Origin of the sequence: Paractinoplanes rishiriensis (genome assembly GCF_016862375.1) — a bacterium.
Taxonomy (GTDB): domain Bacteria; phylum Actinomycetota; class Actinomycetes; order Mycobacteriales; family Micromonosporaceae; genus Actinoplanes; species Actinoplanes rishiriensis.
Genome location: NZ_BOMV01000001.1, coordinates 57,672 through 112,669, shown reverse-complemented (window position 1 = coordinate 112,669; position 54,998 = coordinate 57,672). Strand labels below are relative to the sequence as shown.

Below are 54,998 nucleotides of genomic sequence, written 5' to 3'. Positions count from 1 at the left end.
CTGCTCGACCAGCGCCGGCCGCTGTACGCCGAGGTGGCCACCCACACGGTGGTGACCGACGGCCGCGAGCCCGACGACATCGCGGCCGAGATAGCGGCCCTGCTCAAGAGCTGACCTTCGCTTCCAGCCGCTCGATCCGTTCGATCAGCGGCGCCAGTTCGGCCCGCACCGCGCCGAGCAGGCCAGTCGGTGGCGCGCTCGCGATGTTGGCGCGGAGATGCACGTACCCGGCGAGGGCCGCGGACACCGCACGCCGGGCACCGCGGGCGTCGATGCCGCGTTCGCGCAGCAGCGCGCCGGCCGCCCCGTCCGGCTCGCCGGCCAGGGCGATCAGCAGGTGCTCACAACCCACGTAGTTGTGGCCGAGCCCGACCGCCTCACCGGCGGTCTGCTCCAGCACGGTGGCGGCCGGCAGGCTGAACCGCAGGCCGTCGCCGGAGCCGGGGCCGCGCTCGGCGGTGGTGGGTGCGGTCAGCGAGCCGGGGGAGACTTCCATGGCGGTGAGGATCTGCAGCGCCAGGTTGCCGTTCTCGGCCAGGACGCCGGCGAGCAGGTCGCCCGTGGTCACGGTGGCGGCCCCGCCGGCCTTGGCGCGTTCGACGGCCAGGTTGACGACGCTCACCAGGCGGGCGGTGAAGCTGCTGAGCTGGCCGGTCACCGCCGCGAGATCCACATCGCCCACGACGGCCTCGCGGATGGCGGTTATCCGGCGTACGGCCGCCTCCAGGGCTCGCTGGCAGACGGCGGAAACCGGCACTCCCGTCTCGCGGACGGCGTCGGCCAGATCGTCAGGCAGGTACACGTTGATTTTTGGCATGCACCGTTTATAACCCTGGTGGGGGTAGAAAGATATAACCCCATTGCCCCGCCGATAGGCTCACCGCCGTGGTTACACGCATCAACGTGGCCGGCGACCGGCCGTACGACGTGCTGGTCGGCTCCGATCTGGCCGGCGAGCTGCCCGGCCTGATCGAGGGCGCGGCGCAGGCGGCGATCCTCTATTCCGCCCCGCTGCGCGAGCGGGCCGAGCAGATCGCGGCCAAATGCGGCGCGCGGGCACTGCCGATCGAGGTACCGGACGCCGAGCGCGGCAAGTCGATCGAGGTGGCCGCCCGCTGCTGGGACGAACTCGGCGCGGCCAACTTCACCCGGACCGACGTGGTGGTCGGCGTGGGCGGCGGCGCGGTGACCGACCTGGCCGGGTTCGTGGCGGCCGGCTGGCTGCGCGGGGTGCGCTGGGTGCCGGTGTCGACGTCGCTGCTCGGCATGGTCGACGCGGCGGTCGGCGGCAAGACCGGGGTCAACATTGCGGCCGGCAAAAACCTGGTGGGCGCGTTCCATCCGCCGGCCGGTGTGCTGTGCGACCTGGACGCGCTGGCCATGCTGCCGGCCGACGACCTGGTGGCCGGCCTGGCCGAGGTGATCAAGTGCGGCTTCATCGCCGACCCGCGGATCCTCGAGCTGATCGAGGGCGACCCGGCCGGCGCGGTCGATCCGGCCGGTGCGGTGCTGCGGGAACTGGTCGAGCGGGCGGTGCGGGTCAAGGCCGAGGTGGTCGGCGTCGACCTCAAGGAGTCCGGGCTGCGCGAGATCCTCAACTACGGGCACACCCTCGGGCACGCGATCGAGAAGCGCGAGAAATACACGTGGAAGCACGGGCACGCCATTTCCGTCGGGCTCGTGTTCGCGGGTGCGTTGTCCCGATTGTCCGGCCGACTGGATGACCGGACGGCGGCCCGGCACCGCGAGCTCCTCGAACTCGTCGGGCTTCCCACCGCGTACCCCCAAGAAGCCTGGACCGATCTCCTGAGCGCGATGCGCGTCGACAAGAAGGCGCGGGCAGCCACCTTGCGTTTCGTGGTTCTTGACGGCCTGGCGAAGCCGGGCATCCTCAGCGGGCCGGACGAGGAACTGCTGCGGCGGGCATATGCGGAGGTGGCGCGGTGATCTATGTGCTGAACGGGCCGAACCTCGGGCGGCTGGGCACCCGGGAGCCGACGGTGTACGGCGCGACCACGTATGCGGATCTGGTTGCGCGGTGTGAGGAAGCAGCCAAGCGACTGGGCGTCGAGGCCGTGGTGCGGCAGACTGACGCCGAATGGGAGATGATCGGCTGGCTGCACGCGGCCGCCGACGAGGGTGCGCACGTGGTGATCAACCCGGGCGCCTGGACGCACTACAACATCGCGATCCGTGACGCCTGTGCCATGCTCACGGGCCGCCTGGTGGAGGTGCACATCTCGAACATCCACACCCGCGAGGAATTCCGCCATCATTCGGTCATTTCGGCGGTGGCGACCGGGGTCATCGCGGGCCTCGGCATCGACGGATACCGGCTGGCGCTGGAGCACCTGGCCCAATTCGCCGGTGATGTGTAGTCGCCGGTAAACTCGTTCGGTCACCGACAACGATGCAGACAGGGCTTCGGAAAACATGGCTTCCACGAACGACCTGAAGAACGGCCTGGTGCTCAACCTCGACGGCGACCTGTGGTCGGTCGTCGAGTTCCAGCACGTCAAGCCGGGTAAGGGTGGGGCGTTCGTGCGCACCACGCTCAAGAATGTGCTCTCCGGCAAGGTCGTCGACAAGACCTTCAACGCGGGCACCAAGGTCGAGACGGCCACCGTCGACAAGCGCACGATGCAGTACCTCTACCAGGACGGCGAGGACTTCGTCTTCATGGACCTGGACACGTTCGACCAGATCACGGTCTCCGGCGGCACGGTGGGCGAGAACGCCAACTACCTGCTCCCCGAGGCCGAGGCCACGGTCGCCACGCACGAGGGCGTCCCGCTCTACATCGAGCTGCCGACCAGCGTGTTCCTCGAGGTCACCTACACCGAGCCGGGCCTGCAGGGCGACCGCTCCACCGGCGGCACCAAGCCGGCCACCGTCGAGACCGGCGCCACCGTCCAGGTCCCGCTGTTCATCACGACCGGCGAAAAGATCAAGGTCGACACCCGCGACGGCCGCTACCTCGGTCGCTCCTGATCATGTCGGAAGGCCCTAAGACGCAGATGCCCGCGCGTCGCAAGGCGCGCAAACGGGCTCTCGACGTCCTCTACGAGGCCGACCTGCGGGACCTGCCCCCCAGCGAGGTACTGCGCAGCTACGAGGCACGCATCGGGACCCCCCGCCCCGACCACATGGACTACGCCGTAGGCCTGATCGAGGGCGTCGCCAAAAACCTGGACCGCATCGACGAGTTGATCGCCAGCTACGCCGAGGGCTGGACGCTCGACCGCATGCCCGTGGTCGACCGCAACCTGGCCCGGATCGCCGTTTACGAGCTGCTCTACGTCCCCGAGATCGACGACCCGGTGGCCATCACCGAGGCCGTCGAACTCGCGAAACAGATGTCAACCGACGACAGCCCCAGGTTCCTGAACGGCGTCCTCGGCCGCATCGCCGAGTTCGCCACGAGGTAACGTCTCACGGCGTCCGCCCGGCGATCACGGGAGTTTCGCCGAGCAGGCACCGGACGTACGCCGCGGCGGTGAGCGCGGCGTACGGCCGCCATCGGCGGCTGGTCGCGGCGTCGGCGATCTCGCTGACGCCGCGGACCATCAGCCATCCGAGGCCGCCGTGGCCGACCTCCTCGGCCTTCGTCTCCAGAGCGAGCAGGCCCTGCTCGGCGGCGAGCCGGGCGTCGTGGGCCCGGCTGCCGACCCGGCCGAAGTGGACGCGGGGCGAGGCGTCGCCCGGCGGAGCGAAGGACGGCTGCTGCCGCACGCCGTCCTCGATGAGCGCGAGCCACGGCCGCTGCTCCGCATACTCCGCGGCCTTGAGGATGTCGGCGGCCCGGACCAGCACCGGCGACGGGCGACGCACCGCGGCCGGCTCCGCCGTACCGGCCAGCCGGTCGACGACTCCCCAGACGGAGACGACGACGTCGCCTAGGCGCACGCCGTGCGTCCGGCCGAGCGGATCGGGTACGCCGGTCGCGACGCCGCAGAGGACGATCTGGGCGACCGAGCCGAAGCCGCGCACCAGGTTCGCGCAGCCGAGCGCGCCCAGCACGACGTGATGCCGTCCGCCGCCGAAAGCCGGCACGGTGCCGGTCAGGTGATCAGGGCCGCCGGCGGGGACCGGGCCGTCGATGAACAGCCGGACGGCCGCGAACTCTTCGGTCCCGGCGGTGACGATCCCGACCGCCGGCTGGTGCGGCTTCGTCATGCCTTCGGGTTCTTGTCCGGCGGGGGGTTGTCCTTCGCCGGGGGCGGCTGTTCGTTGTTGCGGAAGTCGTTGTTGTTGCCGAAGCCCACCATGGTCGCCTTGACCTCGTTCACGTTCCAGGTCTGGATCGTGGTCACGATGTTCTGCTTGGTCCGGTCGAAGTCGGCGGTGTCGATCTGGTGCTTCCGCAGGAAGTGGTGCAGCTCGGTCAGCAGGCGGGCCTGCAGCGAGGCGCCGATCGACAGGACGTCGACGATCGCGTTGTAGTGGAGATCCTCGACGTCGACCGCCGAGATGCCCTCGCGGAGCGTGATGTTCGCGCCGTAGTCGAAGGGGCGGTCCCGCCGGAGCGCACGCAGTGCCAGCCGCCCGTTGCGGCTGCGCCGGAGGAGATCGCGCACCTCCGCCGCGCACCGCGGGAACGCCCCGAAGATCATCCGGGGAAGCCGCCGGGAGCCGCGCCCGAGCGCGTTGCGGGCCAGGTCTAATGGATGCGAGCTGAGGTGACTGACCGGGCCGATGACCGCCGGGTGCAGCGGGAACAGGGCGTGCAGGGCAAGTTCCAGGTAGAGGAGCCGGTTGCGGGTCCGGGTGCGCGCGAACACGGACACCACGATCTCGCCGTCGCGGGCGACCTCCTGGAGGCAGAAGTAGACCCGCCGGTAGCTGTCCGTCCGGGTCCGCCCGATCTCCTCGAGAATCAGGTCGTGCGGTACGCGCTGCACCGGGTGCGGCAGCGGCTCGCCGGCCTCGCCGAGCAGCTCCTTGGTGCGCCCGTCGACGTACAGGCGATGCGTGTGGGTCTTGGTGTCCGACCGGTCACCGACGAAGCTCTCGTCGAGGAAACGGTTGAGCTCGTAGTCGGTGAACGGCAGCGGTTTCAGCCGTTCACCGGCCGAGCCGAGCGCGCCCTTGGTCACGTCGACCTCGAACGTCCAGTCCTTGATGCGCTGCCCGCTGCCCAGGAACGGCAGGACGTCCCGGCCGGCGCCGTACACGACCACGTTCTCGTCGGGCAGTTCGCTCAGCCGGTCCTCGACCGTCGCCGGCAGCGGCCGGGCCAGGCTCGCGGTGCGGCCGCACCCGTCCCGGACCGCGACGGCGCGGCGCAGCGAGAGCCACGCGGAGACCAGCAGCACCGCCCAGGCGGCCAGGGCCGCGCCGGCCGCGATCGCCAGGTCGGTCCTGATGCCCGGCCAGCGGACGACGGTCATGCCGGTCAACGTCAGGAGGAGCAGTGCGCCGGCGATCGATGAGAGCAGCTGACCGGGCCGTCCGCGCAGCTTCCGCCACCCCTCAGCGATCTTGCGCCACAGGAGCCGGCGGAAGAGCCAGCCCACCCCGGCGAGCAGCGCGCACACGGCCATGGTCGAGACGGTCGGGCGGAGACCGTGCCGCGCCGACAACCGGACCAGGACGGTCACCGCCGCGCCCAGCAGGACGCCGACCAGCAACAGGTCGCGGACCCTGCGGCGGCGCCGCGCCTCGACGGCGTGGCGGACGACACCCAGGGCGTCGACGCCGATCGCCGGACCCCAGGCGCATTGCGGCCGGTCCAGGAAGTTGGACAGGATGCTCCGGCACAGCCAGGGGTTGATGTGCGCCGCGGCAGCCGCGTACCGCGTGACGATGTCGTGGTACGGCCTCTCCGGCACGGCGGGAGCGGGCGGTTGCGGTTCCGGCGGCGAGACCGCCGATGGATTCTTGATCATCGATACCGTCCTCGGGTTTTCGGGACAGGAGGATCCACCGGACTCCGGCAGCAGGGCGGGGCCGGTGCGGTTTCAGAGCGGGTGCTGGCCGTTCTCGATGTCGGCCAGGCTGCGCAGGGCGGGGAAGTCCAGCACGATGATGCGGCGGTACCCGGTGTCGATGAGTTCGGCCCGGCGGAGCTCGCGGATCGCCTTCTGCAGCGACACCTCGGCCGCACCGCACAGGCCGGCCAGCTCCGGCTGGGTGAGCGGCACGCCGATGACGATCCCGGAGGCAGCGCGGGTGCCGTACTGCTCGGCGATCTCCACCAGCACGCGCGCCAGCCGCACCCGGACCGGGTAGGAGGCGAAGTCGACCCGGAGCCGGGTGGCGCGGCGCAGCTTGCCCCCGATGAGCGCGGCCACCTCGACCGCCACCTCGGGATGGTCGTGCAGGAACGGGCGGAGGTCCCGGCGCGCGATCACGGCGCAGACGGACCGCACACAGGTGGTGGCGGTAGCCGAGCGCGGCGTGTCGGTCAAGGCCGCGATCTCGCCGATCAGGTCGCCGGAGACCCGGATCGACAGCAGCGCCTGCCGCCCATCCGCCATCCGGCCGGAGATCTTGACGAGCGCGTCGAGCAGGACGATCACATGTGACTCCACGTCGCCCTCGCGCAGCAGGACCGTGCCGGCCGGCACGGTCCTGCGCACCCCCAGCCCGATCAGTTCGGCCCGGGTCGCGGGGTCGCAGCGGGACAGCAGGGTGCGGGGTGGGAAGGGACTCCAATCGGCGATGACTTCGTCCCCCAATCGACGAAAGTGAGCATGCGGATGCCAGTATCGCCCGTGCCGTCCCGTTTTCGGCCCGCGTTTTCATGCCGCTGCGCCGATCGCCATTCCCGGCGGAAGGCTCGTACACAGCACAATTCCCGCCATGCCGGTCAGCGCCAGGGCCGTCCACAGGAGACTTTGCCGGACCCGCTCGTGTTTGGTCAGCGCGATCCGCGCGAGGGTGCGGGCGAGTCGCCAGCATTCGTCGGCCGAGCCGGCCCCACTGCCGGTGAGGGCCGGCTCCAAGCCGGACGCCAGGGTGGTGATGCTCAACCGGCCGGCCGAGCAGTGCTTGTCCAGGCGCGGTCGCAGTCCGCTGGCGAGTTGCCAGACCGCGCCGCTCAGCCCGGCGACCGCGAGGACGGTCATGGCCAGACCGGCGACGAGCCAAACCGGACCCGCCCGGCCGAGGTCACCGATGCCGGCCATCCGATCGAAAAGGAACACGGCCGAGCCGCAGACCACGCCGGCCACTGTTGCGATCTTGGCGTCCGCGTAGCCGATGGACTGCTGCATGAGGGCGGCCGTGTGCAGGGCGACCAGAGCGTCTCCCTCGCGGGTCTTTTCGTTGCGCATGTTTCGAGTGAACGGTGGACCCGCCGCGGAGAACACATCAAAGTATTGAAAGATCGAAAGGTCTTATCCCGGCCAAACGACATTTTGATGGGATTGCCGCGGCGGTCCGCTGGTAGGACTGAGGCCGTGACGACCCCCGCGTATCCCTACCGCCGCCTGCTGGTGTCCGTGGACATGGAGCGCTACAGCCGGCAGGACAACGAGGCCCAGTACCAGGCGCAGCAGATCTTTCAACGGGTGATGCAGGCGGCCTGCGACGAGCTCGAACTCGACCGGAGCCGCTGGAGCACCCAGTCGGGTGGCGACGGTGAGCTCGCGATCATCCCGCCGGACGTTCCGGAGAGCCGGGTGGTCGGCGAGTTGACGGCGGCGCTGGACCGCCTGCTGGCCGCAGAAAACCGCTACCGCGGCGACGACCGGCGGATCCGGTTGCGGGTGGCGGTCCACGAGGGCCTGGTCCACCTGGACGGTGCGGCGGGCTTTCCCGGCGACGCCGTGGTGACTGTCTGCCGCCTGGTCAACGATCCTCAGCTGAAGGCGGCGCTGCGGAGCTTCCCCCGGGCGAACATCGCCATGATCGTGTCGGACGTCATCTACCGCAGCGTCGTGGTGCCGTACGGCAAGCCCCGCCCCGACCGCTTCCGCCAGGTGCGGGCGCAGATTCCCGAGAAGGACTTCGGCGCCGACGCGTGGATCTTCGTGCCCGACGAGGACGCCACCGGCGGTGCACCGGCCGGGGCCCGCCACGAGGCGCCGCCGCCCGGTCCGGCGCCCGGTCCGGCGCCGACCTATTCCGTCGATCGGGTGGAGGGTCACAACGTCGCTCTCGGCAACCACAACACCTTCAACCGGTGAGACCGAGCCGGCGGTCTGAGTTTTCGCGTTCACTCCATGAGCGAAAACGGGCGTTCGTGTGTGGGCCGCCGGGGACTGGTGCGCACGATAAGTGATATCGACAACGATGCCGTTGCGTGGGCGGCGGGCAAGCGAAAGGCCCGTGGACATCCACGGGCCTCGCGGGTGTTGCTCCGGGGGATCAGCTGGCGAAGAACGCGCGGGGGTCGGCTACGAGGACGCCCTGCTCGGTCAGGCGCTCGATGAGGCCGGACGGGGAGATGTCGTAGACGATGGCGAGCGCGCGCAGGTCGTCGGCTCGGATGGAGAGGACGCGGCCGTTGTAGTCGCCGCGCTGCTGCTGGATGGCCCGGGCATACCGTGCGACGTAGGCGAGGTCCTCGCCGGTGGTGTCGTACAGCTTTTCCAGGTCGAGCACGATTTTGTTGGTGGCCTCGAGGCGAACTCCGCTGCCGTCTGGCAGCAGCTCCGAGACGGGGACGCGGTAGAAGTCGGCCAGTTCGGCAAGACGCGACACGGTGACCGCACGGTCGCCGCGCTCGTACGAGCCCACGACGACGGCCTTCCAGCGACCGTTCGACTTCTCTTCCACGCCCTGCAGAGACAGGCCCTGCTGCTGGCGGATGGAGCGCAGGCGGGCGCCCAACGACTTGGCGTACTCAGACGGCATTCGGAACACTCCCAGTACTGTGCTGGCCCGGAGGGTTCTTCCTCCGCGATCGCTACGCAGCGTGACGGTACGGAGTTTGCGACCCCTGGTCAAGTGTTGGTTACCGATGAGTCGCGCGGCCCAGGGGAGACTTGCCTGATTCGTCCGGCTGATTCCCAGGGTCGGCCAGGTCACCATGGTCAACGCTGCGCTCACTGGTAACGTAGCGTCAGCCATCGGGGCGGCACCCTTCGGGGGGTTGCTCCACAGGGGGTGCCTCCAGGGGTAACTCCAACCGACGTCCTTTAACGACCCGTCCCGTGAGGCGGGGAAGGAGGTCCGCCGTGGCTTCGCCGCGCGCTGACACAGGCAGCAAGATCATCTTGAGTGAGGCCGACCTGCAACGGGTCGTCGACCGGATCGCTCATCAGATTCTGGAAAAAACGTCCGGCGGCACCGGCACAGTGCTGCTCGGTATTCCGACCCGGGGCGTGCCGCTCGCCGCCCGCCTGGCCGCCCGCATCCACGCGTTTGAGGGCATCGATGTGCCGGTGGGCTCGCTCGACATCACGCTCTACCGCGACGACCTGCGGCTGCACGCCACCCGCGCACTCGGCAAGACCGAACTGCCCGGCGGGGGCATCGACGGCCGGCGGGTCATCCTCGTCGACGACGTGCTTTTCTCCGGCCGTACGGTGCGCGCCGCGCTGGACGCGCTCAACGACGTCGGCCGGCCCAGTTCGGTGCAGCTCGCGGTGCTCGTCGACCGCGGTCACCGGGAACTGCCGATCCGCGCCGACTACGTCGGCAAGAACATCCCCACCGCGCTGTCCGAGAGCGTCCGCGTGTCGCTCACCGAGACGGACGGACTGGACGAGGTCCGGCTGACCGGAGGCCAGAAATGATCAAACACCTGCGCTCGGCCGCCGATCTGGACGCGGCCACCGCCACCCTGATCCTGGACACCGCCGCCGAGATGGCCGCGCTGGCCGGCCGCGAGGTCAAGAAACTGCCCACGCTGCGCGGCCGGACCGTGGTCAACCTCTTCTACGAGGACTCGACGCGGACCCGGATCTCGTTCGAGGCGGCGGCCAAGCGGCTCTCCGCCGACGTCATCAACTTCTCGGCCAAGGGTTCGAGCGTCTCCAAGGGAGAGAGCCTCAAGGACACCGCGCTCACCCTGCAGGCCATGGGCGCCGACGCGGTGGTGATCCGGCACGCCGCCTCGGGCGCGCCGCACCGGCTCGCGTCCTGGGTCGACGGTTCGGTGATCAACGCCGGCGACGGTACGCACGAGCACCCGACCCAGGCGCTGCTGGACGCGTACACGATGCGCTCGCGACTGGGCCGGCTCGACGGGCTGCGGGTCGCGATCGTGGGAGATGTGCTGCACAGCCGGGTCGCCCGTTCGAATGTGTTGTTGCTCACCACCCTCGGCGCGCACGTCACGCTGGTCGGACCGCCGACCCTGATCCCGCTGAACATCGCGGACGCGTTGTCGCCCGCGGCAAAAGTGTCGTACGACCTCGATAGCGTCCTGCCCGACATGGACGTCGTGATGATGCTGCGGGTGCAGACCGAGCGCATGCAGGACTCGTACTTCCCGTCCGCCCGGGAGTACAGCCGCCGCTACGGTCTCGATCTCGCGCGCATGCGGCGGATGCCGGAGCACGCGATCGTGATGCATCCCGGCCCGATGAACCGGGGCATGGAGATCACTCCCGAGGTGGCCGACTCGTCCCGTTCCACCATCGTCGAACAGGTCGCCAACGGGGTCTCGGCTCGGATGGCCGTTCTTTATCTGCTGCTGGGGGGCAAGGCATGACTTCTTATCTGCTGCGGGGCGTCTCCGTCGTCGGGGCGGCACCGACCGATCTGCTGATCCGCGACGGTCTGATCTCTACCGAGGAGGGCCCGGCCGAGGTCATCGACGCGGCCGGCCTGGTCGCTCTGCCCGGCCTGGTCGATCTGCACACCCACCTGCGCGAGCCCGGCCGGGAGGACGCCGAAACCGTCGAGACCGGCTCGCGGGCCGCGGCCCTCGGTGGTTACACGGCGGTCTTCGCGATGGCGAACACCTCGCCGGTCGCCGACACGGCCGGCGTGGTCGAGCAGGTCTGGCGGCTCGGGCGCGAGGCCGGGCTGGTCGACGTGCAGCCGATCGGCGCGGTCACCGTGGGCCTGGCCGGCAAGCAGCTGGCCGAGCTGGGTGCGATGGCGACCTCGGCGGCCGGCGTGCGGATCTTCTCGGACGACGGGCACTGCGTCGCCGACCCGCGGCTGATGCGCCGCGCACTGGAGTACGTGAAGGCGTTCGACGGCATCATCGCCCAGCACGCCGAGGAGCCGCGGCTCACCGAGGGCGCCCAGATGCACGAGGGCGAGGTCAGCACCCGCCTCGGCCTCACCGGCTGGCCGGCCGTCGCCGAGGAGGCGATCATCGCGCGCGACGTGTTGCTGGCCGAGCACGTCGGCAGCCGGCTGCACGTCTGCCACGTCTCCACCGCCGGCTCGGTCGAGGTGCTGCGTCAGGCCAAGGCCCGCGGCGTCCGGGTGACGGCCGAGGTCACCCCGCACCACCTGCTGCTCACCGACGAGCTGGCGGCTTCGTACGACCCGGTCTACAAGGTCAACCCCCCACTGCGTACGCAGTCCGACGTGCTCGCCCTGCGCGAGGCGCTGATCGAGGGCGTGATCGACATCGTCGCCACGGATCACGCGCCGCACGCCGTGGAGGACAAGGAATGCGAGTGGGCGTACGCCCGGCCGGGCATGGTCGGCCTGGAGACGGCCCTGCCGATCGTGCTCAGCATCCTCGGTGAGCAGTGGGACCTGATCGCCGAGCGGATGTCCCGCGCCCCGGCCCGGATCGCGGGCCTGGACGGGCACGGCACCGACCTCGCGGCCGGCGCGCCGGCCAACCTCACGCTGGTGGACCCGTCCGCCCGCCGGGTCGTCGACCCGGCCGAGCTGGCGAGCCGCAGCCGCAACACTCCTTACGCGGGCACCACCCTGCCGGGTCGCATCGTGGCGACCTTCCTTCGGGGAGAGCCGACGGTCCTGGACGGGAAGGCTGTTAAGTAATGGCGAAAGCGATCCTCGTACTCGAGGACGGGCGGACGTTCTCCGGCAGCGCGTACGGCGCGGTGGGGGAGACGTTCGGCGAGGCCGTGTTCACCACCGGCATGACCGGTTATCAGGAGACACTGACCGATCCGTCCTACCACCGGCAGGTCGTCGTGCAGACCGCCCCGATGATCGGCAACACCGGCGTCAATGACGAAGATGACGAATCGGACAAGATCTGGGTCGCCGGCTATGTCGTCCGGGATCCGGCGCGGCGGCCGTCGAACTGGCGCTCCACGGGTGATCTGGGGGAGCGGCTGGCGGCCGAGGGTGTGGTCGGGATCAGCGGGGTGGACACCCGGGCCCTGACCCGGCACCTGCGGTCGCGCGGTGCCATGCGGGTCGGCCTCTCCAGTGTGGATCTCGATCCGGCATCGGTTCTGGCCCGCGTGCAGGCCTCGCCGCAGATGGTGGGCGCCGACCTTTCGGCCGAGGTCACGACACCTTCTCGCTACGTAGTGGAGGCGGTCGGGGAACACCGCTACACCGTCGCGGCGCTCGACCTCGGCATCAAGCGCAACGTCGCCCGCCGGCTCGCCGAGCGCGGCGTGACCACGCACATCTTCCCCTCGTCGTCGTCGATCGATGACCTGCTCGCGGTCAGCCCGGACGCGGTCTTCTTCTCGCCCGGCCCCGGCGACCCGGCCACCGCGGACGGACCGGTGGCGCTGGCCCGCGAGGTGCTGCGGCAGCGCAAGCCGCTGTTCGGCATCTGCTTCGGCAGCCAGATCCTCGGCCGGGCGCTCGGCTTCGGCACCTACAAGCTCGGGTACGGCCACCGCGGCATCAACCAGCCGGTGCTCGACAGGACCACCGGCAAGGTCGAGGTGACCTCGCACAACCACGGCTTCGCGGTCGACGCGCCGCTGAACACCGTGATCGACACGGACTTCGGCGGGGTCGAGGTCTCGCACGTCTGCCTCAACGACAACGTGGTCGAGGGCCTGCGGGGGCTAGACGTCCCCGCGTTCACCGTCCAGTACCACCCCGAGGCCGCGGCGGGTCCGCACGACGCGGACTACCTGTTCGACAGGTTCGTTGAGCTCGTGGAAAAGAAGGGCTGACGCCGATGCCGAAGCGTTCCGACCTGAAACACATCATGGTGATCGGCTCCGGGCCGATCGTCATCGGGCAGGCCTGCGAGTTCGACTACTCCGGCACCCAGGCGTGCCGGGTGCTGCGCGCCGAGGGGCTGCGCGTCTCGCTGGTCAACTCCAACCCGGCCACGATCATGACCGACCCGGAGTTCGCCGACGCCACCTACGTCGAGCCGATCACCCCAGAGTTCGTCGAGCTGGTCATCGCCAAGGAACGGCCGGACGCGATCCTGCCGACGCTGGGCGGGCAGACCGCGCTGAACACCGCGGTCGCCCTGCACGAGAGCGGCGTGCTGGAGAAGTACGGCGTCGAGCTGATCGGCGCCAACATCGACGCGATCCGCCGCGGCGAGGACCGGCAGCTGTTCAAGGACATCGTGGCTCGCGCCGGCGGGGAGACGCCCCGGTCGCGCGTCTGCCATTCGATGGACGAGGTTTTCTCCACCGTGGGTGAACTCGGCCTCCCGGTCGTCATCCGGCCCTCGTTCACCATGGGCGGTCTCGGCTCCGGCATGGCACACACCCAGGAGGACCTTTCCCGGATCGCGGGAGCGGGGCTGGCGGCGTCGCCCGTGCACGAGGTGCTCATCGAGGAGAGCGTGCTCGGCTGGAAGGAGTACGAGCTCGAGCTGATGCGCGACAAACACGACAACGTCGTGGTGGTCTGCTCGATCGAGAACCTCGACCCGATGGGTGTGCACACCGGCGACTCGGTGACCGTGGCGCCGGCCATGACCCTGACCGACCGGGAATACCAGCGGCTGCGCGACCTCGGCATCGCGGTGCTGCGCGAGGTCGGCGTCGACACCGGCGGCTGCAACATCCAGTTCGCGATCAATCCGGACAACGGCCGGCTCGTCGTGATCGAGATGAACCCGCGGGTGTCCCGGTCGTCGGCGCTGGCGTCGAAGGCCACCGGCTTCCCGATCGCCAAGATCGCCGCGAAGCTCGCCATCGGCTACACGCTCGACGAGATCCCGAACGACATCACCCTCAAGACGCCGGCCGCCTTCGAGCCGGCCCTCGACTACGTGGTCGTGAAGATCCCGCGGTTCGCCTTCGAGAAGTTCCCGGCCGCCGATCCCGAGCTCACCACCACGATGAAGTCGGTCGGCGAGGCGATGAGCCTGGGCCGCAACTTCGCCGAGGCGCTGAACAAGGCGATGCGGTCGATGGAGACGTCGGCCGCCGGGTTCTGGACCGCGCCGACCTTCGAGGATCTCGGCGAGGCGCTGGCGGCATTGCGGATCCCGCACGACGGCCGGCTCTACACGGTCGAGGCCGCGCTCCGGCTGGGCGCCACCGTCGAGCAGGTGCACGAGGCCAGCGGCCGGATCGACCCCTGGTTCCTGGAGGAGATCAAGGCGCTGGTCGAGCTGCGCGCGGAGATCACCGACGCCGCGGTGCTGGACGAGGAACTGCTGCGCCGGGCGAAGCGGTCCGGCCTGTCCGACCGCCAGCTCGCGGCGCTGCGCCCGGAACTGGCCGGCGAGGACGGCGTGCGGACGCTGCGGCACCGGCTCGGCATCCGGCCGGTCTACAAGACCGTCGACACCTGCGCGGCCGAGTTCGAGGCGAACACCCCGTACCACTACTCGTCCTACGACGAGGAGACCGAGGTCGAGCCGTCCGACCGGCCCAAGGTGATCATCCTGGGCTCGGGGCCGAACCGGATCGGGCAGGGCATCGAGTTCGACTACTCGTGCGTGCACGCCGTCATGGCGCTGCGCGGTACCACTGCTTCGGGTTATTCCGGCGGAGCCGGCCTGGGCGGCTCAGGCTTCGAGACCGTGATGGTCAACTGCAACCCCGAGACGGTGTCCACCGACTACGACACCGCCGACCGTCTCTACTTCGAGCCGCTCACCTTCGAGGACGTCATCGAGGTGGTGCACGCCGAGGACAGCTCCGGCAAGGCGGCCGGCGGCCCCGGCGTGGTCGGCGTGATCGTGCAGCTGGGCGGCCAGACGCCGCTGGGCCTGGCGAACCGGCTCAAGGCGGCCGGCGTGCCGATCGTCGGCACCTCACCCGAGTCGATCGACCTGGCCGAGGACCGCGGGCTGTTCGGCGAGCTGCTGACCCGGGCCGGCCTGCGCTCGCCCGAGCACGGCACCGCCACCAGCTTCGAGGGGGCCAAGGAGATCGCCGACGCGATCGGCTACCCGGTGCTGGTCCGGCCGTCCTATGTGCTCGGCGGCCGGGGCATGGAGATCGTGTACGACGAGCCCACCCTGCGCGGCTACATCGAGCGGGCCACCCAGATCTCGCCGAACCACCCGGTGCTGGTCGACCGCTTCCTGGACGACGCCATCGAGATCGACGTGGACGCGCTCTGCGACGCCACCGGCGAGGTCTACCTGGGCGGCGTCATGGAGCACATCGAGGAGGCCGGCATCCACTCCGGCGACTCGTCCTGCTCGCTGCCGCCGGTCACGCTTGCCGGCCCGCACCTGGCCGAGGTACGCCGCTACACCGAGGCGATCGCCCGCGGTGTCGGGGTGCGTGGTCTGCTCAACGTCCAGTACGCGCTGAAGGACGACGCGCTCTACGTGCTGGAGGCCAACCCGCGCGCTTCCCGGACCGTCCCGTTCGTCTCCAAGGCCACCGCGGTCCCGCTCGCCAAGGCGGCCGCCCGGATCATGCTCGGCGCCACCATCGCCGAACTGCGGTCCGAGGGCCTGCTGCTGCCCGAGGGCGACGGCGGCGTCGTGCCGGAGAACGCGCCGATCGCCATCAAGGAGGCGGTGCTGCCGTTCAAGCGGTTCCGCACCCCGGCCGGCAAGGGCGTGGACAGCCTGCTCGGCCCCGAGATGAAGTCGACCGGCGAGGTGATGGGCATCGACGCCGGCTTCGGCCAGGCGTTCGCCAAGTCGCAGGCGGCCGCGTACGGGTCGCTGCCGACCGGCGGGAAGATCTTCGTCTCGGTGGCGAACCGGGACAAGCGTTCGATGATCTTTCCGATCAAGCGGCTCGCCGACCTCGGTTTCACCATCGTCACCACGGCCGGCACCGGCGAGGTGCTACGCCGGCACGGCATCGCCTGCGAGATCGTCCCGAAGCACCACGAGGGCCCGGGCGAGAACGCGGTGGCGCTGATCCTGTCCGGCGAGATCGCGATGATCATCAACACCCCGCAGGGCTCGGGCGCGAGCGCCCGGTCGGACGGGTACGAGATTCGCAGCGCCGCGGTCACGGTCGACATCCCGAGCATCACCACGACGCAGGGTGCGGCGGCCGCGGTGATGGGGATCGAGGCGCTGATGCGCGGCGACATGTCGGTGCGGCCGCTCCAGGAATTGCACGCCGACCTCCGGGGAGCGAAGTGACGGCTTTCGAGCGCGCCCTGCGGCCCGTCCTGTTCCGAGTCGGGGGTGGCGACGCGGAGACGGCGCACGAGTTCACGCTGGGCCGCCTCGCGCGGCTCGGCGAGCGGACCCGGGCGGTGCTGCGCCGGCGCTATGCCGTCGACGCGCCGGTCGAGGTGTTCGGGGTGCGGTTCCCGAACGCGATCGGGTTGGCCGCCGGGATGGACAAGAACGGCGTGGCGCTGCCCGCGTGGCCGGCGCTCGGGTTCGGGTTCGTCGAGGTCGGCACGGTCACCGCGCACGCGCAGCCGGGCAACGACAAGCCGCGACTGTTCCGGCTCCGGGACAGCGAGGCGATCATCAACCGGATGGGCTTCAACAACGCCGGCGCGGCCGCGCTGGCGGCTCGCCTCGGCGCGCTCGGCCCGATCGGGGTGCCGCTCGGCATCTCGCTCGGCAAGTCCAAGGTGACCCCGCTCGACCAGGCGGTCGACGACTACCTGACGTCGTACCGGCTGCTGGCCCCGTACGCCGACTACATCGCTGTCAACGTCTCCTCGCCGAACACGCCCGGCCTGCGCACCCTGCAGGACAAAAGCGCGATCGCCGACCTGCTGACCGCGCTGCGCGGCGACACCCCGGTGCTGGTCAAGATCGCGCCGGATCTCACCGAGTGGGCCGTCGCTGAACTGTTGGAGGTCTGCCTCAGTCACGGCGCGGCCGGCGTGATCGCCACCAACACCACGCTGTCCCGCGACGGGCTGGCCGCGGCCGACCAAGCACTGGCCGCCGAGGATGGCGGGCTGTCCGGTCGGCCGCTCACCGAGAAGGCCAGCAAGGTCGTCCATTTCGTCCGCACCGAAACCGATGGCCGGCTGCCGATCGTCGGGGTTGGCGGGGTGATGTCCGCGGACGACGCGGCCCGGCTGTTCGACGCGGGGGCCTCGTTGGTGCAGCTCTACAGCGGCTTCATCTACCACGGGCCGGCCCTGGTGCGGGCCGCCGCGAATGTTCCGGGGCGGGCGGTCGAGACGCGATGAGCAGCGGGCGGCGCTCCCCGGCCGGGCAGGTCCCGGCAGCGAGCGCCGTCGTTGCCGCCGCGGGCGGGACCACCGACCTGCTCGCGCTGGATCGGGCGCACGTCTGGCACCCCTACGGCCCGATGCCGGGGCGCAGTGCGCCTTATCTCGTGGAGGGCGCCGAAGGCGTTCATCTCCGGCTGGCCGACGGGCGCGAGCTCGTCGACGGCATGTCGTCGTGGTGGGCGGCCATCCACGGCTATCGGCACCCGGTGCTCGATGCGGCGCTCGCCGAGCAGGCCGCACGGATGAGCCATGTGATGTTCGGCGGGCTCACGCATGAACCCGCCATCCGGCTCGCCGCCACTCTCGTCGATCTCGCGCCGGACGGGCTGGAGCACGTCTTTCTCTGCGACTCCGGGTCGGTCGGCGTCGAGGTGGCGATCAAGATGGCGTTGCAGGCGCAGCAGGCGCTCGGGCGGCCGGTCCGGCGGCGGCTGCTCACCTGGCGCGGCGGCTACCACGGTGACACGTTCCACCCGATGACCGTGTGCGATCCGGTCGGCGGCATGCACTCGCTGTGGACCGGGGTGCTGCCGGTGCAGGTTTTTGCCGGCCCGCCGCCCGTCGACTTCGATCCGGCGTACGGCAAAGCGCTTGTTGATCTGATCGAGCGGCACGCCGGGGAGATCGCCGCGGTGATCGTCGAGCCGGTGGTGCAGGGCGCCGGGGGGATGCGGTTCCACCACCCGGAATACCTCCGGATTCTGCGGGCGGCCACCGAGGCGCACGGGATCTTTCTGATCTTCGACGAGATCGCCACCGGGTTCGGGCGGACCGGGACGTTCTTCGCGGCCGGGCACGCCGGGGTCAGTCCCGACATCATGTGCGTCGGCAAGGCGCTCACCGGCGGCTATCTGACGCTGGCCGCGACCCTGTGCACCCCGGCCGTGGGTGCGGCGATCTCGGCGGGCGACGGCGGCGGTCTCGCGCACGGGCCGACGTTCATGGGCAACCCGCTCGCCTGCGCGGTCGCGAACGCCTCCCTGGGGCTGCTGGCGGCCGGAGACTGGCGGGGGCAGGTCCAGGTGATCGAAAACGGTCTGCGGGACGGCCTGGAGCCTCTCAGGGCGGTTTCCGGGGTGGCGGACGTGCGGGTCCTGGGCGCGATCGGCGTCGTGCAACTCGACCACCCGGTGGACATGGCGGCAGCGACCGCGGCCGCGGTGGACGCCGGGGTCTGGCTGCGGCCGTTCCGCGACCTGATCTACACGATGCCGCCGTACGTCGCGGAGGCCGCCGACGTGGACCGGATCACCGCGGGGATCGCGGCCGCGGTGGCGGCGGCATGACCTCGGACCGGCGGTCCGAATTGTCCGGTAAAGCCGGTGGCTCGCCTCCCGGCCCCGATCGCTGTTTTTGCAGACGCCGAGCGTCCGCTTGCTATAGCGCCAACCCGGCCGTCGCGGTGGCGGCTACCTGACACGGAAGGGGTATCTCACAGCGATGGAGACCTTCGGCAAGAGGTTCCACGAGGCCGTCCGGAAGCGGGGTCAGCTGTGCGTCGGGGTCGACCCGCACGCCGCCCTGCTGACCCGCTGGGGACTCACCGATGACGTCGCCGGCCTGGAACGCTTCGCCCGTACGGTGGTCGAAGCCCTGGCCGATCGGGTGGCCGTGGTGAAGCCGCAGTCGGCGTTTTTTGAGAGATTTGGGTCACGTGGCATCGGTATTCTTGAGTCAACTATCCGACAGTTTCGCGAGGCCGGAGCGCTTGTCCTGCTCGACGTGAAGCGCGGCGACATCGGCTCGACGATGGCCGCGTACGCCGCCGCGTACCTCGATCCGGCCAGTCCTCTGTGTGCTGACGCGATTACTGTGAGTCCCTATCTCGGCGTGGGCTCGTTGCAGCCGGCATTCGACGCGGCGGCCGCGAACGGCGGCGGCGTCTTCGTTCTGGCGCTCACGTCCAACCCGGAGGGACCGAGTGTCCAGCATGCCGTCGGCGCCGGCGGAAAAACCGTGGCGCAAACCGTGATCGATGAGATTTCCCAGCTCAACAAGGGTGTCGAGCCGCTCGGCAGCATCGGGCTGGTGGTCGGTGCGACGATCGGACGGACCGGTCACGACCTGTCCGAAGTGAACGGTCCGCTGCTCGCTCCGGGCCTCGGTGCGCAGGGTGCGAACGCCTCCGACCTGCGCGCGGTCTTCGGCGAAAGCCTGCACAACGTGCTGCCGTCGTACTCACGCGAAGTTCTCACAGCGGGACCTTCCGTGGCCGGTCTGCGGGCCGCCGCGGACCGGGTCCAGGACGACGTCAGGGCCGCTCTCGGGTGAAACGGGCCTGCTTATCAGGCCCGCGGACAACGGGTGCGGGGGTACCCCCACGTTGCCGAAACCGTCGTTGACCGCTAGTTTTCCCGGCGCCGGGAACCACATGCCCCTTTGGTTCCCTGGCACACCACGTTTCACAGATGCGCCGGTATTGGACTACCGCCGCGATAGGGACCTGAGGAGAACTGGTGCCGCTCCCGTCACTGAGCCCCGAGCAGCGCGCAGCCGCGCTGGAGAAGGCCGCGGAAGTTCGCAAGGCCCGGGCGGAGCTGAAGGAACAGCTCAAGTCCGGCAAGACCACTCTCGCCGCGGTGCTCGACCGCGCGGAGGAGGACGAGGTCGTCGGCAAGCTGAAGGTCTCGGCCGTGCTTCAGGCGCTGCCGGGCATCGGCAAGATCCGCGCGACGCAGATCATGGAGAAGCTCAAGATCGCTGACAGCCGCCGGCTGCGCGGTCTCGGCGACCAGCAGCGCAAGGCCCTCCTGGGGGAGTTCGCTGCGAACTGACTCACCGGCTCGTGTTGAATGAGCCTGTGAGCATGGATGACGACGCGCACCCGGCAGCCCGCCTCACCGTCCTCTCCGGCCCCTCCGGGGTCGGAAAGGACAGCGTGATCGAGCTGATCCGGGTGCGCTCGCCTTGGATCAAGTTGTCCGTGTCGGTCACGACCCGGAAGAAGCGCGACTACGAGACCGACCACGAGCACTACCACTTCGTGACCCGTTCGGAGTTCCAGCGGCTGATCGACGGCGGTCAGTTGCTCGAGTGGGCGGAATTCGCCGGCAACCTCTACGGCACGCCACGGGCCCAGGTCGAGGGCTGGTTGAGTCAGGGCCAGCCGGTACTGCTCAAGATCGATCTGCAGGGCGCCCGGCAGGTCCGGGCCGCGATGTCCGAGGCGCAGCTGGTGTTCCTGGCCCCGCCGAGCGTCGAGGAACTCAAGCGCCGCCTGATCGGCCGCGGCACCGACGACGAGGAAACGATCCGTCGCCGGCTCGCCCACGCGGACGAGGAACTGGCCGCCGAGAAGGAGTTCGACCGGACGGTCGTCAACGACTTCGTCGAGCGTGCCGCGGACGAACTGGTAGGATTGCTCGGTTCTTCCTTTCTGACCCCGGCACAGGCGCCGGAACACTAGCTAAGGATTGTGTTCAACAGTGGGAACTGTCGCGAACCCCGAAGGCATCACCAACCCGCCGATCGACGAGCTGCTCGACAAGACGTCGTCGAAGTACTCCCTGGTGATCTTCGCGGCCAAGCGTGCCCGCCAGGTGAACGCCTACTACAGCCAGCTGGGCGAGGGCCTTCTGGAGTATGTCGGGCCCCTGGTCGAGACCACCCCGCAGGAGAAGCCGCTCTCGATCGCGATGCGCGAGATCAACGCCGGTCTGCTGACCGCCGAGGCGACTGACAACCCCTGATGCGCCCCTGAGTGGCCGAGCATCACACTTCTCGTGGGTGATCCCGCGTCCCGGTTCGGGGCGCGGGATCATTGCATTCATGACCGAAGTCGTCCTGGGTGTCTGCGGCGGCATCGCCGCGTACAAGGCCTGCGAATTGCTCCGTCTGTTCACCGAGTCGGGGCACGGCGTGCGGGTGGTGCCGACCGCTTCGGCGCTGAAGTTCGTGGGCGAGCCGACCTGGGCCGCGCTCTCCGGCCGGCCGGTCGCCACCGAGGTGTGGGACGACGCGCACGAGGTGCCGCACGTGCGGATCGGCCGGGCCGCCGACCTGGTGGTGGTGGCGCCCGCGACGGCCGACCTGTTGGCCAAGGCGGCCCACGGCATCGCCGACGATCTGCTCACCAACACGTTGCTCACGGCGACCTGTCCGATTGTCTACGCCCCGGCCATGCACACGGAGATGTGGGAAAACCCGGCAACTCGGGCGAACGTGGCGACGCTACGAGAACGTGGCGCGATCGTTATCGAGCCCGCCGTGGGCCGGCTGACCGGCGCGGATACTGGCAAGGGACGGCTGCCCGAGCCGGCCGCGATCTTCGAGCTCGCGGTACGCGTACACCGGAAAGGTCTTGCTGGTCGTCGGGTGGTGATCACCGCTGGTGGGACGCGTGAGCCGCTGGATCCCGTGCGATTCATCGGAAACCGGTCGTCCGGCAAACAGGGGTACGCACTGGCCACGGCGGCCGCGGCGCGCGGGGCGAGCGTCACACTCATTGCGGCGAACGTCACGTTGCCGGATCCCGCCGGGGTGGACATTGTTCGGGTGGGCACGACGGAGGAACTGCGTGCCGCGACGGTCAAGGCGGCCGGCGAGGCCGACCTGATCGTCATGGCGGCGGCACCGGCTGACTTCCGGCCCGCGGTCGTGGCCACCCAAAAGATCAAAAAAACAGACAGCGGTACGCCCGAGGCGATCACCCTCGTGACGAACCCCGATATAGCGGCCGAACTGGGTGCAGGCAAACGCCCCGGCCAGGTCTTGGTAGCGTTCGCGGCCGAGACGCACGACGCGCTCGAGCACGCTCGGGCTAAGTTGACCAAGAAACGTGCCGACCTGATCGTCGTTAACGACGGTGTGGACCGCGTTTTCGGCGCCGACCACAATGAGGTCACGCTGCTGGGCGCGGACGGCAGCATGGCGGAATACGGCCAACTGCCCAAAGCCGATGTGGCCGATATGATTTTGGATCACGCCATCGCGCTCCTGGAACGCCAGGTCGGCAGCGGTGGGACGGCGTAGCACCCAGACGACCTCGGTCGCCAGCGGTGGCTACACTCTCGCGTTAATTCGTTTTTCGACAGCTGAGGAGCACCGTGGCACGCCGCCTGTTCACCTCCGAGTCGGTCACGGAAGGCCACCCGGACAAGATCGCTGACCAGATCAGCGACGGCATTCTCGACGCCCTGCTCCGCCAGGACCCGCGCAGCCGGGTCGCGGTGGAAACCCTGATCACCACGGGGCAGGTCCACGTCGCGGGCGAGGTAACCACCCAGGCCTACGCCGACATCCCGAGCATCGTGCGCGACACGATCCTGCGGATCGGATACGACTCGTCGAAGAAGGGCTTCGACGGCGCGTCCTGTGGCGTGAGCGTCTCCATCGGCTCGCAGTCACCCGACATCGCCCAGGGCGTCGACAGCGCGATCGAGCTGCGCGAGGGCGACTCGGAGCACGTTCTCGACGCGCAGGGCGCCGGCGACCAGGGCATGATGTTCGGCTTCGCCTGCTCGGAGACCCCCGAGCTGATGCCGCTGCCGATCGCGCTGGCGCACCGGCTGGCCCGGCGGCTGTCCGCGGCCCGCAAGGACGGCACCATCCCGTACCTGCGTCCCGACGGCAAGACCCAGGTCACCATCGAGTACGACGGCCTGCGCCCGGTCCGCCTCGACACCGTCGTGGTCTCGTCGCAGCACGCGGCCGACATCTCGCTGGAGTCGCTGCTCACGCCGGACGTCCGCGAGCACGTGATCGCGCCCGAGCTGGAGGGCCTCGGCCTCGACACCGAGGGTTACCGGCTGCTGGTCAACCCGACCGGCCGCTTCGAGATCGGCGGCCCGATGGGCGACGCCGGCCTGACCGGCCGCAAGATCATTGTGGACACGTACGGCGGGTACGCGCGCCACGGCGGCGGCGCTTTCTCCGGCAAGGACCCGTCCAAGGTGGACCGCTCGGCGGCGTACGCGATGCGCTGGGTGGCCAAGAACGTGGTGGCGGCGGGGCTGGCCGAGCGGTGCGAGACCCAGGTGGCGTACGCGATCGGCAAGGCGCACCCGGTGTCGCTGTTCGTCGAGACGTTCGGCACCGAGAACGTGCCGGTGGAGCGGATCGAGAAGGCCATCAACGAGGTCTTCGACCTGCGTCCGGCCGCGATCATCCGTGACCTCGACCTGCTGCGGCCGATCTATCAGCAGACGGCTGCCTACGGGCACTTCGGGCGGGACCTGCCCGAACTGCGGTGGGAGAGCACCGATCGTGCTCAGGATCTCAAGAACGCTGCTGCCTGAGTTTGTTGTTTGCCGGCGTCTCGCTTTTGCGGGGCGCCGGTTTACTTTCGCCCATGACTTAGAACAGGGTGGCGGGATCCACCTCCACTCGGACCGGCAACGCTGCCTTTTTCGCCGTGCGGACGGCGGCGGCCTCGTGCAGGGCTCGGGCCAGGTCGGCGGCCTGGCTGCGGCGGGTGCGGAGCAGCATGCGTTCCTCGTCGTTGTCGGCAGGGACGGGGCCCAGCACCTCGGCGCCCTCGGGCAGGCGGGCGGCGGCGAGCAACTCTGCGACCGCGGCCGGCTTGCCGGTGATGCTGGCCATCCGGGAGGCGGGTGGGAAGCCCAGCTCGCGCCGCTCGGCCAGCTCGCGCGCGGCGAACCAACCCGGGTCCCAGCGGATCAGTGCCTGCACGGTCACCAGGGAACCGTCGGCCACCACCACGACCCGGCCGCCGGCGCCGGCGGGGCGGGCCAGGGCTGCGGCGTTGAGCCAGCGGCGCATCGTCTCCTCGGCGGCGCGCAGGTCGGAGCGGGTGAGCAGGGCCCAGGTGTCCAGCAGCAGCACAGCGCCGTAGCCGTTGGCCGCGACCGGTTCGGCGCCGGGGGTGGCGACGATCAGGGCCGGCTCGGCGGGGACCGTGTCGAGGATCTCGTCGCGTCCGGAGGTGCGGACCGTGGTGTCGGGGAAGGCGCGTCCCAACTCCTCGGCCGTGCGCCGGGCGCCGGTGACCGACGCCCGGAGCCGGCGACCGCTGCAGACGGGGCAGCCGTAGGCCGCGGCGGCCCGGCCGCACCACCGGCAGACCGGGACGTCGCGGGCGCCGGCCAGGCTCAACGGGCCGGAACAGTGCGGGCAGCGCGCCGGGGTGCGGCACTCGGCGCAGGCCACCGAGGGCAGGTAGCCCCGCCGGGGAACCTGCACCAGCACCGGCGCTCCGGCCTGCAGCGCCTGCCGGGCGGTCTGCCAGGCCAGGCTGGGCAGCCGTGCGGTGGCCGCACCGGGGTCGCGGGCCAACTGCGGGTCGTCGCCGGTGGGTGCGATGGCCGGGGCGGCGGCGCGGAGCGTGTCGCGGTCGGCGGTGATCTCGCGGGCCCAGCCGGTCTCCAGCAGCAACTGGGCCTCGCCGGTGCGGGTGAAGCCGGCCACCAGCGCGGCGCAGCCGGCGAGGCTGGCCCGGGTGAGCAGCACCTCGCGGGCGTGCGGGTATGGCGAGCGGGGCTCGGCGTGCAGGTCGTCGCCGTCGTCCCAGATCACCACCAGGCCGAGTTTGGCGGTGGGTGCCCACATGGCGGCCCGGGTGCCGGCCACCACCGGGACGCGGTGCCGGCTGGCGGCCAGGAAACGGCGGTAGCGCTCGGCCGGGCCCAGGGCGGCGTTCAGGGCGACGTGGCGTCCGGGGCCGAGGACCGCGCCGAGTGCCCGGTCGACCCGGTCGAGGTCGCGCGCGTCGGCCACCACGATCACCACGCCCCGGCCGCCGCGGACGGTTGCGGCGGCCGCCTCGGCGATGCGGGTGGCCCACTCCTCGCCGGGGAGCGCACCCCAGACGGCGCGCGCGTTGCGACCCTCCTCGAGCGCGCGGAGGAAGGCGGCGCCCGCGGAGTAACGCGCCCAGCCGGCGGTGTCGACCGGGGCCGGCGGCTCGAGGGGAGCGGGCGGGGCACCTGGCTGGGCGCTCCCTTCGGCCAGGGCCGGCTCGGCGGTCTGGTCATCCGGGCGGGGAGCTTGGTCATCTGGGCGGGCGGGCTGGCCATCTGGGCGGGCGGGCTGGTCATCTGGGCGGGCGGCTTGGGACTCGACGCGGGCGTGGCGGGGTGGGACGGCGAGGCGGAGGACGTCGCACAGGTTGCCGGCGTAGCGATCGGCCACCGCGCGGGCCAGCCGGGCGACCTCGGGGTCGAGGATCTGCTCGGGGGAGACCACCTTGTCCAGATAGGCCAGTTTGCCGCCGTGCGGCGAGGTTTCGGCGCGTTCCAGTAGGTAGCCGCCGACGAGCTGCCCGGCGAACCGGACCTTGACCCGCACCCCGGGCTGCGCGGACGCATCATCGGCGGCCGCCACCAGATAGTCGAACGGCCGGTCGAGATGGGGCAGCGGCACGTCGACGCACACGCGAGCCACCGGAAGCCGTTCGGCCGGCACCCGTTCGCTGCGTGCACTCTTCGTCGTCATCACCGCACATTCTGCCCGCGGGGTCCGACAGTACGGTGGCAGTGGCGGGATGGCGGCGCGGTGGTGGCGGCGGATCTCGCGGCGTCGCGGGCCACAGTGGATCAACGCGCCGGTTGGATGGAAACGTGACAATCATTCATGATATGGCGATGGACGCCGCCACGGCCGTTGAAACGCTGCTCTCGCCGCAGACGGGGCACGATCCGAACCCGGCCTACGCGGCGCTGCACGCGCACGGGCCGGTTCTGCAGGTCAGCGCCGGCTACTACTTCGTCTCCGGGTACGCCGCGGTGGACCGGATCCTCCGCGATCCCACCGCCGAGGCGTACGACTCCCGCCGTCTCGACGAGAACTGGGGGAGTGACTGGCGCGACAACCGGGCGGTCGCCCTGTTCGCCGACTCGATGTTGCGCACCAACCCGCCACAGCACACCCGGATGCGCCGGCTCGCCGCCGGGGTCTTCACCGCGCGCCGGGTGGCTGCCCTGCGCGAGGTCATCGCCGAGCAGGTGGACGAGACGCTCGACGGCCTGACCGGCACCGCGGCCGATCTCGTTTCGGACCTCGCCTATCCGCTGCCGATCGGGGTGATCACCGCGCTGCTCGGCGTGCCGCCGGCGGACCGGGGGCGGTTCCGGCGGCTGGCCGAGGATCTGACCGCCGTCCTCGAGGTGCGCTGGACCGAGGAGGACCGCCGGCGCGCCGACCGGGCCGCCGTCGAACTCACCGGCTATTTCACCGAGCTGGTCGGTCACCGCCGGGCGCAACCGGCCGACGATCTGGTCACCGCCCTGGCCGCGGCGCACGACGCGGACGGCGCGCGGCTCACCGGCGACGAACTGCTGGCCAACCTGGCGCTGCTGCTGGTCGCCGGCTTCGAGACCACGACCAACCTGATCGGGAACGGCATCGTCCTGTTGCTCGACCATCCCGGGTGCGCCGACGAGCTCCGACAGAACCCGGCCGCGGCGCCGGCGGTGGTCGAGGAGGTGCTGCGGATCGACTCGCCGGTGCAGCTCACCGAGCGGTTCACCAGCGTGCCCGTGGAGATCGCCGGGATCAAGATCCCGGCTGACGCCGAATTGGTGCTGCTGCTGGGTGCGGCCAACCGGGATCCGTCGCGCTTCGTGCTTCCCGAGGTCTTCGATCCGAGCCGTACGGGCAACACCCCGCTCTCCTTCGGCGCGGGCGCGCACTACTGCCTCGGCGCACCCCTGGCCCGCCTGGAGGCGCAGGTGGCCCTCCCCGCGCTGCTGCGCCGTTACCCGGACCTGGCCCTCGACGGCCGCCCGCGACGACGGCCGCGGATGAACCTGCGCGGCTGGCAGGCGCTGCCGGTGAGCCTGAGAAGCGACTCCGTAGACTAGATGGGTGCCGCCCCACGACGTCAGGAGTTTCGCCGCGTGACCGTCCAGCCCATCCGTCTCTTCGGCGATCCGGTGCTGCGGACGCCGGCCGATCCGGTCGTCGACTTCGACAAGGAACTGCGCAAGCTGGTGCAGGACCTGGTCGAGACCATGCAGGACGAGGGCGGCGCCGGCCTGGCCGCGCCCCAGCTCGGTGTCGGCCTGCGGGTGTTCTCCTTCGACGTCGACGACGTGGTGGGACACCTCATCAATCCGGTTCTGACCTTCCCCGACGAGGAGGAACAGGACGGGCCGGAGGGCTGCCTCTCCATCCCGGGCATCTACGTCGACACCAAGCGCCGGCAAAACGTCGTGGCGGCCGGCTTCAACGAGTTCGGCGACCCGATCCGGGTGATCGGCACCGGGCTGATGTCGCGCTGCGTGCAGCACGAGACCGACCACCTGGACGGCGTGCTGTTCCTCGACCGGCTGGACGCCGCGGCCCGCAAGGACGCGATGAAGCAGATCCGCGCCGCCGAGTGGTACGACGCCGGCAAGCCGCCCACGGTCAAGGACAGCCCGCACGGCCGGGGCATCTTCGGTCTGGGGCGGTGAGCGGGTTGCGCATCGTCTTCGCCGGCACCCCGGCCGTCACCCTGCCCGCGCTGGACGCCATCGCCGGCTCCGCACACGAACTGCTCGCCGTGGTCACCCGCCCGGACGCGCCGGCCGGCCGCGGCCGCCGCCTGGTGCGCTCGCCCGCCGGAGCGTGGGCCGACGAGCGCGGCATCGAGGTGCTCACCCCGGCAAAGCCGCGCGAGCCCGAGTTCCAGGAGCGGCTGCGCGAGCTGGCGCCGGACTGCGTGCCGGTGGTGGCGTACGGCGCCCTGGTGCCGCCCAGTGCGCTCGAGATCCCCAAACACGGCTGGGTCAACCTGCACTTCTCGCTGCTGCCCGCGTGGCGCGGCGCCGCACCCGTGCAGCACGCGGTGCTGCACGGCGACGAGGTGACCGGCGCCAGCGTCTTCGAGCTCGAGGCGGGGCTCGACACCGGGCCGGTCTACGGCACCCTCACCGAGGACATCCGGCCCGCCGACACGTCCGGTGACCTGCTCGACCGGCTCGCCGTTTCGGGCGCCGGCCTGCTCGTCGCGGTACTCGACGCGATCGAGGCGGGCACCGCCCGGGCCCACCCGCAGCCGGCCGACGGCATCTCGCTGGCGCCGAAACTCACCGTCGACGACGCGCGGATCCGCTGGACCGACCCGTCGTTCGCGGTCGACCGCCGGATCCGGGCCTGCACCCCGGCCCCGGGCGCCTGGACCACGCTGCGCGATGACCGGCTCAAACTGGGCCCGGTCCGCCCGGTGGCCAACGGCCCCCAGCTCGGGCCCGGTGACCTGCTGGTCGAGCGCAGCCAGGTGCTGGTCGGCACGGCCAGCACCCCGGTCGCGCTGGGTGAGGTGCGCGCGGCCGGCAAAAGGCCGATGGCGGCCACCGACTGGGCCCGTGGCCTGCGGATCCAGCCCGGGGAGACACTTTCGTGAGCGACCAGCATCACCAGCACCGCGCCGACCGCCCGCGTGGTTCGGGACGGCCGCGCGGCACCGCCGGCCCGGGCTACGAGCGCGACTCCCGGTCCGGCCGGCATCCGCGGGGTGGCCGTCCGCCGTCCGACCCGGCCCGCCAGGCGGCGTATGAGGCGATCGCCGCGGTGCACCGCGATGACGCGTACGCCAATCTGGTCTTGCCGGACATCCTCCGGGGCATGGGGCTGACCGGCCGGGACGCCGCTTTTGCCACTGAATTGACCTACGGCACGCTGCGCACGCTCGGCACCATCGACCTGATCCTGGCGGACGCCTCGGGGCGCGAGGTGGCCCGGATCGACCCGCCGGCCCGCGACGCCCTGCGGCTGGGCACCTATCAGCTGCTCTACACCCGGGTGCCGGCGCACGCCGCGGTGAGCCAGACCGTCGACCTGGTGCGCTCGGTGGCGACCGGTGCGGCCGGCTTCGCGAACGCGGTGCTGCGCACGATCGCCGAGAAGCCGCTGGAGGACTGGCTGGCCAAGCTGGCACCGGCGTACGACGAAAACCCGGTGGGCAACCTCTCGGTGCACCACAACCACCCCGAGTGGATCATCCGGTCGTTCGCCGAGTCGCTGGGCGGCGACCTGGACGAGACCGCGCGCCTGCTGATCGACGACAACCAGCCGCCGGGCGTGCACCTGTGCGCGCGGCCGGGCCGGGCCGACGCGGTCGAACTGGCCGACGAGGTGGGCGGGACGCCGGGCGCCTTTTCGCCGTACACGGTCTACCTGGGCGGCGGGGCCCCGGGCAACCTGTCCGCGATCCGCGACGGCCGGGCACACGTCCAGGACGAGGGTTCCCAACTGGTGGCGGCCGCGCTGCTGGCCGCCGAGGTGGACGGCCGGGACACCCGCTGGCTCGACCTGTGCGCCGGCCCGGGTGGCAAGACCGCACTGCTCGGGTCGATCGCGGCGCTGCGCGGCGCCGAGGTGACCGCGGTCGAGGTGGCCGAGCACCGGGCGCGGCTGGTCGAAAACGCGACCGAGGGCATGCCGGTGACGGTGCTGCCGATGGACGGTCGCTCGGTGGGACGCGACCCCGACCTGCCCGAGGACGGATTCGACCGGGTGCTGGTGGACGCGCCGTGCACCGGGCTGGGTTCGCTGCGCCGCCGGCCCGAGTCGCGGTGGCGGCGCCGGCCGGCCGATCTGCCGCCACTCACCAAGCTCCAGCGGGAACTCCTGGTGGCGGCGCTGCGGGCGGTCCGTCCGGGCGGCGTGGTGGCGTACGTGACCTGCTCGCCACACATGGTCGAGACCCAGGTGACGGTGACCGAGGGGGCCCGGCGTTCGGGCGTCGAGGTCGATTTCGTGGACGCCCGGCCGCTGCTGCCGCCGGGCATGCCGGGCCTGGGCGCCGGGCCGACCGTGCAGTTGTGGCCGCACCGGCACGGCACCGACGCGATGTTTTTGGCGATGTTGCGCCGCACCGCCTGACTTCTGCACCGAATCCATCAACAACGTCCGGTATAAACGATCGATGAATGTCATTGGCGCCGGCTTCGGCCGTACCGGAACTCTCAGTCTCAAGGCCGCTCTGGAGCAACTCGGCTTCGGACCTTGCCTGCACATGGTCACGGTGCTCGACGATCCGGAGCGGTCCAAGCTGCTCAGCGACGCCGCGGACGGCGACCCGGACAGTCTCGACGCGGCGTTTGCCGGCTTCCGGTCGAGCGTGGACTGGCCGGGCACGTATTTCTGGCGCGAGCTCACCGCGCGTCACCCGGACGCCCAGGTGGTGCTCACCGAGCGCGACCCCGAGCAGTGGTACGACAGCGCCTACCGGACCATCTATCAGGCCCAGGGCCGCCCGCCGGCCGAGGACACGGCGGTCCCGGCGGCCCGGGCCATGCTGAAGCGTCTGATCTGGGACGGCACTTTCGGCGGCAATTTCGCCGACCGCGAGGCGATGGTCCGGCTTTTCCAAGAGCACAATGCAGCCGTACGCGCGGAGATCGCGCCGGACCGCCTGCTCGTCTACCGGGTGGCCGACGGCTGGGGGCCGCTCTGCGAATTCCTCGGTGTGCCGGTGCCGGACGGCCCGTTCCCGCGCCTCAACGACACCGAGACCTTCAACAACCGGATCAGCGCCGGACGTAGTGGATCTTGAGCTTGTCCGGGCCGGCGTTGCGGTAGGAGCCCTTCATCTTCTCGCCGTTGAGCCAGAGGAAGCAGCGCACGGCCCGGTCGCCCATCTTCCAGGCGGCCTCGTCCGGCGGGAAGCCGAGCCAGCCCACCCGGGCCGACAGGTCGCCGTCGTCGGGCAGCGCCGCGAAGGTCGCGATCGCGGTCTCGCAGCCGTCGGCCAGGTCGTCGGTGCTCAGCTGGCGGGCGGACTTGCGGGTGGTCTCGAACAGGCCGGCGAACTCGGCAGTGTGGTTCTTGGCGCAGTCCACCGGGTGCATCTCGGTGACCGACTCGCCCTCGACCTTGGGGTTCGCACAGGCCATCCGCAGCTTGCCGGACGCCGCGAGGGCGCCCTTCACGGTGCCGGAGCGGCGCACCAGGGCACCGTCGACCGGTGACGTCTCGGCCACGTCGCAGCGTGCCCAGCGGGCGCCGCCGGCCCAGGCCGCCTTGCTGGGCAGCACCGGCTGGAGCACCACCCAGCCGGTCCGCCAGTCGGCGCCCAGGTATGCGGTGGCCTGCCGCGAGCACTCCCGGAACGCCTGGTCCTGGCCGCTGATGCCGGCCACCGCGACGGTCTCGGCCAGATGCTCGGCGGTGCAGGCGACCGGCTCGTAGGCGTCCGCCTGCCCGGTCTGCACCAGATCACCGTGGCAGGTGCCGGACTGCGGCCGGAACTGGGTGGCGGCCGGCAGCGGCGCCCAGTTGTTGGTGATGTCGCCGTCGACGCCGTCGGGCATGACCACGCACCCGGACAGGCCGGCCAGAGTCAGGCCGGCCAAGGCGAGCACGCCGACCACGACGGCCGCCCAGCGTCGCATGGTCGCCTCCCCAGGCCATCCCTTGATCGTCACTCTATCGGTTGTCGGCAGCCGGTGAACCCGCCGACTCGGGCGCCCTAGACTTCAAGCCGTGGAACCCGCTGCGATCATCGCCCCCAGCATTCTGGCCGCCGATTTCGCCCGTCTCGCCGACGAGGTGCACGCCATCGAGGGTGCGGCCGACTGGGTGCACGTGGACGTCATGGACAACCACTTCGTGCCGAACCTGACGATCGGCCTGCCGGTGGTGCAGAGCCTGCGCAAAGCGACGAGCATCCCGTTCGACGTGCACCTGATGATCGCCGACCCGGAGCGCTGGGCCCCCGGGTACGCGGAAGCCGGCGCGTACAACGTGACCTTCCACGCCGAGGCCTGCGACGACCCGGTCGCGCTGGCCCGCACCCTGCGCGCGGCGGGCGCCAAGGCCGGGCTCGCGATCGACCGGGACACCCCCGTGGAGCCGTACCTCGAACTGCTTCCCTATGTGGACACCGTGCTGATCATGACCATCAAGGCCGGCTTCGGCGGGCAGAAGTTCCTGCCCGAGATGCTGGCCAAGGTGCGCGACGTGCGCCGCCGGATCACCGCGAAGGAGCTGGAGGTGCGCCTCGAGGTGGACGGCGGGATCGCGGCCGACACCATCGAGCAGGCGGCCGAGGCGGGTGCGGACGCGTTCGTGGCGGGCACCGCGGTCTACGGCGCGCACGACCCGGCCGAGGCGATCCGGCGCCTGCGGGCACTGGCCCTCAGCGCTGCGCCGACGCATGATTGACGCGTTCCGGCGGTAAGCGTTCGGCGGGGAGGAACTGGATGAGCACCGGCGTGGTGCGGCACACCGAGGATGACCTGGGACCGGAGCCCGAGGACCGGCCCGATCTCATCCTGGTGGTCGACGACGACCAGGACATCGCGGGCTTCGTCGAATTCAACCTCAAAATGCACGGGTACGAGGTGATCCGCGCCCGGGACGGCCAGGACGCGCTCGAGGTGATGGAAAACCGCCGTCCCGACCTGGCCGTGGTCGACTGGATGATGCCCCGCATGGACGGCGTCGAGCTGACCCGCAAACTGCGCGCCGAGCCGCTCAGCTCGGCCCTCCCGGTGATCATGCTGACCGCCAAGAGCATGACGGTCGACAAGGTCGTGGGCCTGACCGCGGGCGTCGACGACTACCTGGTCAAACCCTTCGACACCGCCGAGCTGATCGCCCGGGTCGACTCCACGCTGCGCCGCAACAAGGAGTTCCGCGAGGTCTCCCCGCTGACCGGCCTGCCCGGCAACGCCCGCGTCCGCCGCGAGATCGCCGACCGGATGAAGGCCGGCGGCGAATACTCGGTCGGCTACATCGACGTCGATCGCTTCAAGAGCGTCAACGACGTCTACGGTTTCGACCGCGGCGACGAGTTCATCACGGCGCTGGCCCGCTGCCTGCACAAGGCGGTGACGGTGGTCGGCCCGCCGTCCATCTTCCTGGGCCACATCGGCGGCGACGACTTCGTCTTCATCTGCACCCCCGACCAGGTGCTGCCCCTGACCAAGCGCACGGTGACCGACTTCGAACAGGCCGCCGACCAGCTGTACGACCCCTCGGATGCCGAACGAGGCTACATTGAGGTCCCCGACCGCCGAGGCAACAAAAACCGCGCCGCCCTGGTAACGCTGTCGATCGGCGTGGCCCAGGCAACGGTCGACGGCCGCAGATTCACCGACCCGCGGGTGGTGATCGCGGTGGCCTCCGAAATGAAAAAGGTAGCCAAGTCCCAGCCCGGCTCCTACGTAGCCATCGACCGCCGCCGAGGCGCCGCCGAGGCCGAGGAATAGCGAACCCCGAGCGGGGCCCCACGCACGCCTTCCGTCACGCGCGCTCCGGCGCGGGCGGTTCAGGCCTTGCGCGTCGCGATGTCAGGTCCCGCCCGGCAGTTCGGGGATCGCCGAGGCCTTTTGGCCGCATACGTCCCCGCTTGCGCTTGTCGGCAACGCGATGTGGTCGATCTGCTGTTCGGGGATGTCTATCCAGTCCCATCGCGTCCGGTAAGGCCGTATTTATCGGACATCGGCCCGCCCGCCCGCCCGCCTGCCCGCCCGCCCGCCTGCCCGCCCGCCTGCCAGCCCGCCTGCCCCAGCCCGCCAGCTTGCCTGCCAGGCTGCTGCCAGCCGGCCCGCTACGGCGCCGGCCCCGTCGGCTCTGGCGGCCGTCGGCTTTGATCGGGCCTACTTGGCTTGGCGGTTGGGGTGGGGCTTGAGCTGGGGTTATGGCGGCTGGGGGAAGGGGAACGGCCGGTTGGGGCTGTGACGTGGCTCGCGCGGAGGTTGCAAAGACGATCGCGCGTGACAGACTCGGGGGTGACCCACCACGCGCTGGCGGGACTCGGTGAAATTCCGAACCGGCGGTGATCTGGCACGTTTGTGCTGGTAAGCCCGCGACCCGGACGTTGCAACTGACGGACGGTGGACCTGGTGAGACTCCGGGGCCGACGGTTGATCGATTGCGGCACTACGCCGCCGGTCAGACAGTCCGGATGGGAGACAGCGCGCGGAATCGGACCGAGGGCTCGCTTGGCGTGCTGTCGACCGGGGTGCGCGCAGCGTACCCGTGTGTCCGATTCCCGGCGTTTGATCCCACTTCCTTGGCGCGTGAACTGTGCCGTGCGAGAGGAAGACGCGGATGGTGACCGAGGACGAGGCGATGCGCCGCGCAATTGCGCTCGCCGCCCGGGGCCTCGGCACGACCAGCCCCAATCCGGTGGTGGGCTGCCTGCTGCTCGATGTCGAGGGCGAGGTGGTCGGCGAGGGCTTTCACGCGTACGCGGGTGGGCCGCACGCCGAGATCGTCGCGCTGGCCCAAGCCGGTCAGCGGGCCCGGGGCGGCACCGCGGTGGTCACCCTCGAGCCGTGCAACCACACCGGGCGTACCGGGCCGTGCAGCCACGCGCTGATCAACGCGGGGGTGCGGCGGGTGGTGATCGCGGTGGACGATCCGACGCCGGTCGCGGCCGGGGGCGCCACCACGCTGCGGGCCGCGGGGGTCAACGTCGAGACCGGGATTCGCCGCCGCGAGGCCGAGGAGGGGAACGTGGCCTGGCTGACCGCGGTGCGCCGGGGCCGCCCGTACGTGACCTGGAAATTTGCCGCCACGCTGGACGGGCGCTCGGCCGCCGCGGACGGCACCAGCCAGTGGATCACCTCGGCGCCGGCCCGGTCGGACGTGCACCTGCTGCGCGGCACCATGGACGCGATCATGGTGGGCGTGGGCACGGTGATCGCGGACGACCCGCAACTGACCGTGCGCGACCTGCGGGACGGCACGCTCGCCATCAAGCAGCCGCTGCGGGTCGTGGTCGACTCGTACGGGCGTACCCCCGAAAAAGCGCGAGTGAACGACGTGGCCGCACCCACCTGGATCGTGACCAACCGCGAGGTCGGCGCCGGGCCGGATGGCCGCGTCGACCTGAACGCGCTGCTCGGCGCGCTGTTCGGCCGGGGGATCCGGTCGGTGCTGCTGGAGGGCGGGCCGACGCTGGCCGGCTCCTTCCTGGCGGCGGGGCTGGTCGATCAGGTGATCGGCTACGTGGCGCCGAAGCTGCTGGGCGCCGGCAAGACCGCCCTGGTCGACGCGGGCGTGGGCACGATCGGCGACGCGTTCGAACTCGATCTCACCGACATCGCGCAGATCGGCCCCGACCTGCGCTTCACCGCGTCGCTCCGGCAGAAGCCATCCGACCAGAAGGAGCCCTGATGTTCACCGGCATCATCGAGGAACTGGGCGAGGTTGTGCGCCTCACCGACGGGGGCGGCGACTCGGCCGTCATCGCGGTCCGCGGGCCCGTCGTCACCTCCGACGCCCGGCACGGCGACTCGATCGCGGTCAACGGCGTCTGTCTCACCGTGATCGACAACGTCGGCGGGGTGTTCACGGCCGACGTGATGGGCGAGACGCTACGCCGGTCGTCGTTGCGCACGCTGCGGGCCGGCAGCCAGGTCAACCTGGAACGCGCCGCCGCCCTGGGCAGCCGGCTCGGCGGGCACCTGGTGCAGGGGCACGTGGACGGGGTCGCCGAGATCACCGGCCGGGAGCCGGCCGACGAGTGGGAGGTGGTGCGGTTCTCGCTGCCGCCGGCCCTCGCGAAATACGTGGTGGAGAAGGGCTCGATCACCGTGGACGGGGTGTCGCTGACCGTGATGGCGGTCGATGACGCGTCGTTCCGCATCGGGATGATCCCCACCACCGCGAAGCTGACCGTCCTGGGCTCGAAAGCCGTCGGCGACCCGGTGAACCTCGAGGTCGACGTGATCGCCAAGTACGTGGAGAAGATGCTGGGAGCGCGCCATGTTTGAGGACATCGAAAGGGCGATCGCGGACATCGCCGCCGGCCGGCCGGTGATCGTGGTCGACGACGAGGATCGCGAGAACGAGGGTGACCTGATCTTCGCGGCCGAGAAGGCGACCCCCGAACTGGTCGCGTTCATGGTCCGCTACACGTCGGGCTACATCTGCGCGCCGATCACCGAGGAGGAGGCCGACCGCCTCGACCTGCCGCCGATGTACCACACCAACCAGGACCGGCGAGGGACCGCGTACGCCGTGGCGGTGGACGCCAGCGAGGGCGTGAGCACCGGCATCTCGGCCGCCGACCGGGCCCGCACGCTGCGGCTGCTGGCCGGCGCCGACACCCGGCCCACCGACCTGACCCGTCCCGGCCACGTGGTGCCGCTGCGCGCCAAGGCCGGCGGGGTGCTGCGCCGCCCGGGCCACACCGAGGCCGCCATCGACCTGGCCGAGCTGGCCGGGCTGCGTCCCGCCGGGGTGCTGTGCGAGATGGTCAACGACGACGGCACCATGCAGCGCCGCCCCGACCTGGAGAAGTTCGCGATCGAGCACGACCTGGCGCTGATCACCATCGCCGACCTGGTGGCCTACCGGCGGGAGCGGGAGCGCCAGGTGGTGCGGGTGGTGGAGACCAAGCTGCCGACCGAGCACGGCGACTTCACCGCGGTCGGCTACCGCGCCGAGGTCGACGGGGCGGAGCACGTGGCGCTGGTCTTCGGCGACCTGGGCGACGGCGCGGACGTGCTGGTGCGGGTGCACTCCGAGTGCCTGACCGGCGACGTGTTCGGCTCGAAGCGCTGCGACTGCGGCCCGCAGCTGGACGCCGCCCTGCACCGGGTGGCCGAGGCCGGGCGCGGGGTGGTGCTCTACATGCGCGGGCACGAGGGCCGGGGGATCGGACTGCTGCACAAGCTGCAGGCGTACCAGCTTCAGGACCGCGGCTTCGACACGGTGGACGCGAACCTCGAGCTGGGGCTGCCGGCGGATGCCCGGGACTACGGCACCGGCGCGCAGATCCTGTACGACCTGGGCGTGCGCTCGATGCGGCTGCTCACCAACAACCCGGCGAAGCGGGCGGGCCTGCTGGGCTACGGCCTGACGATCACCGGACGGGAGGCGCTGCCGGTGCGACTGTTCCCCGAAAACGTGCGTTACCTGCGCACCAAGCGGGACCGGATGGGCCACCTGTTCGAGGCCCTCGGCTAACCGCCAGACATTCAGCCGGTAAACGAGGAAAATGCAGGAAAAAGGGGGCAGTGATGGCTGGCTTTGGTGACCCGCACATGCAGACCGTCGACGCCGCGGGCCTGCGGCTGGGCATCGTCGGCGCGCGCTGGCACGCCGACCTGGTCGACCACATCATCGAACGGTCGAAGGCCGCGGCCGAGGCCTGCGGCGTGACCGACGTGGTGGTGACCAGGGTGGCCGGCACGGTCGAGTTGCCCGTGGTGGCGCAGGCACTGGCCCAGCGCTGCGACGCGGTGGTGGCGATCGGCGTCGTGATCAAGGGCGAAACAGCGCATTTCGAGTACGTGTGCGACTCCGTGACCGCGGGTCTGACCCGGGTGGCCCTGGACGAGCGCACCCCGGTGGCGCACGGCGTGCTCACCGTGCAGAGCCTCGGCCAGGCCCGCGACCGCGCCGGGCTGGAGGACTCGATCGAGGACAAGGGCTGGCAGAGCACGGTGGCGGCGCTGGACGCCGCGCTGGTGCTGCGCGAGGTGGGGAAGCCCTGAGGTGAGACCCAGGCCGGCCGGCGCATCCCCCCGCAGCCAGCCGGCCCGGGGATCTATCGGGTGAGGGGAAAGACGAGCCAGGGCCGGGCGGCGAAGCAGTCACCGCCGGCACAGCCCCAGGCGCGGGCGTCGACCATCGCCGGGCCCAGCGTGAACGGCTCACCCGTCACGTCACGCTGCACGGTCACCAGCACGCGTTGCGGTACGCCGGTGCAGGTCAGGTCGGCGCTGCCCCAGCCGGTCGCCACGCGGCCGCGGTTGCCCTGGTAGAGGCCGGCGTTCTGCCGCCCGGCGAGTCCGGACGGGCAGGTCAGACGCAGTTCGACCTGGGCCGTGTCGCCGCTGCGAATGAGCGTCGCCCGGACGACCCTCGGGTCGGCGGCGGTGGGTGTGGGGGAGCCGGCGACCAGGCGGCGCTTTGTGGTGTGGCGGACCTCGATCGGCCGGTCCGCGGCGACTCGCAGGTGGGCGGTTGCGGTGGCGCTGCCGGGGCGGAAGGTGGCGCTCGGGGTCGTCGGGACCGCGTTCAGCAGCACACTCTGGGCCTGAGCGGTGCAGGTGGCCTCGGTCTCGCCGGTGGCGGTGGCCACCCGCCTGCCGGTTCGCTGGGCGAGCGTCACCGACACCGTGAAGGTGGCCGCGGGCGCGCAGAACACCATGTAGCGCAGATCGACGGCGGCGCCGAGGGTCAACACGGTGGCCGCGGTCAGCCGGAGGGCGGGTGGTGCGGTCGCGGCGGCCGGGATCGCGCCGGCGGACGCCAGCAGCGTTGCGGCCAGTGCCAGGACGATGGGCGTGCGATGGCGCACAGCATTGCCTCCCCGCTGGAGCGCAGGGCCGCCTCCCGTGTGGCGGTTCACCCCCGTGCCCGCCCGACCGACTGTGCCATCCCGCCGGGCCGCAGGCACGCGAGCGTCGGTGATCCGACCCGGCGAGGATTACAGTCGGCCGGCCTCGATGATCCGGGCCAGGAACTGGCGGGTCCGGGCTTCCACCGGGTCACCCAGGACCTGGGCCGGTGGGCCTTCCTCCAGCACCCGGCCCCGGTCCAGGAAGGCCACCCGGTCGGCCACCTGGCGGGCGAAGCCCATCTCGTGGGTGGCGATCAGCATGGTCATGCCGTCGGACTTCAGGTTGCGGATCATGGTGAGGACCTCGCCCACCAGTTCCGGGTCGAGCGCCGAGGTGACCTCGTCCAGCAGGAGCAGGCGGGGTTCGTTGACCAGGGCGCGCACGATCGCCACCCGCTGCTGCTGGCCGCCGGACAGGCGATCCGGGTACGCCTTCGCCTTGTCGGCCAGGCCCACCCGGTCCAGCCACTCGGTCGCCTGGTCGCGGGCGTCGGCGGGGGAGCGGCCGTGCACGCGTACCGGGGCCAGGGTGATGTTGTCCAGCACCGTCCTGTGCGGAAACAGGTTGTAGGACTGGAAGACGAGACCGATCTTCCGGCGTACGAGATCGGGGTTTGCCCGGGGGTCGGTGATGTCCTCGTCGTCCAGCGATATCGTGCCGTCGTCGATCTCGGTCAGCAGGTTGATACAGCGCAGCAGGGTGGACTTGCCCGAGCCGGAGGCGCCGATCAGGGCCACCACCTCGTGTTCGCCGACCGCCAGGCCCAGGTTGTCGAGGACCAGGTTGGCGCCGAAGGTCTTCCGAACGTCGTGGCAGGTGAGCAACATCACGTTCCCGCGTTCTGGCGGCGGGCGGCGCGCAGCGTGACCCAGTCGGTGATCGCGATCAGCGGGAGCGCCAGCAGGACAAAGAGGACACCTGCCACCACGTACGGCGTGAAGTTTGCGGTTTGTGCGACGCCGATCTGGGCCGCACGGATGGCGTCGATCGGGCCGGCCAGCGAGATCAGGCCCACGTCCTTCTGGAGGGCCACGGTGTCGTTGAGCAGCGGCGGAGCGACCCGGCGGACGGCCTGCGGCAGCACCACGAAGCGCATCGACTGGCGGTAGCTCAGGCCCAGCGACCGGGCCGCGGCCACCTGGCTGGGGTGCACCGACTCGATGCCGGCGCGGAACACCTCGGCCAGATAGGCGCCATAGACGATCACGATGGCCGCGCCACCGAGGACGGTCACGCTGGGCGTTCCTTGCAGGCGCAGACCGGGGATGCCGAACGCGAACAGGTAGATCACGATGATCAGCGGGAGACCGCGGAACGAGTACGTGTAGAGCGTGGCCAGCGCGCGGACCGGAAAGAACACCGGGCCGCGCAGCGTACGCAGAACCGCGATGAGCAGGCCCAGCGCGAGCGCCGCGGCCGCGCAGAAGACCAGCATCCGGATGTTGAGCCACAGTCCTTCGAGGATGGACGGCAGGAAGCGCCGCGCCACCTCGGGATCGAAGAACGATTGCCGGACCCGTTGCCAACCCGGCGCTCCGGTGACCAGCACGCCGAGAAGCGTGCCGACCACGGCGGTGGAGAGGGCCGCGAGCAAGACGGAACGGATCGCCTGCCGTTTCCGGTAGGCGATCCGTTCGCGTTGGATGTCACTCGGGCGGTGGAAATCTGTCACTGCAGTTCCGGTGCTCCCGCGGTGCCGGCCAACCAGGTCTTTTCCAGTACGGCGAGGGTGCCGTCCTGGCGCAGCTTGTCGACCGCCTGGCTGACGCAGCCGGTCAGCGGGGAGCCCTTGTCGAGCACCAGCCCGAACTGCTCGGGCACGCCCACCTGCGGCAGCTGGCCGACGATCACGCCGTTGTCCAGTTCGGCCGCGGTCATGTAGAACGCGGTCGGCAGATCCACCACGATGCCGTCCACCGTGCCGTTGACCAGCGCGGCCTTGGCGTCGTCGTTGTTGTTGTAGACCTGCGGTGTGGCGCTTGGCTTGATCAGGTCGGTGATCGCCTGGTAGCTGGTGGTGCCGACCTGGGCGCCCAGCTTGGCGGACTTGAGGTCGGCCAGTGAGGTGGCGCCGGCGATCTTCGAGCCCTTGGTGCTGATCACGGTCTGCCGGACCAGGTAGTACGGCGAGGAGAAGTCGATGGCCTTACGGCGGTCCTCGGTGATCGAGAACTGGTTGATGTCGAAGTCGAAATCCTTGGGACCGGGCGCGATCGCGTTGTTGAACGTCACAGAAACCCAGGTCACGTTCTCGGCAGGGAAGCCGAGTTGCTGGGCCACCGCGTAGGCCACGGCCGACTCGAAACCCTTGCCGTTGCTCGGCTTGTTGTCACTGAACCAGGGCCCGTAGGCGGGGTTGTCGGTGCCCACCGTGAGCTTGCCGGTCGTCTTGGTGGACAGGGTGCCAGCTGCACAAACGTCTGCGGAGGGGGAGGCGGACGTGGTCGGGGCGGCGGCCTCGTCGGCGGGGGCGCAGCCCGTGACGGCGGCGAGCAGCAAGGCCACGCCACCGACAGTGGTGAGGGTGTTTCGGCTGACCATGCGGGCAGCCTAGGCCACGTCCCAGCTGGTGGGGCCGTTCGTCGTCACACCGTAATGAGTTGTCACAATGGCGCCCGTGAAGACGTTCGAAGAGCTGTTCGCCGAGCTGCAGGAGAAGGCGGTGACCCGCCCCGAGGGCTCGTCCACCGTCGTGGCCCTGGAGCGCGGGGTCCACTTCATCGGGAAGAAGGTCGTCGAGGAGGCGGCCGAGTCCTGGATGGCCGCCGAGCACGAGGGCCCCGAGCGGGCCGCCGAGGAGATCTCCCAGCTGCTCTACCAGGCCCAGGTCCTGATGATCGCGACCGGACTGAAGCTCGAGGACGTGTATCGACATCTGTGACGTGCCCCTCTTCGCCGATTCCCCGCGATAACTCGAAGGAGCACGTCCGATGCTGCGCATCGCCGTTCCCAACAAGGGAACCCTGTCCCAGCCGGCCTCGCAGATGCTGCGCGACGCCGGTTACCGCCAGCGCACCGACCCCAAGGACCTCGTCTGCCGGGACGACGCCAACAACGTCGAGTTCTTCTACCTGCGTCCCCGCGACATCGCCACCTACGTCGGCACCGGCGACCTCGACCTGGGCATCACCGGCCGGGACCTGCTGGTCGACTCCGGAGTTCCGGCCGAAGAACTGCTCGACCTGAACTTCGCCGGCGCCACCTTCCGCTGGGCCGCGACGCCCGGCTCGATCGGCGCGGGCGAGCAGATCGGCGGACGCCGGATCGCCACCGCCTACCCGGGCGTGGTGGAGCGCTATCTGGCCGAGAAAGACCTCAAAGCAGATGTCGTACGCCTGGACGGCGCCGTCGAGAACGCGGTCCGGCTCGGTGTGGCGGACCTGATCGCGGACGTGGTCGAAACCGGGGCGACGCTGCGTCAGGCCGGTCTGGTCACGTTCGGCGACCCGCTGCTGCACTCGTCGGCCATCCTGATCGGCCGTCCGCAGGCCGCCCCGCCCGGCGCGGCCCAGTTGCTGCGCCGGCTCCAGGGTGTGCTGGTCGCCCGCAGCTACGTGATGCTGGCCTACGACGTACCGGCCTCGCTGCTCGACAACGCCACCGCGCTGACCCCGGGCATCGAGTCGCCGACCGTGTCGCCGCTGCAGCGCGAGGGCTGGGTGGCGGTCGAGGCCATGGTCAAGCGCGCCGACGTGCACCGGGTGATGGACGAGCTGTACGAGCTGGGGGCCCGGGCCATCCTGGTCACCGATATCGCGAACTGCCGGTTGTAGCCTTATGGCCGTGGAGACGACGGTGACGTACCGGCCCAAGAAGATCCGTTGGGTCGCCGGCCCGGCCGCGGCCGGTGTCCTGGTGCTGTTCACCACGATGAGCTTCGGCCTCCAGGGCTCGGCCGGGTTCGGCAACTCGGGCCAGTTCGCCCGGGGCGACCAGACCGCGATGATCGGCCTGGGCGTGCTGCTCGCGCTCGGCATCCTCGCGTTCTGCCGGCCCCGGGTGATCGCCGACGCCGAGCACATCCGGATCCGCAACGTCGTGGGCGGGTACGACCTGCCCTGGTCGGTGGTGCGGCGGGTGCGGTTCGACCGGAACTCGCCGTGGGCCCAGCTCGAGCTGCACGACGACGAACAGGTGTCGATCCACGCCCTCCAGGCGGCCGACAAGGACTACGCGGTGGAGGGCGTCCGCGCACTTCGGGCCCTGCATTCGGCGGCCGTCGACGCCTGATAGACTTTCCGGCAGTCGACCACGCCCGCGCCTCTGTTGAAGCGCGAGCGCGAAAGAGGAGCCCGCTGGTTCCCACCCCGCCGTCATTGGACGGCCGGGTCCGGTCACCCGGCTCCGGCCGATTCCCTTCGGGGGATGATCCGGGGCCCGGGGTGCGTCCTCATGGGCGCCGATGACCGGTCGAGCGGGCCCCGGCATGCGCTGCACAGCATGCGCCGGGGCCTTCTGCTTTCCCGGCATCCCGCAGCAGGGGGCGCCCGGGGCCGACCGACATTGGCACGTTCCCGCGGTCAGGTGCCGCGGGTGCGCCACATAAGCACTTTCTGAGGAGGCCCCATCAGCGTCGAACCACGCGTTAACGAACAGATCCGGGCACGTGAGGTCCGACTGGTCGGCCCCGAGGGTGAGCAGGTGGGCATCGTCCCGCTCGAGCGCGCTCTCCAGCTGGCCGCGGACGTCGACCTGGACCTGGTCGAGGTTGCTCCGATGGCGCGGCCGCCGGTGTGCAAGCTCATGGACTTCGGCAAGTTCAAGTACGAGAGCGCACTGAAGGCCCGCGAGGCGCGGCGTAACCAGCAGCAGACCGTCATCAAGGAAATGAAGCTCCGGCCGAAGATCGACCCGCACGACTACGAGACCAAGAAAGGTCACGTGGTGCGGTTCCTCAAGGCGGGCGACAAGGTCAAGGTGACGATCATGTTCCGCGGTCGTGAGCAGAGCCGCCCCGAGCTGGGTTTCCGGCTCCTGCGCCGGCTCAGCGAGGAGATCTCGGAACTGGGCTTCGTCGAGGCCAGCCCGAAGCAGGACGGCCGAAACATGATCATGGTGCTGGCCCCGCATCGGGCCACCAAGGCAGCAGCTGCTGCGACGGTCGCCGCCAACGCGCGTCCGCCGCGGGAGCCGCGCGAGGGCGATGGTGCCGAGCCGCCCGCGGCCGAAGCCACCGACACCACCGCAGAGTAGACAAGCTTTTCCGTAACGGCCCCGGCCGCGCGGAAAGATCAGAAAGAGGCTCCAAGTGCCTAAGTTCAAGCCGCACGCCGGCACGGGCAAGCGGGTGAAGGTCACCGGCTCCGGCAAGATCGTCCGGGAGCAGGCCGGTAAGCGCCACCTGCTGGAGGGCAAGGCCTCCAAGGTCACCCGCCGGATGACCGGCACGGTCGTAGTGGCCAAGGCCGACACCAAGCGAGTGAAGAAGCTGCTGGGCCGCTGACGCGCGCGCCACACACGTTCCCCTGTTAGGAGTACTGAAATGGCACGCGTCAAGCGGGCTGTAAACGCCCAGAAGAAGCGTCGTACCCTGCTCGAGACCGCGAGCGGTTACCGCGGTCAGCGCTCGCGGCTCTACCGCAAGGCCAAGGAGCAGGTGCTGCACTCGATGCAGTACGCGTACCGCGACCGCCGTGACCGCAAGGGCGACTTCCGCCAGCTGTGGATCACGCGCATCAACGCGGGCGCCCGGGCCAACGGCATGACCTACAACCGCCTCATCCAGGGCCTGCGGCTCGCGGGTGTCGAGGTGGACCGCAAGATCCTGGCCGACCTGGCCGTGAACGACGCCACCGCCTTCGCGGCCATCGTCGAGATTGCGCGTGCCGCCGTGGCGGCCGAGGGCACCGGCGGCGCTGCCGCCCAGGCTGCCTGACCCCTGCACCGTCCGAAACGGGCGCTCTCCACAAGCATGGAGGGCGCCCGTTTCGACGCCAGCGGCACCCACCCGCAGCCCACACCCACGCCGCCGCCCGGCAGGTGCAGATCTGGCGGTGCGGCCGGGACAGCGGCGCCGCAAGATCTGGAATTACGGTCGGCGGGTAGGCAGGATCTGTGGAACTAGCGCGCCACCTCGCCGCAAATCCACAACGGCCGGGGAGCCGGACTGATCAACCAGCCGGCCGAAGACCACGGAACGATCGGCGTTGCGTTTGATGACATTTACCACGCGTACTCCTCGCATTGTCGCGGCCCGGCGTTTGCAGAAGCGCAAGGACCGCGACCAGGGTGGGCGATTTCTGGCCGAAGGTCCGCAGGCGGTGCGCGAAGCGCTCGCCGCGGGGGTGGTGGTCGAGCTGTTCGGGACCGAGGCCGCACTGGTCCGGCACGGTGATCTCGCGTTGCAGGCGCCGGTTGCCTCCGCGGTCACCGAGGACGCGCTCGAAGCGCTCACCGAGACCGTGCAGCCGCAGGGGCTGGTGGCGGTGTGTGAGCAGGTCGACGTCACGCTCAGCGAGGCGCTGGCCAAGGGGCCACGGCTGGTAGCGGTGGCCGCGGAGATCCGGGACCCGGGTAACGCGGGGACGGTGCTGCGGACCGCGGACGCGGCGGGGGCCGGCGCGGTGATCTTTGCGGGGACGGCGGTCGACCCCTACAACGGCAAGTGTGTGCGGGCTTCGGCCGGGTCGCTGTTCCACGTCGACGTGGTGCGGACCGGGCTGGACGTGGTCGGCGAGCTGCGCGCGGCCGGGTTGCAGGTGCTCGCGACCAGCGGATACGGCGCCGATGACCTGGACACGCTGCTGGACGACGGTGTGTTGGCCGGGCCGACCGCGTGGCTGTTCGGGTCGGAGGCGCACGGGCTGCCGCGGGAGTTGCTGGACGCGGCCGACCGGCAGGTGCGGGTGCCGATCTACGGTGGTGCGGAGAGCCTCAACCTGGCCGCGGCGGCCGCGGTCTGTCTGTACGCGTCGGCCCGGGCGCATCGGTGAAGGCGCAGGTCTACGACGCGATCGGGGCACCACCGGAGTGGCGGGACGTGCCGGCTCCGGAGTGCCCGCCGGACGGTGCGGTGATCGCGGTGCGGGCCTCCGGGGTGTGCCGCTCGGACTGGCACGCCTGGCGCGGACATGACCCGGTGTCACTGCCGCATGTTCCGGGGCACGAGTTCGCCGGGGTGATCGCCGAGGTCGGGGCGGACGTTGGCGGGTTCGCGGTCGGTGACCGGGTGACGGCGCCGTTCGTCAACGGGTGCGGGCGGTGCGACTACTGCGTTTCGGGGGCGGCACAGGTGTGCCCTTCGCAGACGCAGCCGGGCTTCACCCATCCGGGATCATTCGCGGAATTGGTCGTGGTGCGCGCGGCGGACACGAACCTGGTCCGGCTGCCCGACGCCATCGACTTCGTGGCGGCGGCGTCGCTGGGCTGCCGGTTCGCGACCGCCTTCCGGGCGCTGCGCGGGGTGGGCGCCGGATCGACGGTGGCCGTCTTCGGCTGCGGGGGAGTGGGCCTGTCGGCCGTCATGATCGGGGTGGCGCTGGGAGCCCGGGTGCTGGCGGTGGATCCGTCACCGGCGGCGCTGGCTCTCGCCGCCGAACTGGGCGCCGAGGCGCGACCCAGCGCGGAGGCGTTCTCGTCAGCGATTGCCGGGGAGGCCGACGTGGCCATCGACGCGTTCGGGTCGGCGGGGACCGCGCTCGCGTCGGTGCGCAGCCTGCGGCGTGGAGGGCGGCACGTACAGGTCGGGCTGATGCTCGGGGACGACGCCCGGACGCCGCTGCCGTGGGATCTGGTGGTGGCACACGAACTGGAGATCCGCGGCTCGCACGGGATGGCCGCGGTGGACTACCCGCCGATGCTCGACCTCATCGTCGCGGGCCGGCTCGATCCGCGCCGGCTGGTCGGTGCCGTCATACCGCTGGAGCAGGCCGGATCCGCGCTCGCCGGGATGGACGAGCCGGTGGCGCGCGCGGGTGGCATCGTCGTCGCGGTCCACCCGTGACCGGGTATGCTGACGCCATGCCAGGTCCGAGGAAGTTGTTTAGCCGGCCCGCTGGTCGCGGGCGCCGGATCTGATCTCTGCGCGTTTCCACTCCCTGACCGGCGGGCTGCGGTAAAGCCGCGCGTCCGTACACTGCCCGATGGCTCAGTCCGGTGTGAGGGAGACAATGTCCTACCGCAACGATCCATATGACCCGAAGCAGGCTGCCCTGCTCTCGCCCGACGCGCTGGCGCAGGCCGTCGCGGACGCGGCCGAGGCGTTCCGCGCCGCCGCCGACCTGGACGCGCTCGGCGCGCTGAAGCCGGCCCACCTGGGCGACCGGGCACCGGTGTCGCTGGCCCGCCGCGAGATCGGCTCGCTGCCGCCGGCCGCCAAGTCCGACGCCGGCAAGCGGGTGAACGAGGCTCGGCAGTCCATCCAGGCCGCCTTCGACTCGCGCGCCGCCGACCTGGAACTGGAACGGGCCGCCCGGGTGCTGGTCGAGGAGCGGGTCGACGTCACCCTCCCGTGGAACCGTCGCCCGCGCGGCGCCCGGCACCCGCTGACCACGCTCATGGAGCACATGGGCGACCTGTTCGCCGGGATGGGCTACGACGTCGTGGAGGGTCCCGAGCTGGAGCTCGAGTGGGCCAACTTCGACGCGCTCAACATCGGACCCGACAACCCGGTCCGCGGCTCGATGGACACGTTCTACGTGGACCTGCCCGGCCTCGTGATGCGCACGCACACCTCGCCCGGCCAGGTGCGCACCATGCTCACCCGGCAGCCACCCATCTATGTGGTCTGCCCGGGCCGGGTCTACCGCTCGGACGAACTGGACGCCACGCACAGCCCGGTCTTCCACCAGATCGAGGGACTCGTGGTCGACGAGGGCATCACCATGGCCCACCTGCGCGGCACGCTCGACCACTTCGCCAAGGCGATGTTCGGGCCGGACGCGCGCACCCGCTGGCGGCCGCACTACTTCCCGTTCACCGAGCCGAGCGCCGAGTTCGACGTGTGGTTCGCCGAGCACCGCGACGGGCCGCGCTGGGTCGAGTGGGGCGGCTGCGGCATGGTCAACCCGCGGGTGCTGACCGCGTGTGGCATCGACCCGGACCGCTACTCCGGGTTCGCGTTCGGGATGGGCGTCGACCGCACCCTGATGTTCCGCAACGGCGTCGGCGACATGCGCGATCTCGTCGAGGGCGACGTCCGGTTCACCGCTAACTTCGGCATGTCGGCGTAGCGGAGCGGAGACGACTTATGGAAATGGTGGTCTGAGACATATGCGTACTTCGCTGTCGTGGCTGCGCGAATACGTCGAGCTGCCCGCCGGGATCACCGCCGAGGCACTCGACAACGCGCTCACCAACCTGGGCCTCGAGGTCGAGTCGATCGTCGATCAGGGTGCCGTCGTCAAGGGCGACCTGGTGGTCGGCCGGGTGCTGACCATCGAGGAGCTGACCGGGTTCAAGAAGCCGATCCGGTTCTGCCGGGTCGACGTCGGCCGGGCCGAGCCGCAGGAAATCGTCTGCGGTGCCCGCAACTTCGCCGAGGGCGACCTGGTGCCGGTGATCCTGCCCGGCGGGGAACTGCCCGGCGGCTTCCGGATCGGGGCGCGCAAGACGTACGGCCGCAACTCGAACGGCATGATCTGTTCGGCGCGCGAGCTCGGGCTGGGCGACGACCACTCCGGCATCATCGTGCTGCCGGCCGGTGCGGCGTCGCCCGGCGCGGACGCCCGTCCGGTGGTCGGCCTCGACGACGTGCTGATCGAGGTGGAGATCACCCCGGACCGGGGCTACCAGATGAGCCTGCGCGGCATCGCCCGGGAATTGTCGTACGCCTTCGACGCCGCGTACACGGACCCGGCGAAAATCGACGCACCCGGCGGAACCACCGATGTACCGCACCCGGTGACGGTCGAGGACACCGTGGGCTGCGACCGCTTCACCGCCCGGGTGGTGCGCGGCATCAACCCGGACGCGCCGTCGCCCGAGTGGATGCGGCGCCGGCTCACCGCGGCCGGGATCCGGACCATCTCGCTGCCGGTCGACATCACCAACTACCTGATGCTCGAACTCGGCCAGCCGATGCACGTGTTCGACCTCAACCGGATCAGCGGCCCGCTGGTGGTGCGCCGCTCCCGTCCCGGCGAAAAGCTGACCACCCTGGACGGCGTGGCCCGCGCGCTCGACGCCGAGGACATGGTGATCTGCGACGACACCGGCCCGATCTCGCTGGCCGCGGTGATGGGCGGCGAGACCAGCGAGTGGCAGCCGGACACGGTGGACGTGCTGCTCGAGGCCGCGCACTGGGACCCGGTGATGGTGGGCCGCACCGCCCGCCGCCACAAGCTTTTCAGCGAGGCCGCCAAGCGCTGGGAGCGCGGCGTCGACCCGAGCCTCACCCTGGCCGCGCTGGAAAGAGCAGTGCAAATCCTGACCACGTACGCGGGCGGCACGGTCGACGAGCGGATCCTCGACCTGGATTACGTACGCCCGCCCGCGGTGATCCACCTCGACCCGGCGCTGCCGGCCCAGCGGATCGGCGTGCCGTACCCGGCCGATCGCGTCGTCGACCTGCTCAGCCGGATCGGCTGCACGGTCACCGGCGTCGCACCGTTCGAGGTCACCCCGCCGACCTGGCGGCCCGACCTGCTCGCGCCGATCGACCTGGTCGAGGAGGTGGCCCGGCTCGGCGGTTACAACGACATCCCCAGCCTGCTGCCGCCGGCCCGTGGTGGCAGCGGCATCACGGCCGCACAGCGCCGCCGCCGCACGGTCGGCCGCGCGCTGGCCGAGAACGGCTGGACCGAGGTGCTGTCCTACCCGTTCGTGACGCCCGGCGTGGCCGACCTGCTCGGCTACCCGCCGGACGACGAGCGCCGCAGCGCGGTTCGGCTGACCAACCCGCTCTCCGAGGAGGAGCCGCTGCTGCGCACGTCGCTGCTGCCGCCGCTGCTCGCCACGCTGAAGCGCAACCTGAGCCGGGGCCGGCGCGACCTGGCGCTGTACGAGATCGGCACGGTCTTCCAGCCCCGGCTCGCGGCCGCCCCGCCGCCGGCCATGGGCGTCGACCGCCGCCCGGCCGACGAGGACTGGTCGACCGCGAACGCGTTCGTGCCGAGCCAGCCGTGGCATCTGGCGGTGGCGGTCACCGGCGAGCTCGAGCCGTCCGGCTGGTGGGGTCCCGGTCGCGCGGCCACCTGGGCGGACGCGGTCGAGGCGGCCCGGATCGCACTGTCCGCGGCCGGCATCTCGGCCGACCGGGTCACGGTGGCGGCGGCCGAGCGGGCGCCGTGGCACCCCGGCCGGTGCGCGGCGGTCGCGGTGGACGATGCGGTGATCGGGTACGCGGGCGAGTTGCACCCGGCGGTCGTGTCCGCGCTCGAACTGCCCAAGCGCACCAGCGTCCTGGAACTCGACCTGAACGTGATCCCGGACGCACCCGTGGTCCAGGGCCGCCGGATCTCGGCCTTTCCACCGGCGCTGATCGACGTGGCGCTGGTGCTCGACCGCACGGTCCCGGCGGCCGAGGTGGAGAGGGCGCTCACCCAGGGCGCGGGCGAGCTGCTGGAGTCGGTCGCGCTTTTTGACGTGTACGAGGCGGAGCAGTTGGGCGAGGGCAAGAAGTCCCTGGCCTACAAGCTGACCTTCCGCGCCCCGGACCGCACGCTGACCTCGGACGAGGCCCTGGCAGCACGCGACGCGGCGGTGTCCGCGGTGGCGTCCCGCTTCGGCGCCGCACTGCGCGGCGCATAGTCTGGAAGCCGGCCGGCCCGCGGCGCTCCGCGGGCCGGCCCCGGTCAGCCGGTGCGCCGGCCCACTGCGGACTAGGGAAGCCCCAGCCTGCCACGGATCAAGGGGTACGGTCGGCGGGTGACGATTACGGGCAGTGCCCTGGTGACCGGGGCCTCGCGGGGGCTGGGTGCGCACATCTGCCGGCGGCTGGCGGCGGACGGGTGGCCGGTGGCGGTCAACTACCGGTCCGACCCGGACGGAGCCGCTCAGGTGGTGGCCGGCATCACCGCGGAGGGTGGCCGGGCGGCCGCGTTCCGGGCCGATGTGACCGACGAGGACGAGGTACGCGACCTGGCCGCCGCGGTCGAGGCCGAGCTGGGGCCGGTGCAGGCGGTCGTCGCGAACGCCACCGGGCCGCAGCCCAAGATCGCCGCCGACGAGGTGACCTGGGAGCAGCATCTCGACCAGCTGGTGTTCTTCGTCAAGAGCCCGACGCTGCTGATGCGGGCCACGCTGCCGCACATGCGCCGGCTGGGCGGCGGGCGGTTCGTCCACATCGGCACCGACTCGTTCGAGCGGGCGCTGCCCGGCGCCTCGGCCTACAACGCGGCCAAGGGTGCCCAGATCGGGCTGGCCCGCACCTGGGCGCGCGAGCTGGGCCGGTACGGCGTGACCGTGAACATCGTGGCGCCGGGCTGGATCCCGGTGGAGCGGCACGGCACGATCACCGCCGAGAACAGCGGCGACTACCTGGCCGACATCCCGCTGCGCCGGATGGGCACCCCGGAGGAGGTGGCCGACGTGGTCGCCTTCGTGGCCTCGGACGCCGCCCGGTTCGTGACCGGCGAGCGGATCACCGTCAACGGCGGGCATACCATCGACTGATGCGACTGGCGTACGCCCATGACGCGGTGCTGGAGATGCCCGCCGGCGCCGACGAGCGCGCCCCGGGCGGTGCGATCACCACGGCGCTGTGCGGGCACTGGGAGCACGAGCCGCCCTGCCCGCTCGCCCCGCACGCCACCGCCGCCACCCGCGACGGCGGCACGGTGCGACTGCGGATCCTGTACGCGACCGAGCCGCACCGGGTCGCCGAGGTGCGCCGCCGGATCGGCGCGGCGCTGGCCACCGGCGACTGGCAGGTGGTGACCGCGGGCTGTAGCCGGATCGAGTCGCAGGAGCGCGACCACGCCCGGCGCCTGGTCAAATCTCGCTAATCTGCGCACATGCTGCTCACGGTGGTCGCCGACTACGGCGTCGGTGACCTCGCGTTCGCCGAGGTGCGCCAGCGGTTCGCCACGCTCCTGCCGCAGGCCCAGGTGACCGACCTGCCGGTGCGCCCGTTCGACACGGTCGGTGCCGGCTTCTGCGTGGCGCAGCTCGCGCTGGGTGACGGGCCGGGCGACCGGATCGTGTACGCGAACGTGGCACCCCGCCAGGACGAGGCGGACGCCCGGACCGACAACGCGGGCGAGCCGCTGGCCGCCGCCCGGCTGGCGTCCGGCGCTCTGGTGGTGGGCGTGGCGGCCGGCGCGACCATGTCGTTCCTGGCCGGCGCGGGGGTGCCGGTCCGGGCCGTGAAGGTCGCCGACTGCGGGTCGCAGTTCCGCTCCCGGGACGTCTTCCCGGCCGCGGTCGCCGCGCTGGCCCGGGGCGACGACCTGCTCGGCGTCGAATTGGCCGTGCCGCCGGCGCCGGAGCGCGCGGTGGTCTGGACCGACGGCTACGGCAACCTCAAGACCTCCTGGCACGAGCCGCCGGCGCCGGTCGGCAGCACGGTCCGGGTGCGGATCGGCGCGGCCACCGCCGAGGCGACCGTGACCGACGGCGTGTTCGCGGTGCCGGCCGGCCGGATGTCGTTCGCGCCGGGCAGTTCCGGTTGGGGCCGCCCGTTCTACGAACTGCTGCTCCGCGGCGGGGACGCGGCCGCGCTCCTCGGGCGCCCCCCGAACGGCACCCCGGTCGACGTAATGTGACGGCATGCCCACCTACACCCCCGGACAGGTCGTCGAGAAGACCGGCTTCACGCTGGACACGCTGCGCTACTACGAGAAGATCGGGTTGCTCGACGGCGTGGCCCGCACCTCGGGCGGCCAGCGGCAGTACCACGAGGACGACATCGGCTGGCTGGAGATCCTGCGCTGCCTGCGCGACACCGGCATGCCGATCGCCCGGATGCGCGAGTTCGCCGAGCTGACCCGGGACGCGGGCACGATCGCCGAGCGGATCGCGCTGCTCGAGGAGCACGACCGCGACGTGGAGGAGCGGATCACCACGCTGCTGCGCCAGCGCGACCACATCCGCGGCAAGATCGCCTACTACCGCTCGGTGCAGGGCTAACGGGGCAGCCGGAGCACGTCGGCGATCACCGCGCCGTCGTCGGTGAGGCGGATCGGGGCCGGGCTGTCGTAGACCACCAGCACCCGGTCCTCGCCGAGCAGGCTCAGTCCCTCGGCGTGGTCGTCGCCCTCGCCGTAGGTCAGTTCGAGTTCGCGGGACAGCAGGCCGCCGCGGACGATCGACGGCTGTTCGGACCGGTAGGCGCCGTGCCAGCGGTAGATCCGGACCGGGCCGTCCAGGTCCATGGTCGGCCCGGCCAGCACCAGCAGGTCGTCGCCGCACGGGCACAGGTCGCGCACGCCCAGGCCGTCGAGGTCGAGCACGTGCTTGCGGTAGAGCAAACCGTCCTCGAACTCGTGCAGCCGCAGCCGGTGCGGGGTGGCCGGGTCCACGTACGGGCGCAGTTCCAGCACGAACGCCCAGCCGCGCAGCACCGGCCCGCGCAGCCCCAGGTAGACCCGGTCGCCGCGGACCGCGATGCCCTCGATGTCCAGCCCGTTGTCCTTGCCGGGGATGGGCAGGAACCGGGCCAGGTGCTCGTCGTCGCGCAGCAGCGACCGGATGTCGTCGCGCCGGCCCAGGGCGGCCGCGTGGTGCCGTTCGCCGTCGAAGACCGCCTCGCGCACCGGGGTGGGCACGCCGTCCACGTCGGCGATCGGCAGGCGTACGAGAATCTGCCGGTTTTCCTGTCCTTCCACCCGGGCGAGCCGGCGCAGCGCCTTGGAACCCGCGTGCCGCTCCTTGATCTGCTTGCGGCGCAGACTGTGCGAGCCGACCGCCCACAGGAAGTTGCCGTGCCGGGCCAGCCCCTCGACGTCGGCCTCCTCGTCGGCGTCGACGCCGGGCAGATCGACGAAGTCGGCCAGCCGGAACGTGGTCTCGTCGGCGAACTCGGCGGCCCGCTCCGGGTTGTCGGCGAGCAGGCGCTCCACGGTCGCGGTCTCGTCGCCGGCGATCCAGAGCACGGAGCCGTCGAGCCGCACCGCGGACAGGTTCGTATGCGTGGCGGCGGCCCGCGAGTTGTCCCCGAAGCGCAACCGGACCGTGTAGTCGACCGTCATGGTCAACATCGTGTCACTTCCCGGCCAGCATCAACCCGGTTTGGGGGCGGCCACCGGGCTGCGATGGCCGTCGGTGTCGACCGCCCGGATGCCGAAGAACACGTTGTCCTTGGAGATGTCGACGGTGACGGTGCCGACCTTGCCGACCGCCCGGGAGTGGGTCCAGGCCGGCGCGGTGGTCTCCCGCCACACCAACTCGTAGCCGGCCAGGTCCGGTTCGGTGCCCACCTGCCAGCGCAGCGTGGTCTCGTTGGTGAGCTGGGTGGTGTCGATCACCACCCCCTTCGGGGTGCCGGGCGCCTGTGAGAGCGACCAGAGCGCGGCCGCGTTCACCCGGGCCACCCGGGCGATGTATTCGAAGTCGCAGAACTCGATCAGGTCGCCGTACTGGACGCCGTCCTCCACCCGTACATCCTGATGTTCGTGGTTGAAGTTTTCCCGGGGCTCGGTGAAGCGGGCCGCCGGATAGCCACGCAGCAGGAACGAGATGTGGTCGCTGCCGCGCAGGTAACGGTCGCGCCGCCAGATCTCCCGCACGGTCATGCCGTCGGGCTCGACCTCCTTGACGAACCGGCCCAGTTGCCGCGACGGGCCGTCATTTTCGCCGCCCACGCTCTTGCGGGTGGTCGCCTCGGCCGCGGTCTCCGAGGTGGGCACGCCCTCGACGAAGAGCCGCACGGTCCGGTTGCTGGGGCGGGTGCCGTCGTGCGCGTCGCCGGTGCCCACGATGTCGTTGCTGAACATCGCCTGGATGTCGGTGCCGGCGTCCTTGTATTTCTGGGCGAGATGGTCGGACCCGTACAAGCCCTGCTCCTCGCCGGCCACCGCGGCAAAGATCAAAGTCGCTTCCGGCGTACGCGCGGCGAGCACCCGGGCCAACTCCATGATCACGGCAACGCCGGAAGCGTCGTCGTCGGCCCCCGGCGCATCGCTGGTCGCATCCATCACGTCGGTGACGCGCGAGTCGTAGTGCCCGGTCACCACGTAGACCCGCTCGGGCGTGACGCTGCCGCGCAGGGTCGCCACCACGTTGGTGATCCGGGTCGGCACCGGGATCCGGTTGGACACCGGCTGGATGAACGAGTCCAGCTCCACGGTCATCCGGCCGCCCGAGGCGGCCGCGTACGACTGCAGCTCCGCGAAGATCCAGTCCCGAGCCGCGCCGATCCCCCGCACCGGGTCGTCCTGTGCCGACAACGTGTGCCGGGTGCCGAACGCGACGAGGCGCTCGACGATCGCCCGGATCCGGTCCGGGTCGATCTCGCGGAGGATCGCGCGGAGCTCGGGGCCGGCCTTACCGCGGCCGCTCGCCGCCGCCGGAACTGCCGCCGGAACTGCCAGCGGG

General features: G+C 71.0%; 58 protein-coding genes and 1 riboswitch (2 of these 59 cut by a window edge). Of the genes, 44 read left to right on the top strand and 14 right to left on the bottom strand.

Going from position 1 to position 54,998, the window contains the following annotated elements:
* Positions 1-114 carry the final stretch of a shikimate kinase gene (locus Ari01nite_RS00530; protein WP_203778402.1) on the top strand. The gene continues 390 nt to the left of window position 1, outside the view, so 114 of the gene's 504 nt are visible here — the last part of the coding sequence; the start codon falls outside the window, past its left edge; the stop codon is at positions 112-114.
* On the opposite strand, the gene Ari01nite_RS00525 is transcribed toward Ari01nite_RS00530, so the two are convergent.
* Positions 104-817 carry a Clp protease N-terminal domain-containing protein gene (locus Ari01nite_RS00525; protein WP_203778401.1) on the bottom strand — a complete coding sequence of 238 codons (714 nt, stop codon included), beginning with the start codon at positions 815-817 and terminating at the stop codon, positions 104-106. The two genes, Ari01nite_RS00530 and Ari01nite_RS00525, sit on opposite strands and share 11 nt — an antisense overlap.
* A 68-nt stretch (positions 818-885) precedes the next feature.
* On the opposite strand from Ari01nite_RS00525, the gene aroB reads away from it, so the two are divergent.
* The 4 genes from aroB to nusB are packed head-to-tail and all read left to right on the top strand — an operon-like array spanning position 886 to position 3,428.
* A complete protein-coding gene (gene aroB / locus Ari01nite_RS00520; protein WP_239162370.1) occupies positions 886-1,947 on the top strand; it encodes a 3-dehydroquinate synthase in 1,062 nt (353 codons plus the stop codon).
* Positions 1,944-2,378 carry a type II 3-dehydroquinate dehydratase gene (gene aroQ / locus Ari01nite_RS00515; RefSeq protein WP_239162369.1) on the top strand — a complete coding sequence of 145 codons (435 nt, stop codon included), beginning with the start codon at positions 1,944-1,946 and terminating at the stop codon, positions 2,376-2,378. Before aroB ends, aroQ begins: the two co-directional genes overlap by 4 nt.
* Positions 2,379-2,433: 55 nt before the next feature.
* Positions 2,434-2,991 (top strand): elongation factor P, encoded by a 558-nt coding sequence (gene efp / locus Ari01nite_RS00510; protein WP_203778400.1) that lies wholly within the window; start codon positions 2,434-2,436, stop codon positions 2,989-2,991.
* 26 nt (positions 2,992-3,017) lie between these two features.
* A complete protein-coding gene (gene nusB, locus Ari01nite_RS00505) occupies positions 3,018-3,428 on the top strand; it encodes a transcription antitermination factor NusB (protein WP_203778399.1) in 411 nt (136 codons plus the stop codon).
* A gap of 4 nt (positions 3,429-3,432) precedes the next feature.
* Here nusB and Ari01nite_RS00500 read toward each other — a convergent pair whose 3' ends face one another.
* The 4 genes from Ari01nite_RS00500 to Ari01nite_RS00485 form a co-directional block, all read right to left on the bottom strand.
* Positions 3,433-4,176, bottom strand: a complete 744-nt coding sequence (locus Ari01nite_RS00500) for a hypothetical protein (RefSeq protein ID WP_203778398.1) — start codon at positions 4,174-4,176, stop codon at positions 3,433-3,435.
* Positions 4,173-5,888 (bottom strand): AbeC-like domain-containing protein, encoded by a 1,716-nt coding sequence (locus Ari01nite_RS00495; RefSeq protein ID WP_203778397.1) that lies wholly within the window; start codon positions 5,886-5,888, stop codon positions 4,173-4,175. The genes Ari01nite_RS00500 and Ari01nite_RS00495 overlap by 4 nt, the downstream gene beginning before the upstream one ends.
* Positions 5,889-5,960: 72 nt before the next feature.
* Entirely contained in the window at positions 5,961-6,680 is a 720-nt protein-coding gene (locus tag Ari01nite_RS00490) for a Crp/Fnr family transcriptional regulator (protein WP_239162368.1), read from the bottom strand.
* Between the two features lie 63 nt (positions 6,681-6,743).
* Positions 6,744-7,277 carry a Pycsar system effector family protein gene (locus Ari01nite_RS00485; protein WP_203778396.1) on the bottom strand — a complete coding sequence of 178 codons (534 nt, stop codon included), beginning with the start codon at positions 7,275-7,277 and terminating at the stop codon, positions 6,744-6,746.
* A 126-nt stretch (positions 7,278-7,403) separates the two neighbouring features.
* Here Ari01nite_RS00485 and Ari01nite_RS00480 point away from each other — a divergent pair, with 126 nt between their 5' ends.
* The gene (locus Ari01nite_RS00480; protein WP_203778395.1) at positions 7,404-8,132 is read left to right on the top strand and encodes a hypothetical protein; all 729 of its coding nucleotides are present in this window, start codon (positions 7,404-7,406) and stop codon (positions 8,130-8,132) included.
* 181 nt (positions 8,133-8,313) lie between these two features.
* Here Ari01nite_RS00480 and bldD read toward each other — a convergent pair whose 3' ends face one another.
* Positions 8,314-8,802, bottom strand: coding sequence for a transcriptional regulator BldD (gene bldD, locus Ari01nite_RS00475; RefSeq protein WP_020517563.1), 489 nt, complete (start codon positions 8,800-8,802; stop codon positions 8,314-8,316).
* A gap of 323 nt (positions 8,803-9,125) precedes the next feature.
* Between bldD and pyrR the strand changes: the two genes are divergently transcribed.
* The 13 genes from pyrR (at position 9,126) to metK (ending at position 23,630) form a co-directional block, all read left to right on the top strand.
* Positions 9,126-9,686 carry a bifunctional pyr operon transcriptional regulator/uracil phosphoribosyltransferase PyrR gene (gene pyrR, locus Ari01nite_RS00470; protein ID WP_203778394.1) on the top strand — a complete coding sequence of 187 codons (561 nt, stop codon included), beginning with the start codon at positions 9,126-9,128 and terminating at the stop codon, positions 9,684-9,686.
* On the top strand, positions 9,683-10,606 hold the full coding sequence (locus tag Ari01nite_RS00465) for an aspartate carbamoyltransferase catalytic subunit (protein WP_203778393.1): 924 nt from the start codon (positions 9,683-9,685) through the stop codon (positions 10,604-10,606). Before pyrR ends, Ari01nite_RS00465 begins: the two co-directional genes overlap by 4 nt.
* Positions 10,603-11,865, top strand: coding sequence for a dihydroorotase (locus tag Ari01nite_RS00460; RefSeq protein ID WP_203778392.1), 1,263 nt, complete (start codon positions 10,603-10,605; stop codon positions 11,863-11,865). Before Ari01nite_RS00465 ends, Ari01nite_RS00460 begins: the two co-directional genes overlap by 4 nt.
* The gene (gene carA / locus Ari01nite_RS00455; RefSeq protein WP_203778391.1) at positions 11,865-12,971 is read left to right on the top strand and encodes a glutamine-hydrolyzing carbamoyl-phosphate synthase small subunit; all 1,107 of its coding nucleotides are present in this window, start codon (positions 11,865-11,867) and stop codon (positions 12,969-12,971) included. The genes Ari01nite_RS00460 and carA overlap by 1 nt, the downstream gene beginning before the upstream one ends.
* Positions 12,972-12,976: 5 nt before the next feature.
* Entirely contained in the window at positions 12,977-16,330 is a 3,354-nt protein-coding gene (gene carB / locus Ari01nite_RS00450) for a carbamoyl-phosphate synthase large subunit (protein ID WP_203778390.1), read from the top strand.
* Positions 16,327-17,349, top strand: a complete 1,023-nt coding sequence (locus tag Ari01nite_RS00445; protein ID WP_203778389.1) for a quinone-dependent dihydroorotate dehydrogenase — start codon at positions 16,327-16,329, stop codon at positions 17,347-17,349. Before carB ends, Ari01nite_RS00445 begins: the two co-directional genes overlap by 4 nt.
* The gene (locus Ari01nite_RS00440; protein WP_203778388.1) at positions 17,346-18,680 is read left to right on the top strand and encodes an adenosylmethionine--8-amino-7-oxononanoate transaminase; all 1,335 of its coding nucleotides are present in this window, start codon (positions 17,346-17,348) and stop codon (positions 18,678-18,680) included. The genes Ari01nite_RS00445 and Ari01nite_RS00440 overlap by 4 nt, the downstream gene beginning before the upstream one ends.
* Positions 18,681-18,834: 154 nt before the next feature.
* Positions 18,835-19,665 carry an orotidine-5'-phosphate decarboxylase gene (gene pyrF, locus Ari01nite_RS00435; RefSeq protein WP_203778387.1) on the top strand — a complete coding sequence of 277 codons (831 nt, stop codon included), beginning with the start codon at positions 18,835-18,837 and terminating at the stop codon, positions 19,663-19,665.
* A 185-nt stretch (positions 19,666-19,850) separates the two neighbouring features.
* The gene (gene mihF / locus Ari01nite_RS00430) at positions 19,851-20,168 is read left to right on the top strand and encodes an integration host factor, actinobacterial type (RefSeq protein WP_020517554.1); all 318 of its coding nucleotides are present in this window, start codon (positions 19,851-19,853) and stop codon (positions 20,166-20,168) included.
* 32 nt (positions 20,169-20,200) lie between these two features.
* Entirely contained in the window at positions 20,201-20,800 is a 600-nt protein-coding gene (gene gmk, locus Ari01nite_RS00425) for a guanylate kinase (protein ID WP_203778386.1), read from the top strand.
* A gap of 19 nt (positions 20,801-20,819) precedes the next feature.
* Entirely contained in the window at positions 20,820-21,083 is a 264-nt protein-coding gene (gene rpoZ / locus Ari01nite_RS00420) for a DNA-directed RNA polymerase subunit omega (protein WP_020517552.1), read from the top strand.
* 79 nt (positions 21,084-21,162) lie between these two features.
* The gene (gene coaBC / locus Ari01nite_RS00415; RefSeq protein WP_203778385.1) at positions 21,163-22,365 is read left to right on the top strand and encodes a bifunctional phosphopantothenoylcysteine decarboxylase/phosphopantothenate--cysteine ligase CoaBC; all 1,203 of its coding nucleotides are present in this window, start codon (positions 21,163-21,165) and stop codon (positions 22,363-22,365) included.
* A 74-nt stretch (positions 22,366-22,439) separates the two neighbouring features.
* Positions 22,440-23,630 (top strand): methionine adenosyltransferase, encoded by a 1,191-nt coding sequence (gene metK / locus Ari01nite_RS00410; RefSeq protein WP_203778384.1) that lies wholly within the window; start codon positions 22,440-22,442, stop codon positions 23,628-23,630.
* Positions 23,631-23,688: 58 nt separating this feature from the next.
* On the opposite strand, the gene Ari01nite_RS00405 is transcribed toward metK, so the two are convergent.
* A complete protein-coding gene (locus Ari01nite_RS00405; protein ID WP_203778383.1) occupies positions 23,689-25,785 on the bottom strand; it encodes a primosomal protein N' in 2,097 nt (698 codons plus the stop codon).
* Positions 25,786-25,934: 149 nt separating this feature from the next.
* Between Ari01nite_RS00405 and Ari01nite_RS00400 the strand changes: the two genes are divergently transcribed.
* From Ari01nite_RS00400 to Ari01nite_RS00380, 5 genes are read left to right on the top strand one after another with little or no spacing between them, the layout of a single operon-like run.
* Positions 25,935-27,152 carry a cytochrome P450 gene (locus Ari01nite_RS00400; protein WP_203778382.1) on the top strand — a complete coding sequence of 406 codons (1,218 nt, stop codon included), beginning with the start codon at positions 25,935-25,937 and terminating at the stop codon, positions 27,150-27,152.
* A gap of 36 nt (positions 27,153-27,188) precedes the next feature.
* Complete coding sequence (gene def / locus Ari01nite_RS00395) at positions 27,189-27,746, top strand: peptide deformylase (protein WP_203778381.1); 558 nt, start codon at positions 27,189-27,191, stop codon at positions 27,744-27,746.
* 5 nt (positions 27,747-27,751) lie between these two features.
* Positions 27,752-28,678 carry a methionyl-tRNA formyltransferase gene (fmt, locus tag Ari01nite_RS00390; protein ID WP_203778652.1) on the top strand — a complete coding sequence of 309 codons (927 nt, stop codon included), beginning with the start codon at positions 27,752-27,754 and terminating at the stop codon, positions 28,676-28,678.
* Positions 28,675-30,159: an RsmB/NOP family class I SAM-dependent RNA methyltransferase gene (locus Ari01nite_RS00385; RefSeq protein WP_203778380.1), complete on the top strand. Its 1,485-nt coding sequence runs from the start codon at positions 28,675-28,677 to the stop codon at positions 30,157-30,159. Before fmt ends, Ari01nite_RS00385 begins: the two co-directional genes overlap by 4 nt.
* 43 nt (positions 30,160-30,202) lie before the next feature.
* Positions 30,203-30,832 (top strand): sulfotransferase family protein, encoded by a 630-nt coding sequence (locus Ari01nite_RS00380; protein WP_203778379.1) that lies wholly within the window; start codon positions 30,203-30,205, stop codon positions 30,830-30,832.
* Here Ari01nite_RS00380 and Ari01nite_RS00375 read toward each other — a convergent pair.
* Entirely contained in the window at positions 30,807-31,670 is an 864-nt protein-coding gene (locus Ari01nite_RS00375) for a septum formation family protein (RefSeq protein WP_203778378.1), read from the bottom strand. The two genes, Ari01nite_RS00380 and Ari01nite_RS00375, sit on opposite strands and share 26 nt — an antisense overlap.
* Positions 31,671-31,761: 91 nt before the next feature.
* On the opposite strand from Ari01nite_RS00375, the gene rpe reads away from it, so the two are divergent.
* The 6 genes from rpe to ribH all read left to right on the top strand — a co-directional run bounded on the left by rpe (position 31,762) and on the right by ribH (position 37,733).
* Complete coding sequence (gene rpe, locus Ari01nite_RS00370; protein WP_203778377.1) at positions 31,762-32,442, top strand: ribulose-phosphate 3-epimerase; 681 nt, start codon at positions 31,762-31,764, stop codon at positions 32,440-32,442.
* Positions 32,443-32,480: 38 nt separating this feature from the next.
* Positions 32,481-33,491 carry a GGDEF domain-containing response regulator gene (locus Ari01nite_RS00365; RefSeq protein WP_203778376.1) on the top strand — a complete coding sequence of 337 codons (1,011 nt, stop codon included), beginning with the start codon at positions 32,481-32,483 and terminating at the stop codon, positions 33,489-33,491.
* Positions 33,492-34,023: 532 nt separating this feature from the next.
* A riboswitch (FMN riboswitch) is annotated at positions 34,024-34,205 on the top strand.
* 130 nt (positions 34,206-34,335) lie between these two features.
* Entirely contained in the window at positions 34,336-35,406 is a 1,071-nt protein-coding gene (gene ribD, locus Ari01nite_RS00360) for a bifunctional diaminohydroxyphosphoribosylaminopyrimidine deaminase/5-amino-6-(5-phosphoribosylamino)uracil reductase RibD (protein ID WP_203778375.1), read from the top strand.
* The gene (locus tag Ari01nite_RS00355; protein WP_203778374.1) at positions 35,406-36,005 is read left to right on the top strand and encodes a riboflavin synthase; all 600 of its coding nucleotides are present in this window, start codon (positions 35,406-35,408) and stop codon (positions 36,003-36,005) included. Before ribD ends, Ari01nite_RS00355 begins: the two co-directional genes overlap by 1 nt.
* Positions 35,998-37,203, top strand: coding sequence for a bifunctional 3,4-dihydroxy-2-butanone-4-phosphate synthase/GTP cyclohydrolase II (locus Ari01nite_RS00350; RefSeq protein WP_203778373.1), 1,206 nt, complete (start codon positions 35,998-36,000; stop codon positions 37,201-37,203). Before Ari01nite_RS00355 ends, Ari01nite_RS00350 begins: the two co-directional genes overlap by 8 nt.
* Before the next feature lie 53 nt (positions 37,204-37,256).
* Positions 37,257-37,733 (top strand): 6,7-dimethyl-8-ribityllumazine synthase, encoded by a 477-nt coding sequence (gene ribH / locus Ari01nite_RS00345; protein WP_203778372.1) that lies wholly within the window; start codon positions 37,257-37,259, stop codon positions 37,731-37,733.
* Between the two features lie 53 nt (positions 37,734-37,786).
* Here ribH and Ari01nite_RS00340 read toward each other — a convergent pair whose 3' ends face one another.
* The 4 genes from Ari01nite_RS00340 to Ari01nite_RS00325 all read right to left on the bottom strand — a co-directional run bounded on the left by Ari01nite_RS00340 (position 37,787) and on the right by Ari01nite_RS00325 (position 41,126).
* Positions 37,787-38,542, bottom strand: a complete 756-nt coding sequence (locus Ari01nite_RS00340; protein ID WP_203778371.1) for a hypothetical protein — start codon at positions 38,540-38,542, stop codon at positions 37,787-37,789.
* Positions 38,543-38,671: 129 nt separating this feature from the next.
* Complete coding sequence (locus Ari01nite_RS00335; protein WP_203778650.1) at positions 38,672-39,412, bottom strand: amino acid ABC transporter ATP-binding protein; 741 nt, start codon at positions 39,410-39,412, stop codon at positions 38,672-38,674.
* A complete protein-coding gene (locus tag Ari01nite_RS00330; RefSeq protein ID WP_203778370.1) occupies positions 39,412-40,257 on the bottom strand; it encodes an amino acid ABC transporter permease in 846 nt (281 codons plus the stop codon). Before Ari01nite_RS00330 ends, Ari01nite_RS00335 begins: the two co-directional genes overlap by 1 nt.
* Entirely contained in the window at positions 40,254-41,126 is an 873-nt protein-coding gene (locus Ari01nite_RS00325; RefSeq protein ID WP_203778369.1) for an ABC transporter substrate-binding protein, read from the bottom strand. The genes Ari01nite_RS00330 and Ari01nite_RS00325 overlap by 4 nt, the downstream gene beginning before the upstream one ends.
* Before the next feature lie 76 nt (positions 41,127-41,202).
* On the opposite strand from Ari01nite_RS00325, the gene Ari01nite_RS00320 reads away from it, so the two are divergent.
* The 14 genes from Ari01nite_RS00320 to Ari01nite_RS00255 all read left to right on the top strand — a co-directional run bounded on the left by Ari01nite_RS00320 (position 41,203) and on the right by Ari01nite_RS00255 (position 52,592).
* The gene (locus Ari01nite_RS00320; RefSeq protein WP_203778368.1) at positions 41,203-41,466 is read left to right on the top strand and encodes a phosphoribosyl-ATP diphosphatase; all 264 of its coding nucleotides are present in this window, start codon (positions 41,203-41,205) and stop codon (positions 41,464-41,466) included.
* Positions 41,467-41,515: 49 nt separating this feature from the next.
* Positions 41,516-42,358, top strand: coding sequence for an ATP phosphoribosyltransferase (hisG, locus tag Ari01nite_RS00315; RefSeq protein WP_203778367.1), 843 nt, complete (start codon positions 41,516-41,518; stop codon positions 42,356-42,358).
* A gap of 4 nt (positions 42,359-42,362) precedes the next feature.
* Positions 42,363-42,815 carry a PH domain-containing protein gene (locus Ari01nite_RS00310; RefSeq protein ID WP_203778366.1) on the top strand — a complete coding sequence of 151 codons (453 nt, stop codon included), beginning with the start codon at positions 42,363-42,365 and terminating at the stop codon, positions 42,813-42,815.
* Positions 42,816-43,151: 336 nt separating this feature from the next.
* Positions 43,152-43,778 carry a translation initiation factor IF-3 gene (infC, locus tag Ari01nite_RS00305; protein WP_203778648.1) on the top strand — a complete coding sequence of 209 codons (627 nt, stop codon included), beginning with the start codon at positions 43,152-43,154 and terminating at the stop codon, positions 43,776-43,778.
* A 55-nt stretch (positions 43,779-43,833) separates the two neighbouring features.
* Positions 43,834-44,028: a 50S ribosomal protein L35 gene (rpmI, locus tag Ari01nite_RS00300; protein ID WP_203778365.1), complete on the top strand. Its 195-nt coding sequence runs from the start codon at positions 43,834-43,836 to the stop codon at positions 44,026-44,028.
* A 39-nt stretch (positions 44,029-44,067) separates the two neighbouring features.
* On the top strand, positions 44,068-44,460 hold the full coding sequence (rplT, locus tag Ari01nite_RS00295; RefSeq protein ID WP_203778364.1) for a 50S ribosomal protein L20: 393 nt from the start codon (positions 44,068-44,070) through the stop codon (positions 44,458-44,460).
* 280 nt (positions 44,461-44,740) lie between these two features.
* The gene (locus Ari01nite_RS00290; RefSeq protein WP_203778363.1) at positions 44,741-45,517 is read left to right on the top strand and encodes a TrmH family RNA methyltransferase; all 777 of its coding nucleotides are present in this window, start codon (positions 44,741-44,743) and stop codon (positions 45,515-45,517) included.
* Positions 45,514-46,527 (top strand): alcohol dehydrogenase catalytic domain-containing protein, encoded by a 1,014-nt coding sequence (locus Ari01nite_RS00285; RefSeq protein WP_203778362.1) that lies wholly within the window; start codon positions 45,514-45,516, stop codon positions 46,525-46,527. Before Ari01nite_RS00290 ends, Ari01nite_RS00285 begins: the two co-directional genes overlap by 4 nt.
* 166 nt (positions 46,528-46,693) lie before the next feature.
* Positions 46,694-47,755 carry a phenylalanine--tRNA ligase subunit alpha gene (locus Ari01nite_RS00280; RefSeq protein ID WP_203778361.1) on the top strand — a complete coding sequence of 354 codons (1,062 nt, stop codon included), beginning with the start codon at positions 46,694-46,696 and terminating at the stop codon, positions 47,753-47,755.
* A gap of 40 nt (positions 47,756-47,795) precedes the next feature.
* Positions 47,796-50,273, top strand: a complete 2,478-nt coding sequence (gene pheT / locus Ari01nite_RS00275; protein ID WP_203778360.1) for a phenylalanine--tRNA ligase subunit beta — start codon at positions 47,796-47,798, stop codon at positions 50,271-50,273.
* Positions 50,274-50,390: 117 nt separating this feature from the next.
* Positions 50,391-51,137: an SDR family oxidoreductase gene (locus Ari01nite_RS00270; protein WP_239162367.1), complete on the top strand. Its 747-nt coding sequence runs from the start codon at positions 50,391-50,393 to the stop codon at positions 51,135-51,137.
* Entirely contained in the window at positions 51,137-51,469 is a 333-nt protein-coding gene (locus Ari01nite_RS00265) for a hypothetical protein (RefSeq protein WP_203778359.1), read from the top strand. The genes Ari01nite_RS00270 and Ari01nite_RS00265 overlap by 1 nt, the downstream gene beginning before the upstream one ends.
* A gap of 9 nt (positions 51,470-51,478) precedes the next feature.
* A complete protein-coding gene (locus Ari01nite_RS00260; protein WP_203778358.1) occupies positions 51,479-52,228 on the top strand; it encodes an SAM-dependent chlorinase/fluorinase in 750 nt (249 codons plus the stop codon).
* 4 nt (positions 52,229-52,232) lie between these two features.
* Positions 52,233-52,592, top strand: a complete 360-nt coding sequence (locus Ari01nite_RS00255; protein WP_203778357.1) for a MerR family transcriptional regulator — start codon at positions 52,233-52,235, stop codon at positions 52,590-52,592.
* Here the strand turns inward: Ari01nite_RS00255 and Ari01nite_RS00250 are convergent.
* A complete protein-coding gene (locus Ari01nite_RS00250; RefSeq protein WP_203778356.1) occupies positions 52,589-53,653 on the bottom strand; it encodes a DUF3616 domain-containing protein in 1,065 nt (354 codons plus the stop codon). The two genes, Ari01nite_RS00255 and Ari01nite_RS00250, sit on opposite strands and share 4 nt — an antisense overlap.
* Before the next feature lie 30 nt (positions 53,654-53,683).
* Positions 53,684-54,998: the 3' portion of a M20/M25/M40 family metallo-hydrolase gene (locus tag Ari01nite_RS00245; protein WP_203778355.1), read on the bottom strand. 56 nt of this gene lie beyond the right edge of the window; only the last 1,315 of its 1,371 coding nucleotides appear in the window; the start codon falls outside the window, past its right edge; the stop codon is at positions 53,684-53,686.

What these genes read in the sequence shown, in the direction of transcription:
- Ari01nite_RS00280 (WP_203778361.1), top strand. Translation starts at nt 46,694, where the DNA reads ATGTCCTACCGCAACGATCCATATGACCCGAAGCAGGCTGCCCTGCTC.
- gmk (WP_203778386.1), top strand. Translation starts at nt 20,201, where the DNA reads ATGGATGACGACGCGCACCCGGCAGCCCGCCTCACCGTCCTCTCCGGC.
- Ari01nite_RS00375 (WP_203778378.1), bottom strand. Translation starts at nt 31,670, where the DNA reads ATGCGACGCTGGGCGGCCGTCGTGGTCGGCGTGCTCGCCTTGGCCGGC.
- Ari01nite_RS00325 (WP_203778369.1), bottom strand. Translation starts at nt 41,126, where the DNA reads ATGGTCAGCCGAAACACCCTCACCACTGTCGGTGGCGTGGCCTTGCTG.
- carA (WP_203778391.1), top strand. Translation starts at nt 11,865, where the DNA reads ATGGCGAAAGCGATCCTCGTACTCGAGGACGGGCGGACGTTCTCCGGC.
- Ari01nite_RS00460 (WP_203778392.1), top strand. Translation starts at nt 10,603, where the DNA reads ATGACTTCTTATCTGCTGCGGGGCGTCTCCGTCGTCGGGGCGGCACCG.
- Ari01nite_RS00250 (WP_203778356.1), bottom strand. Translation starts at nt 53,653, where the DNA reads ATGACGGTCGACTACACGGTCCGGTTGCGCTTCGGGGACAACTCGCGG.
- Ari01nite_RS00255 (WP_203778357.1), top strand. Translation starts at nt 52,233, where the DNA reads ATGCCCACCTACACCCCCGGACAGGTCGTCGAGAAGACCGGCTTCACG.
- ribD (WP_203778375.1), top strand. Translation starts at nt 34,336, where the DNA reads ATGGTGACCGAGGACGAGGCGATGCGCCGCGCAATTGCGCTCGCCGCC.
- Ari01nite_RS00265 (WP_203778359.1), top strand. Translation starts at nt 51,137, where the DNA reads ATGCGACTGGCGTACGCCCATGACGCGGTGCTGGAGATGCCCGCCGGC.
- Ari01nite_RS00310 (WP_203778366.1), top strand. Translation starts at nt 42,363, where the DNA reads ATGGCCGTGGAGACGACGGTGACGTACCGGCCCAAGAAGATCCGTTGG.
- pyrF (WP_203778387.1), top strand. Translation starts at nt 18,835, where the DNA reads ATGGAGACCTTCGGCAAGAGGTTCCACGAGGCCGTCCGGAAGCGGGGT.
- bldD (WP_020517563.1), bottom strand. Translation starts at nt 8,802, where the DNA reads ATGCCGTCTGAGTACGCCAAGTCGTTGGGCGCCCGCCTGCGCTCCATC.
- carB (WP_203778390.1), top strand. Translation starts at nt 12,977, where the DNA reads ATGCCGAAGCGTTCCGACCTGAAACACATCATGGTGATCGGCTCCGGG.
- Ari01nite_RS00380 (WP_203778379.1), top strand. Translation starts at nt 30,203, where the DNA reads ATGAATGTCATTGGCGCCGGCTTCGGCCGTACCGGAACTCTCAGTCTC.
- coaBC (WP_203778385.1), top strand. Translation starts at nt 21,163, where the DNA reads ATGACCGAAGTCGTCCTGGGTGTCTGCGGCGGCATCGCCGCGTACAAG.
- pheT (WP_203778360.1), top strand. Translation starts at nt 47,796, where the DNA reads ATGCGTACTTCGCTGTCGTGGCTGCGCGAATACGTCGAGCTGCCCGCC.
- Ari01nite_RS00500 (WP_203778398.1), bottom strand. Translation starts at nt 4,176, where the DNA reads ATGACGAAGCCGCACCAGCCGGCGGTCGGGATCGTCACCGCCGGGACC.
- Ari01nite_RS00485 (WP_203778396.1), bottom strand. Translation starts at nt 7,277, where the DNA reads ATGCGCAACGAAAAGACCCGCGAGGGAGACGCTCTGGTCGCCCTGCAC.
- Ari01nite_RS00350 (WP_203778373.1), top strand. Translation starts at nt 35,998, where the DNA reads ATGTTTGAGGACATCGAAAGGGCGATCGCGGACATCGCCGCCGGCCGG.
- Ari01nite_RS00465 (WP_203778393.1), top strand. Translation starts at nt 9,683, where the DNA reads ATGATCAAACACCTGCGCTCGGCCGCCGATCTGGACGCGGCCACCGCC.
- ribH (WP_203778372.1), top strand. Translation starts at nt 37,257, where the DNA reads ATGGCTGGCTTTGGTGACCCGCACATGCAGACCGTCGACGCCGCGGGC.
- Ari01nite_RS00525 (WP_203778401.1), bottom strand. Translation starts at nt 817, where the DNA reads ATGCCAAAAATCAACGTGTACCTGCCTGACGATCTGGCCGACGCCGTC.
- Ari01nite_RS00405 (WP_203778383.1), bottom strand. Translation starts at nt 25,785, where the DNA reads ATGACGACGAAGAGTGCACGCAGCGAACGGGTGCCGGCCGAACGGCTT.
- hisG (WP_203778367.1), top strand. Translation starts at nt 41,516, where the DNA reads ATGCTGCGCATCGCCGTTCCCAACAAGGGAACCCTGTCCCAGCCGGCC.
- rplT (WP_203778364.1), top strand. Translation starts at nt 44,068, where the DNA reads ATGGCACGCGTCAAGCGGGCTGTAAACGCCCAGAAGAAGCGTCGTACC.
- nusB (WP_203778399.1), top strand. Translation starts at nt 3,018, where the DNA reads ATGCCCGCGCGTCGCAAGGCGCGCAAACGGGCTCTCGACGTCCTCTAC.
- Ari01nite_RS00440 (WP_203778388.1), top strand. Translation starts at nt 17,346, where the DNA reads ATGAGCAGCGGGCGGCGCTCCCCGGCCGGGCAGGTCCCGGCAGCGAGC.
- Ari01nite_RS00400 (WP_203778382.1), top strand. Translation starts at nt 25,935, where the DNA reads ATGGACGCCGCCACGGCCGTTGAAACGCTGCTCTCGCCGCAGACGGGG.
- Ari01nite_RS00335 (WP_203778650.1), bottom strand. Translation starts at nt 39,412, where the DNA reads ATGTTGCTCACCTGCCACGACGTTCGGAAGACCTTCGGCGCCAACCTG.
- Ari01nite_RS00495 (WP_203778397.1), bottom strand. Translation starts at nt 5,888, where the DNA reads ATGATCAAGAATCCATCGGCGGTCTCGCCGCCGGAACCGCAACCGCCC.
- Ari01nite_RS00290 (WP_203778363.1), top strand. Translation starts at nt 44,741, where the DNA reads ATGACATTTACCACGCGTACTCCTCGCATTGTCGCGGCCCGGCGTTTG.
- Ari01nite_RS00365 (WP_203778376.1), top strand. Translation starts at nt 32,481, where the DNA reads ATGAGCACCGGCGTGGTGCGGCACACCGAGGATGACCTGGGACCGGAG.
- Ari01nite_RS00260 (WP_203778358.1), top strand. Translation starts at nt 51,479, where the DNA reads ATGCTGCTCACGGTGGTCGCCGACTACGGCGTCGGTGACCTCGCGTTC.
- Ari01nite_RS00355 (WP_203778374.1), top strand. Translation starts at nt 35,406, where the DNA reads ATGTTCACCGGCATCATCGAGGAACTGGGCGAGGTTGTGCGCCTCACC.
- efp (WP_203778400.1), top strand. Translation starts at nt 2,434, where the DNA reads ATGGCTTCCACGAACGACCTGAAGAACGGCCTGGTGCTCAACCTCGAC.